59 protein-coding genes and 1 other annotated feature (2 of these 60 cut by a window edge) are annotated in these 57,530 nt (G+C 44.2%); of the genes, 46 read left to right on the top strand and 13 right to left on the bottom strand.

Features of this window, described 5'->3' with window-relative positions:
* The 4 genes from AC07VD_RS12675 to motS all read left to right on the top strand — a co-directional run.
* Positions 1-886: the 3' portion of a bifunctional 3-deoxy-7-phosphoheptulonate synthase/chorismate mutase gene (locus tag AC07VD_RS12675; protein WP_003223454.1), read on the top strand. Its footprint begins 191 nt before the window's first position; only the last 886 of its 1,077 coding nucleotides appear in the window; its start codon lies beyond the left edge, outside the window; the stop codon is at positions 884-886.
* Between the two features lie 275 nt (positions 887-1,161).
* Entirely contained in the window at positions 1,162-2,166 is a 1,005-nt protein-coding gene (gene ccpA / locus AC07VD_RS12670; protein ID WP_017695488.1) for a catabolite control protein A, read from the top strand.
* 62 nt (positions 2,167-2,228) lie between these two features.
* The gene (gene motP, locus AC07VD_RS12665; RefSeq protein ID WP_014477672.1) at positions 2,229-3,047 is read left to right on the top strand and encodes a flagellar motor protein MotP; all 819 of its coding nucleotides are present in this window, start codon (positions 2,229-2,231) and stop codon (positions 3,045-3,047) included.
* A complete protein-coding gene (gene motS, locus AC07VD_RS12660) occupies positions 3,037-3,765 on the top strand; it encodes a flagellar motor protein MotS (protein WP_134981893.1) in 729 nt (242 codons plus the stop codon). Before motP ends, motS begins: the two co-directional genes overlap by 11 nt.
* A gap of 10 nt (positions 3,766-3,775) precedes the next feature.
* Here motS and AC07VD_RS12655 read toward each other — a convergent pair whose 3' ends face one another.
* The 3 genes from AC07VD_RS12655 to acuA are packed head-to-tail and all read right to left on the bottom strand — an operon-like array spanning position 3,776 to position 6,239.
* Entirely contained in the window at positions 3,776-4,939 is a 1,164-nt protein-coding gene (locus AC07VD_RS12655; protein WP_024572896.1) for an acetoin utilization protein AcuC, read from the bottom strand.
* A complete protein-coding gene (locus AC07VD_RS12650; RefSeq protein ID WP_003229294.1) occupies positions 4,936-5,580 on the bottom strand; it encodes an acetoin utilization AcuB family protein in 645 nt (214 codons plus the stop codon). Before AC07VD_RS12650 ends, AC07VD_RS12655 begins: the two co-directional genes overlap by 4 nt.
* A 26-nt stretch (positions 5,581-5,606) precedes the next feature.
* Positions 5,607-6,239: an acetoin utilization protein acetyltransferase AcuA gene (gene acuA / locus AC07VD_RS12645; protein ID WP_003229296.1), complete on the bottom strand. Its 633-nt coding sequence runs from the start codon at positions 6,237-6,239 to the stop codon at positions 5,607-5,609.
* Between the two features lie 159 nt (positions 6,240-6,398).
* Here acuA and acsA point away from each other — a divergent pair, with 159 nt between their 5' ends.
* From acsA to sr7p, 3 genes are all read left to right on the top strand, one after another.
* Positions 6,399-8,117, top strand: coding sequence for an acetate--CoA ligase (acsA, locus tag AC07VD_RS12640; protein ID WP_029318255.1), 1,719 nt, complete (start codon positions 6,399-6,401; stop codon positions 8,115-8,117).
* Positions 8,118-8,171: 54 nt separating this feature from the next.
* Positions 8,172-8,408, top strand: a binding site (T-box leader).
* 50 nt (positions 8,409-8,458) lie between these two features.
* Positions 8,459-9,727: a tyrosine--tRNA ligase gene (gene tyrS / locus AC07VD_RS12635; RefSeq protein WP_024571561.1), complete on the top strand. Its 1,269-nt coding sequence runs from the start codon at positions 8,459-8,461 to the stop codon at positions 9,725-9,727.
* A 129-nt stretch (positions 9,728-9,856) separates the two neighbouring features.
* The gene (gene sr7p, locus AC07VD_RS12630; protein WP_015483566.1) at positions 9,857-9,985 is read left to right on the top strand and encodes a small protein SR7P; all 129 of its coding nucleotides are present in this window, start codon (positions 9,857-9,859) and stop codon (positions 9,983-9,985) included.
* A gap of 21 nt (positions 9,986-10,006) precedes the next feature.
* Here sr7p and rpsD read toward each other — a convergent pair whose 3' ends face one another.
* Complete coding sequence (gene rpsD, locus AC07VD_RS12625; protein WP_003223474.1) at positions 10,007-10,609, bottom strand: 30S ribosomal protein S4; 603 nt, start codon at positions 10,607-10,609, stop codon at positions 10,007-10,009.
* A gap of 294 nt (positions 10,610-10,903) precedes the next feature.
* On the opposite strand from rpsD, the gene AC07VD_RS12620 reads away from it, so the two are divergent.
* On the top strand, positions 10,904-12,643 hold the full coding sequence (locus tag AC07VD_RS12620) for a diguanylate cyclase domain-containing protein (protein ID WP_342819589.1): 1,740 nt from the start codon (positions 10,904-10,906) through the stop codon (positions 12,641-12,643).
* A gap of 40 nt (positions 12,644-12,683) precedes the next feature.
* On the opposite strand, the gene AC07VD_RS12615 is transcribed toward AC07VD_RS12620, so the two are convergent.
* Entirely contained in the window at positions 12,684-13,172 is a 489-nt protein-coding gene (locus AC07VD_RS12615; RefSeq protein WP_494721770.1) for a GAF domain-containing protein, read from the bottom strand.
* Positions 13,173-13,298: 126 nt separating this feature from the next.
* Here AC07VD_RS12615 and refZ point away from each other — a divergent pair, with 126 nt between their 5' ends.
* Positions 13,299-13,922, top strand: coding sequence for a transcriptional regulator RefZ (gene refZ / locus AC07VD_RS12610; protein WP_014477663.1), 624 nt, complete (start codon positions 13,299-13,301; stop codon positions 13,920-13,922).
* Here the strand turns inward: refZ and hisJ are convergent.
* Entirely contained in the window at positions 13,919-14,725 is an 807-nt protein-coding gene (gene hisJ / locus AC07VD_RS12605; RefSeq protein ID WP_003229318.1) for a histidinol-phosphatase HisJ, read from the bottom strand. The two genes, refZ and hisJ, sit on opposite strands and share 4 nt — an antisense overlap.
* 196 nt (positions 14,726-14,921) lie before the next feature.
* Between hisJ and ezrA the strand changes: the two genes are divergently transcribed.
* Positions 14,922-16,610: a septation ring formation regulator EzrA gene (gene ezrA, locus AC07VD_RS12600; protein ID WP_014480561.1), complete on the top strand. Its 1,689-nt coding sequence runs from the start codon at positions 14,922-14,924 to the stop codon at positions 16,608-16,610.
* A gap of 95 nt (positions 16,611-16,705) precedes the next feature.
* Here ezrA and brnQ read toward each other — a convergent pair whose 3' ends face one another.
* Positions 16,706-18,043, bottom strand: coding sequence for a branched-chain amino acid transport system II carrier protein (brnQ, locus tag AC07VD_RS12595; RefSeq protein WP_003229322.1), 1,338 nt, complete (start codon positions 18,041-18,043; stop codon positions 16,706-16,708).
* A 194-nt stretch (positions 18,044-18,237) separates the two neighbouring features.
* On the opposite strand from brnQ, the gene AC07VD_RS12590 reads away from it, so the two are divergent.
* The 5 genes from AC07VD_RS12590 (at position 18,238) to AC07VD_RS12570 (ending at position 24,272) form a co-directional block, all read left to right on the top strand.
* Positions 18,238-19,383, top strand: coding sequence for a cysteine desulfurase family protein (locus AC07VD_RS12590; protein WP_086344201.1), 1,146 nt, complete (start codon positions 18,238-18,240; stop codon positions 19,381-19,383).
* A gap of 3 nt (positions 19,384-19,386) precedes the next feature.
* On the top strand, positions 19,387-20,592 hold the full coding sequence (thiI, locus tag AC07VD_RS12585; RefSeq protein ID WP_003229326.1) for a tRNA uracil 4-sulfurtransferase ThiI: 1,206 nt from the start codon (positions 19,387-19,389) through the stop codon (positions 20,590-20,592).
* A gap of 93 nt (positions 20,593-20,685) precedes the next feature.
* On the top strand, positions 20,686-20,895 hold the full coding sequence (gene sspA, locus AC07VD_RS12580) for an alpha type acid-soluble spore protein SspA (RefSeq protein ID WP_003223491.1): 210 nt from the start codon (positions 20,686-20,688) through the stop codon (positions 20,893-20,895).
* 178 nt (positions 20,896-21,073) lie between these two features.
* Positions 21,074-22,663 (top strand): acyl-CoA synthetase MbcS, encoded by a 1,590-nt coding sequence (gene mbcS / locus AC07VD_RS12575; protein WP_015714519.1) that lies wholly within the window; start codon positions 21,074-21,076, stop codon positions 22,661-22,663.
* Positions 22,664-22,682: 19 nt separating this feature from the next.
* The gene (locus AC07VD_RS12570; RefSeq protein WP_124058856.1) at positions 22,683-24,272 is read left to right on the top strand and encodes an amidohydrolase; all 1,590 of its coding nucleotides are present in this window, start codon (positions 22,683-22,685) and stop codon (positions 24,270-24,272) included.
* Between the two features lie 31 nt (positions 24,273-24,303).
* Here the strand turns inward: AC07VD_RS12570 and AC07VD_RS12565 are convergent, their stop codons facing one another.
* Positions 24,304-25,107, bottom strand: a complete 804-nt coding sequence (locus tag AC07VD_RS12565; protein ID WP_153256370.1) for an NAD kinase — start codon at positions 25,105-25,107, stop codon at positions 24,304-24,306.
* Positions 25,108-25,292: 185 nt separating this feature from the next.
* Between AC07VD_RS12565 and sppA the strand changes: the two genes are divergently transcribed.
* The 14 genes from sppA (at position 25,293) to AC07VD_RS12495 (ending at position 36,425) form a co-directional block, all read left to right on the top strand.
* Positions 25,293-26,300, top strand: a complete 1,008-nt coding sequence (gene sppA / locus AC07VD_RS12560) for a signal peptide peptidase SppA (protein ID WP_024572159.1) — start codon at positions 25,293-25,295, stop codon at positions 26,298-26,300.
* Positions 26,301-26,312: 12 nt separating this feature from the next.
* Positions 26,313-26,807, top strand: coding sequence for an RDD family protein (locus AC07VD_RS12555; RefSeq protein WP_014477652.1), 495 nt, complete (start codon positions 26,313-26,315; stop codon positions 26,805-26,807).
* 74 nt (positions 26,808-26,881) lie between these two features.
* Positions 26,882-27,562: a DUF2953 domain-containing protein gene (locus tag AC07VD_RS12550; RefSeq protein ID WP_004399127.1), complete on the top strand. Its 681-nt coding sequence runs from the start codon at positions 26,882-26,884 to the stop codon at positions 27,560-27,562.
* Positions 27,563-27,575: 13 nt separating this feature from the next.
* Positions 27,576-28,031 (top strand): GerW family sporulation protein, encoded by a 456-nt coding sequence (ytfJ, locus tag AC07VD_RS12545; protein WP_004398631.1) that lies wholly within the window; start codon positions 27,576-27,578, stop codon positions 28,029-28,031.
* Positions 28,032-28,140: 109 nt separating this feature from the next.
* The gene (gene tpx, locus AC07VD_RS12540; protein WP_003223506.1) at positions 28,141-28,644 is read left to right on the top strand and encodes a thiol peroxidase; all 504 of its coding nucleotides are present in this window, start codon (positions 28,141-28,143) and stop codon (positions 28,642-28,644) included.
* A 60-nt stretch (positions 28,645-28,704) separates the two neighbouring features.
* Positions 28,705-29,694: a class I SAM-dependent methyltransferase gene (locus tag AC07VD_RS12535; protein ID WP_024572162.1), complete on the top strand. Its 990-nt coding sequence runs from the start codon at positions 28,705-28,707 to the stop codon at positions 29,692-29,694.
* Positions 29,666-29,869, top strand: a complete 204-nt coding sequence (locus AC07VD_RS12530; protein WP_123372909.1) for a hypothetical protein — start codon at positions 29,666-29,668, stop codon at positions 29,867-29,869. The genes AC07VD_RS12535 and AC07VD_RS12530 overlap by 29 nt, the downstream gene beginning before the upstream one ends.
* A gap of 172 nt (positions 29,870-30,041) precedes the next feature.
* Positions 30,042-31,229, top strand: coding sequence for an acetate kinase (locus AC07VD_RS12525; protein WP_003223511.1), 1,188 nt, complete (start codon positions 30,042-30,044; stop codon positions 31,227-31,229).
* Between the two features lie 84 nt (positions 31,230-31,313).
* Entirely contained in the window at positions 31,314-31,826 is a 513-nt protein-coding gene (locus AC07VD_RS12520; protein ID WP_217018016.1) for a MogA/MoaB family molybdenum cofactor biosynthesis protein, read from the top strand.
* Positions 31,827-31,995: 169 nt separating this feature from the next.
* Complete coding sequence (locus AC07VD_RS12515; protein WP_003229357.1) at positions 31,996-33,207, top strand: argininosuccinate synthase; 1,212 nt, start codon at positions 31,996-31,998, stop codon at positions 33,205-33,207.
* Positions 33,204-34,589 (top strand): argininosuccinate lyase, encoded by a 1,386-nt coding sequence (gene argH, locus AC07VD_RS12510; protein ID WP_124058852.1) that lies wholly within the window; start codon positions 33,204-33,206, stop codon positions 34,587-34,589. Before AC07VD_RS12515 ends, argH begins: the two co-directional genes overlap by 4 nt.
* A gap of 61 nt (positions 34,590-34,650) precedes the next feature.
* Positions 34,651-34,785, top strand: a complete 135-nt coding sequence (locus AC07VD_RS12505; protein ID WP_004399018.1) for a hypothetical protein — start codon at positions 34,651-34,653, stop codon at positions 34,783-34,785.
* A gap of 126 nt (positions 34,786-34,911) precedes the next feature.
* The gene (locus AC07VD_RS12500) at positions 34,912-35,679 is read left to right on the top strand and encodes an SDR family oxidoreductase (RefSeq protein WP_004398521.1); all 768 of its coding nucleotides are present in this window, start codon (positions 34,912-34,914) and stop codon (positions 35,677-35,679) included.
* Between the two features lie 62 nt (positions 35,680-35,741).
* Positions 35,742-36,425 carry a metal-dependent hydrolase gene (locus tag AC07VD_RS12495; protein WP_003245964.1) on the top strand — a complete coding sequence of 228 codons (684 nt, stop codon included), beginning with the start codon at positions 35,742-35,744 and terminating at the stop codon, positions 36,423-36,425.
* 50 nt (positions 36,426-36,475) lie between these two features.
* Here the strand turns inward: AC07VD_RS12495 and ytlI are convergent, their stop codons facing one another.
* Positions 36,476-37,402: a LysR family transcriptional regulator YtlI gene (gene ytlI / locus AC07VD_RS12490; RefSeq protein ID WP_024572164.1), complete on the bottom strand. Its 927-nt coding sequence runs from the start codon at positions 37,400-37,402 to the stop codon at positions 36,476-36,478.
* 152 nt (positions 37,403-37,554) lie between these two features.
* Between ytlI and snaA the strand changes: the two genes are divergently transcribed.
* The 13 genes from snaA (at position 37,555) to AC07VD_RS12425 (ending at position 49,039) form a co-directional block, all read left to right on the top strand.
* Positions 37,555-38,091, top strand: coding sequence for an N-acetyltransferase SnaA (snaA, locus tag AC07VD_RS12485; protein ID WP_003245971.1), 537 nt, complete (start codon positions 37,555-37,557; stop codon positions 38,089-38,091).
* 12 nt (positions 38,092-38,103) lie between these two features.
* Positions 38,104-38,913 (top strand): sulfur-containing amino acid ABC transporter substrate-binding protein TcyJ, encoded by an 810-nt coding sequence (gene tcyJ / locus AC07VD_RS12480; RefSeq protein ID WP_015251465.1) that lies wholly within the window; start codon positions 38,104-38,106, stop codon positions 38,911-38,913.
* 13 nt (positions 38,914-38,926) lie between these two features.
* Entirely contained in the window at positions 38,927-39,739 is an 813-nt protein-coding gene (gene tcyK / locus AC07VD_RS12475; RefSeq protein WP_494721771.1) for a sulfur-containing amino acid ABC transporter substrate-binding protein TcyK, read from the top strand.
* A gap of 21 nt (positions 39,740-39,760) precedes the next feature.
* Positions 39,761-40,480, top strand: coding sequence for a sulfur-containing amino acid ABC transporter permease TcyL (tcyL, locus tag AC07VD_RS12470; protein ID WP_004399112.1), 720 nt, complete (start codon positions 39,761-39,763; stop codon positions 40,478-40,480).
* A 29-nt stretch (positions 40,481-40,509) separates the two neighbouring features.
* Entirely contained in the window at positions 40,510-41,217 is a 708-nt protein-coding gene (gene tcyM / locus AC07VD_RS12465) for a sulfur-containing amino acid ABC transporter permease TcyM (RefSeq protein WP_445214200.1), read from the top strand.
* Positions 41,214-41,993: a sulfur-containing amino-acid ABC transporter ATP-binding protein TcyN gene (tcyN, locus tag AC07VD_RS12460; protein ID WP_003229383.1), complete on the top strand. Its 780-nt coding sequence runs from the start codon at positions 41,214-41,216 to the stop codon at positions 41,991-41,993. The genes tcyM and tcyN overlap by 4 nt, the downstream gene beginning before the upstream one ends.
* Positions 41,990-42,994 (top strand): LLM class flavin-dependent oxidoreductase, encoded by a 1,005-nt coding sequence (locus AC07VD_RS12455; RefSeq protein WP_128738115.1) that lies wholly within the window; start codon positions 41,990-41,992, stop codon positions 42,992-42,994. Before tcyN ends, AC07VD_RS12455 begins: the two co-directional genes overlap by 4 nt.
* A 14-nt stretch (positions 42,995-43,008) precedes the next feature.
* Complete coding sequence (locus AC07VD_RS12450) at positions 43,009-43,290, top strand: glutaredoxin family protein (protein ID WP_173614240.1); 282 nt, start codon at positions 43,009-43,011, stop codon at positions 43,288-43,290.
* The gene (locus AC07VD_RS12445; RefSeq protein ID WP_494721772.1) at positions 43,287-44,615 is read left to right on the top strand and encodes an LLM class flavin-dependent oxidoreductase; all 1,329 of its coding nucleotides are present in this window, start codon (positions 43,287-43,289) and stop codon (positions 44,613-44,615) included. The genes AC07VD_RS12450 and AC07VD_RS12445 overlap by 4 nt, the downstream gene beginning before the upstream one ends.
* A gap of 46 nt (positions 44,616-44,661) precedes the next feature.
* Positions 44,662-45,354 (top strand): RNA-binding riboflavin kinase RibR, encoded by a 693-nt coding sequence (gene ribR, locus AC07VD_RS12440; RefSeq protein WP_120028470.1) that lies wholly within the window; start codon positions 44,662-44,664, stop codon positions 45,352-45,354.
* Between the two features lie 17 nt (positions 45,355-45,371).
* A complete protein-coding gene (sndA, locus tag AC07VD_RS12435; RefSeq protein WP_494721773.1) occupies positions 45,372-46,622 on the top strand; it encodes an S-alkyl-N-acetyl-metabolite deacetylase SndA in 1,251 nt (416 codons plus the stop codon).
* Positions 46,623-46,640: 18 nt separating this feature from the next.
* Positions 46,641-47,543 (top strand): sulfite exporter TauE/SafE family protein, encoded by a 903-nt coding sequence (locus AC07VD_RS12430; protein WP_088467317.1) that lies wholly within the window; start codon positions 46,641-46,643, stop codon positions 47,541-47,543.
* Positions 47,544-47,719: 176 nt separating this feature from the next.
* Positions 47,720-49,039 (top strand): CBS domain-containing protein, encoded by a 1,320-nt coding sequence (locus AC07VD_RS12425; RefSeq protein WP_217019409.1) that lies wholly within the window; start codon positions 47,720-47,722, stop codon positions 49,037-49,039.
* Between the two features lie 18 nt (positions 49,040-49,057).
* Here the strand turns inward: AC07VD_RS12425 and AC07VD_RS12420 are convergent, their stop codons facing one another.
* Positions 49,058-49,360, bottom strand: a complete 303-nt coding sequence (locus AC07VD_RS12420; protein ID WP_003229401.1) for a YtpI family protein — start codon at positions 49,358-49,360, stop codon at positions 49,058-49,060.
* 130 nt (positions 49,361-49,490) lie between these two features.
* Here AC07VD_RS12420 and nrnA point away from each other — a divergent pair, with 130 nt between their 5' ends.
* Positions 49,491-50,432, top strand: coding sequence for a bifunctional oligoribonuclease/PAP phosphatase NrnA (gene nrnA, locus AC07VD_RS12415; RefSeq protein ID WP_004398971.1), 942 nt, complete (start codon positions 49,491-49,493; stop codon positions 50,430-50,432).
* A gap of 17 nt (positions 50,433-50,449) precedes the next feature.
* Here the strand turns inward: nrnA and AC07VD_RS12410 are convergent, their stop codons facing one another.
* From AC07VD_RS12410 to ytrH, 3 genes are all read right to left on the bottom strand, one after another.
* The gene (locus tag AC07VD_RS12410; RefSeq protein WP_003229407.1) at positions 50,450-50,641 is read right to left on the bottom strand and encodes a YtzJ family protein; all 192 of its coding nucleotides are present in this window, start codon (positions 50,639-50,641) and stop codon (positions 50,450-50,452) included.
* 101 nt (positions 50,642-50,742) lie between these two features.
* Complete coding sequence (ytrI, locus tag AC07VD_RS12405) at positions 50,743-51,246, bottom strand: sporulation membrane protein YtrI (protein WP_003229408.1); 504 nt, start codon at positions 51,244-51,246, stop codon at positions 50,743-50,745.
* On the bottom strand, positions 51,243-51,584 hold the full coding sequence (gene ytrH / locus AC07VD_RS12400) for a sporulation membrane protein YtrH (RefSeq protein WP_003229410.1): 342 nt from the start codon (positions 51,582-51,584) through the stop codon (positions 51,243-51,245). The genes ytrI and ytrH overlap by 4 nt, the downstream gene beginning before the upstream one ends.
* A gap of 139 nt (positions 51,585-51,723) precedes the next feature.
* Here ytrH and dnaE point away from each other — a divergent pair, with 139 nt between their 5' ends.
* The 3 genes from dnaE to accD form a co-directional block, all read left to right on the top strand.
* Complete coding sequence (gene dnaE, locus AC07VD_RS12395; protein WP_494721774.1) at positions 51,724-55,071, top strand: DNA polymerase III subunit alpha; 3,348 nt, start codon at positions 51,724-51,726, stop codon at positions 55,069-55,071.
* A gap of 136 nt (positions 55,072-55,207) precedes the next feature.
* A complete protein-coding gene (ystJ, locus tag AC07VD_RS12390) occupies positions 55,208-56,440 on the top strand; it encodes an NADP-dependent malic enzyme (RefSeq protein ID WP_014664951.1) in 1,233 nt (410 codons plus the stop codon).
* 334 nt (positions 56,441-56,774) lie between these two features.
* On the top strand, positions 56,775-57,530 hold the 5' portion of the coding sequence (gene accD / locus AC07VD_RS12385) for an acetyl-CoA carboxylase, carboxyltransferase subunit beta (RefSeq protein WP_217003008.1). The gene runs 117 nt beyond the window's last position; 756 of the gene's 873 nt are visible here — the first part of the coding sequence; it begins with the start codon at positions 56,775-56,777; its stop codon lies off the right edge, out of view.

Here is a 57,530-nt window from a genome sequence, read left to right as displayed (position 1 = left end):
GCCGTTCGAAAATTCAACCATCCAGCACATTTTTAAAGAGATATTCAAAGCCGGTTTAGAGCTTCAGGAAGAAGATCACAGCAAAGCGCTGCTTGTCTCCCGCAAGAAAAAACCTGAAGATACAATTGTTGATATCAAAGGCGAAAAAATCGGAGACGGCCAGCAAAGATTCATTGTCGGCCCATGTGCGGTAGAGAGCTATGAGCAGGTAGCTGAAGTCGCTGCAGCTGCGAAAAAACAAGGGATTAAAATTTTGCGCGGTGGAGCCTTTAAGCCTCGTACGAGCCCATACGATTTCCAAGGGCTTGGTGTTGAAGGCCTTCAAATTTTAAAACGTGTAGCGGATGAATTTGATCTGGCGGTTATCAGTGAAATCGTAACTCCGGCTCATATCGAAGAAGCGCTGGACTACATTGATGTCATTCAAATCGGAGCGCGCAACATGCAAAACTTCGAATTGCTGAAAGCGGCCGGCGCAGTGAAAAAGCCAGTGCTTCTGAAGCGCGGTCTTGCTGCAACGATCTCTGAATTCATCAATGCTGCTGAATACATCATGTCACAAGGAAATGACCAAATTATCCTTTGTGAGCGCGGAATCAGAACATATGAAACAGCAACGAGAAACACGCTGGATATTTCAGCTGTGCCGATTTTGAAACAAGAAACGCATTTGCCAGTCTTTGTTGATGTTACGCATTCAACAGGCCGCCGTGACCTCTTGCTTCCGACAGCTAAAGCCGCTTTAGCGATCGGTGCTGATGGCGTAATGGCTGAGGTTCACCCTGATCCGTCAGTCGCACTTTCTGACTCTGCTCAGCAAATGGCGATTCCTGAATTCGAAAAATGGCTGAATGAACTGAAGCCAATGGTGAAAGTCAACGCTTAATTGAACAATCCAAAAGGCCGCGCCTGCGGCCTTTTTTTATGCTTTCTCGTTTATTTAGTTATAAAAACCAAGTATACGTTTTCATCATCTATAAAAACGTGTATAATTTCATGAGAAGTAATTAAATTTGATGAATAATGAAAAATAATGTACACTACTGACTTACGCTTACAAATCATAAACGACATAAATTCGGACATTATGACATTTCTCTACATAAAGTGTTTATGCTATAGATAAGGATAAGTGTATCCAGTAAAAGGAGTGGTTTTAGGATGAGCAATATTACGATCTACGATGTAGCGAGAGAAGCTAATGTAAGCATGGCAACCGTTTCCCGTGTCGTGAACGGCAACCCGAATGTAAAACCGACAACGAGGAAAAAAGTCTTGGAAGCCATTGAACGTCTCGGTTACCGTCCAAACGCGGTGGCAAGAGGACTGGCAAGTAAAAAAACAACAACTGTAGGTGTCATCATTCCCGATATCTCAAGCATTTTCTATTCAGAGCTTGCACGCGGAATTGAAGATATCGCGACAATGTATAAATACAATATTATTTTGAGCAACTCTGACCAAAACATGGAGAAAGAGCTGCACTTGTTAAACACAATGCTCGGCAAACAAGTGGACGGTATCGTGTTTATGGGCGGAAACATTACGGACGAGCATGTGGCGGAATTTAAGCGTTCCCCAGTGCCGATTGTACTTGCCGCTTCTGTAGAAGAGCAGGAGGAAACACCGTCAGTCGCTATCGATTACGAACAGGCGATTTATGATGCTGTGAAGCTTTTGGTTGATAAAGGACATACAGACATCGCGTTCGTTTCCGGACCAATGACAGAACCGATCAACCGTTCGAAAAAACTCCAAGGCTACAAACGTGCGCTTGAAGAAGCGAACCTTCCGTTTAATGAACAATTTGTAGCTGAAGGGGATTACACATATGATTCCGGACTCGAAGCACTGCAGCATCTGATGAGCCTGGATAAAAAACCGACAGCCATTCTTTCTGCAACTGATGAAATGGCACTCGGCATTATCCATGCCGCTCAGGATCAGGGCTTATCCATTCCGGAGGATCTCGACATTATCGGCTTTGATAATACAAGATTAAGTCTCATGGTTCGTCCGCAGCTGTCAACAGTTGTTCAGCCGACATACGATATTGGCGCCGTTGCGATGAGACTGCTGACGAAGCTCATGAATAAAGAGCCGGTTGAAGAGCATATCGTCGAACTGCCGCACCGTATAGAGCTTAGAAAGTCAACCAAGTCATAAGAAAAACAAAGAGCAAGCTTCACCTTTATGGTGAATTCTTGCTTTTTTCATGGGGAGAAATGATGAAACGTTTTGATTATCTTACACCTGTTGGATTTGTGTTAGGAACGATTATTATTGTTATCGGGATTATTTCGGGATCGGGAGTAAGCGGTTTCCGCTCTTTTCTTGATCTGACCTCTTTCTTCATCGTAACAGGGGGACTTTGCGCCGCTGTTTTTATCAGTTTTCCGCCAAGAGAGCTGAAAAAAGCGCCCTCTGTGTTAAAGCAGGCATTCATCCGCCAGGAAGACAATGTGAAAGATCTTGTGAAAACCTTTGTCTCCCTTTCCGATCACGCGCGAAAACACGGGCTTTTATCATTGGATGATCAGGCTCGGGAAATCAAAGATCCATTCTTGAAAAAAGGGCTGCTTTTAGCGATTGACGGGTGGGATGAAGAAACGATTCGGCTCGTCATGGATTCAGAAATCGCAGCAATGGAGGAACGGCACCGAAAAGGGCGGCGTGTTTTTGAAAAAGCGGGAGAATTCGCTCCGGCGTGGGGAATGATCGGAACACTCGTCGGGCTTGTGCTGATGCTCAAAAACTTAAATGACCCGCATATGCTTGGACCAAATATGGCCATTGCGCTTCTGACGACTTTATATGGTTCATTACTGGCAAATATGGTCTTCAACCCGATCGCGGCTAAGCTTGAAGAGAAAACAGAAAGTGAAATTTTCATCAAGCAGGTAATGGTGGAAGGGATTATCGGTGTTCAATCCGGAAAAAACCCGCGCAACCTTGAAAGCCAGCTGGTCGTTTTCAGCTCACGGGAAGAATGGCAGAAACAGCCAAAACAAGTAAAAACAAAAAAGGGATCTGTACATGAAGCTTAGAAGAGAACGTTTTGAAAGAAGGAATGGAAGCGGAAAAAACAGTCAATCTTCGTCCAGCTGGATGGTAACCTTTACAGATCTGGTCACCTTGATCCTTGTGTTCTTTATTTTACTCTTTTCGATGTCCCAAATCGATCTGCAAAAATTTAAAGCAGCAGTGGACTCGATCCAGAAGGAAGGCAACGGGCTTCAGCCGGACCAAACATCCATAGAAAAAAAGAATACATCCCCATCTGATACGAAGAAGCAAGAGGATCAGCAGGATCAGCTTCTCAAGAAAGTAAATACATATATAAAAGACAATCATTTGAAGGCCCAAATGACAGCCAAACAGGATGAACGCGGTGTCGTGCTCGTTCTTCAGGAGGCTGTGCTGTTTGATACAGGTGAGGCAAAGGTGCTGAAAAATGCCGAAACGCTTCTTCACCAAATTGCCGTTCTTCTTCAAACCATTCCAAATGACATTCAGGTGGAGGGGCATACAGACAGCCGAAACATTTCGACATACCGATACCCGTCGAACTGGGAGCTATCAGCAGCACGGGCGAGTGGGGTTATTCAATACTTCACGTCTAAAGAGAAGCTTCCCTCCAAGCGCTTTATTGCTGTCGGTTATGCGGATACAAAGCCGGTAAAGGATAACAAGACAAATGAACACATGAAGGAAAATCGGCGTGTGGAAATAGTGATTAAAAAATCAAAAACGACCTCTTCGTAAAGGTCGTTTTTTACTTTGTTCTTTGCTGTTCAGAACGTATCGCATATAATGCTTTGCTGACAGTTTGGGCATTTTTTTCTGTAATTTCAGGCTTGCGGGGAATCGGAGGATATAAATCAGCCGGATCGCTCCAGCTCGACGGAAGGGCCACGGGGCATTGTTTTTGCCATTTAGCAATCCATTCCGGCGGGATCTCGTGTCCCGGATCAATTCCCTTCATTTCAAGCCATATTCTGGCCCAGGCGCGGGGCACGACACGCCAAATATCATATCCGCCGCCTCCGACTGCAATCCATTTCCCTCCGCAATATTGATGAGCCAAAGTGTGTGCAAGACGGGGGATTTCTTCGTATATATTGATTGTTGCTGATAAATGCGTCAGCGGGTCGTAGTAATGGGCATCGGCGCCGTTTTGGCTGATAATGACATCGGGCTCGAAATACGCGGCGACTTCTGAAGCTGCTGTCCGGTAAGCCTCAAGAAAAGAATCATCCTCTGTAAAAGCGTCAAGCGGGATATTAAAGGAATAGCCATATCCTTTTCCGCTGCCTTTTTCTTGGATCTGGCCGGTTCCAGGGAATAAATACCTTCCTGTTTCATGAATGGACAGCGTGCATACGTCAGGATTATCGTAAAATGTAAATTGCACACCGTCCCCGTGGTGGGCGTCCGTATCAATATAAAGCACTCTGGACCTATATTTTTTCTGGATATATTGAATCGCCACAGCGCTGTCGTTGTATATGCAGAATCCTGATGCTCTCCCGCGAAAGCCATGATGAAGCCCTCCACCAAGGTTTGCCGCATGCAGGGCTTGTCCTGACATGACCCAGTCTGCGGCCGTTAAAGTGCCGCCGACCAAGAGTGATGCCGCTTCGTGCATGCCGGCAAAGACGGGTGTGTCTTCAGTGCCGAGCCCGTAGCTTTCTCCTTCTTCAGCGGGAAGCTTTCCGGCGCCCGCAAGCTTTACGGCCTGAATGTAATCGTCCGTGTGGACAAGGGAAAGCTCCTCTTCTGAAGCGAGTCTGGGGGTGACAATGTCTCCATCATCAAAGGCATTGATCGTCTTAAGCAAATCATATGTTAACAGAACCCGCTGCTGATTAAAGGGATGCTCCTGATGAAACATATAGGTTTGGTAGGATGGAGAATAGATAAATACACTGTCTCTCATAGCAGATCCCTTTGCTCTGACGGCCATACGACGTGGTGTCCATTTCTTTGTAATGCCTGCAAAAACGGCAGCGGATTCATCGTTTTTACACGGAAGACAAGCACTTTTACACCGGGATCGTCATGCGGATAAACAAGCACGCTTAATATTTTCACTTGAAGGTCTTGGCAAAGGCTGCTGATCTCAGCGAGGCTTTTGGTGATGTCGTTTACTTTTATTTCAATTTGTGATCCCGGCTGGTCAGCGCCTGTCAATTTGACAAACGTCCGCAGCAAATCGGTTTTTGTTAAAATGCCTATTAATTTTTGATGGTGTACCACTGGAAGGCAGCCGATGCCATGCTCGTAGAACACGGCTGATATTTCTTCGACAAAATCTAACGGGTGGGCGCAGACAACATCCTTTTTCATAATTGAATCTACGCTTCGTGTGAGAAATAGGCTTCGTTTGTTTTCTTCAAAAATACTCGGGCTGGCCTGTTTCATGTCTCTGTCTGTAATCATGCCGATCACGTGTCGTTCTTCATCTACAACAGGCAGATGTCTGATATGGAATTCCTTCAGTTTGCATATGGCTGTTTCAAGCGTATCTGTCTTCGTTAATGTAATGACATCTCTTTTCATGATTTGCTCAACAATCATTATTTTTTCCCCTTTGCCAGTGTCAGTTAATACATATAACGATGATAAAAACGGAGCCTGTCAAATTGCTCAATTGATTCTTGGCTGACGTTTTTTCCAATGCGGGCCATCAGACAGTTTGCAGGGTGGGAGCTGATCTCCGGCTCATCCGTTGCAAACCAGACCAATCCGCCTGCATTCATCATCTTTTCCATGATCTTTCTGTATTCCCACACATCTTTTTTCATCCCTTTTAAATCCCAATGCCAGTAATATTCTGTCGTCATCACAATGTAGTTTTCCATTTGTTCATCCATCATGCTGACGGTCAGGAGCGTCTTTCCGACAGCGCATCCCCGATAGTCCGGCGCTACTTCGATGGCTCCGAGCTCAATCAAATCCTCCATATTTCCTTCAGACCATCTTTCGAGCGGGTCAGGATATAAATACGTGACATAGCCGACAATGGTTCGGCCGTCTCTGGCAATAATAATGCGCCCTTCGGGAAGGCCTGCAATGTCGACTAGCGCTTCATGCTGCTCGCGAGGCGGGCGAAATGCGGTTAAATCTTTATGAAACTCATAACCTGCCAAATCCTCTGGAGAGACAGGCCCTTCTATCAGTAAAGAGCCGGTTGCTGTTTTGATGTTTGCTGAATGGTATGTTTTATGATGTTCCACTAATTCACCGTCCCATCAATTCTTATAAAAATACATGCCTTCTTTAAGAATACCAAATTATAAAGCGTTTTCAACATGATTTATATTTTAAAAATTGAGAAGAATATGAATATATACTATAATAATTGTGACAACTTCAGCAAAGGGGGATGTTTGGGCATGAATTTGAAAGCGTTACCAGCAATAGAGGGGGATCATAACTTAAAAAACTATGAAGAAACGTACCGGCATTTTGATTGGGCCGAGGCAGAGAAACATTTCTCTTGGCATGAGACAGGTAAACTGAATGCGGCGTATGAAGCGATTGACCGCCATGCCGAATCGTTTCGAAAAAACAAAGTAGCGCTTTATTATAAAGACGCAAAAAGGGATGAAAAATACACATTTAAAGAAATGAAGGAAGAATCAAACAGAGCCGGGAATGTGCTGAGACGGTATGGAAATGTGGAAAAAGGGGACCGCGTTTTTATTTTTATGCCAAGATCACCCGAGCTTTATTTTATTATGCTTGGCGCAATCAAAATTGGCGCCATCGCCGGGCCGCTGTTCGAAGCATTTATGGAGGGAGCGGTGAAAGACCGGCTTGAAAACAGTGAGGCAAAGGTTGTTGTCACAACGCCTGAGCTGCTGGAGAGAATACCGGCAGACAAACTGCCTCACTTGCAGCATGTCTTCGTAGTCGGGGGAGAGGCTGAGAGCGGCACGAATATCATCAATTATGATGAAGCAGCGAAACAGGAAAGCACAAGACTGGATATCGAATGGATGGATAAAAAAGACGGCTTTCTGCTTCACTATACATCAGGTTCCACTGGTACGCCAAAGGGCGTGCTGCATGTCCATGAAGCGATGATTCAGCAATATCAAACAGGAAAATGGGTCCTTGATTTAAAGGAAGAAGACATTTATTGGTGCACGGCTGATCCTGGCTGGGTGACAGGTACGGTATACGGCATTTTTGCACCGTGGCTGAACGGAGCGACAAATGTCATCGTCGGCGGTCGTTTCAGCCCGGAAAGCTGGTATGGAACGATTGAACAGCTTGGCGTCAATGTCTGGTACAGCGCGCCGACCGCTTTTCGGATGCTGATGGGAGCGGGAGATGAGATGGCTGCGAAATATGATCTAACTTCACTACGGCATGTGCTCAGTGTCGGTGAGCCGCTAAATCCGGAAGTCATCAGATGGGGACATAAAGTTTTTAACAAACGAATCCATGATACCTGGTGGATGACCGAAACGGGCAGTCAGCTCATCTGCAACTATCCTTGCATGGATATTAAACCGGGTTCAATGGGTAAGCCGATTCCAGGAGTGGAGGCAGCGATCGTTGACAATCAAGGCAACGAGCTTCCCCCGTACCGAATGGGCAATCTCGCCATCAAAAAGGGCTGGCCTTCCATGATGCATACCATTTGGAATAACCCTGAAAAGTATGAATCATATTTCATGCCGGGCGGCTGGTATGTGTCTGGGGATTCTGCTTACATGGATGAAGAGGGATACTTTTGGTTCCAAGGCAGAGTTGATGACGTCATCATGACCTCCGGTGAGCGCGTCGGCCCATTTGAAGTGGAAAGCAAGCTTGTGGAACATCCGGCTATTGCAGAAGCAGGCGTAATCGGAAAGCCTGACCCGGTGCGTGGAGAAATCATTAAAGCCTTTATTGCACTCAGGGAAGGATTTGAGCCGTCTGATAAACTGAAAGAAGAGATCCGCCTATTTGTAAAGCAGGGTCTTGCAGCCCATGCGGCTCCGCGTGAGATCGAATTTAAAGATAAACTTCCGAAAACCCGAAGCGGAAAGATCATGAGGCGCGTGCTGAAGGCATGGGAGCTTAATCTGCCGGCTGGAGATCTGTCAACAATGGAGGATTAAAAGGCGGCGTTGACACAGGATTTTATTTATGTTAAAAATGATATAGCTTCATATGAAAAGGTAAAGATTGAGACAAGTAGAATATCCTTACGTTCCAGAGAGCTGATGGCCGGTGAAAATCAGCACAGACGGATATATCGAATACACTCATGAACCGCTTTTGCAAACAAAGCCGCCCAGGCTTTCAGTAGTGAAAGAACGGACCTGATCCGTTATCAGGCAAAGTGATAAGACGAATGTTTGAATTCTCTTATTAGTAGGGTGGTACCGCGATAATCAATCGTCCCTTCGTGTAAACGAAGGGGCGTTTTTTATTTTAATCAAAAAAGGAGCTTTATCTTATGACAAACTTACTTGAAGACTTATCCTTCCGCGGATTGATTCAGCAAATGACAGATGAAGAAGGGTTAAATAAACAGCTGAATGAAGAAAAAATACGCTTGTACTCAGGCTTTGACCCGACAGCAGACAGCTTGCATATCGGACACCTGCTGCCTATTTTAACACTTCGACGTTTTCAGCTTGCAGGGCATCATCCGATTGCGCTTGTGGGCGGCGCGACGGGCCTCATCGGTGATCCAAGCGGAAAAAAAGCAGAGCGTACATTAAACACCGCTGACATCGTATCCGAATGGTCCCAAAAAATCAAAAACCAGCTGTCCAGATTTCTAGATTTTGAAGCAGCAGAAAACCCAGCTGTCATCGCGAACAACTTTGACTGGATCGGCAAAATGAATGTGATCGATTTCCTTCGTGACGTTGGTAAAAATTTCGGCATCAATTACATGCTGGCAAAAGATACGGTCAGCTCAAGAATTGAATCCGGCATCTCGTACACGGAATTCAGCTACATGATTCTTCAATCTTATGATTTCTTAAATCTTTACAGAGACAAAAACTGTAAACTGCAAATCGGCGGAAGCGATCAGTGGGGCAATATCACAGCGGGTCTTGAACTGATCAGAAAATCAGAAGAAGAAGGAGCAAAAGCGTTCGGCCTAACGATTCCGCTTGTCACAAAAGCAGACGGCACGAAGTTCGGAAAAACGGAAGGCGGCGCGATCTGGCTTGATAAAGAAAAAACATCGCCATATGAATTCTATCAATTTTGGATCAACACAGACGACCGTGACGTTGTCAAATACTTGAAATACTTTACGTTCCTTTCAAAAGAGGAAATTGAAGCATACGCTGAAAAAACAGAAACGGCGCCAGAAAAACGTGAAGCACAAAAACGCCTGGCAGAAGAAGTGACATCACTTGTTCACGGACGCGAGGCGCTGGAGCAAGCCATCAACATCTCCCAAGCGCTGTTCAGCGGCAATATTAAAGAGCTTTCTGCTCAAGACGTAAAAGTAGGTTTTAAAGATGTTCCTTCTATGGAAGTTGACAGCAGCCAAGAGCTTTCACTTGTAGATGTGTTGGTGCAATCTAAATTATCTCCTTCTAAACGCCAAGCGCGTGAAGACATTCAAAACGGAGCTGTTTACATTAACGGTGAACGCCAGACGGAAATAAATTATACCCTGTCAGCTGAAGACCGTATCGAAAATCAATTTACTGTTCTGCGCCGCGGGAAGAAAAAATACTTCCTTGTGACGTATAAATAAGAAAAAGATCCTTTGCCACTGAAGGCAAAGGATCTTTTTGTTTACCGCATAGGAATGAAAGGAAAAGAGTATATTAGATAGGGCAAACACGACCAATCACCACCTTTTAAATGAAAGGAGCGCTAAAGCGTGAATCTCATGTGTACGATTGCAAAAGAACGGCTGCAGCGGGATTATTGGGAGCAGCAGGCGCAGGATAGTGTTGGCCAGCAAGAGGCAAAAGACAAAATAGACGATAAAAAAACCCCGACCGCATAGCGGCAGGGGTTTTTAAAACGATTAACGAGAGTAGAACTCAACGATAAGCGCTTCGTTAATTTCCGGAGCAAGTTCAGAACGCTCAGGAAGACGAGTGAAAGTACCTTCAAGCTTTTCAGCGTCGAAAGTAAGGTATTCAGGAACGAAGTTGTTTACTTCAACAGATTCTTTGATGATAGAAAGGTTTCTTGATTTTTCACGAACACCGATTGTTTGACCAGGTTTTACTTGGTAAGACGGGATGTCAACGCGGCTTCCGTCTACAAGAATGTGACCGTGGTTAACCAATTGGCGAGCTTGACGGCGAGTACGTGCTAAACCTAGCTTGTACACAACGTTATCAAGACGAGAATCTAAAAGAATCATGAAGTTTTCACCGTGTTTACCAGCTAGTTTGCCAGCTTTGTCAAACAAAGTGCGGAATTGACGTTCGTTTACACCGTACATGTGACGAAGCTTTTGCTTTTCTTGCAATTGCAAACCGTATTCTGATAATTTTTTACGTTGTCCTGGGCCGTGTGGACCTGGAGCGTAAGGGCGTTTTTCTAATTCTTTTCCTGTACCGCTAAGAGAGATTCCTAGACGGCGGGACAGTTTCCAAGATGGACCTGTATAGCGAGCCATAATGTGACTCCTCCTTTGGTTTTATTTTTGTGGAAAATAAAAACCGTCTGCTCTATTCGACCATGCACATTTTGTTTTCATGTATCCTCGCTCCAGCAGCAGAGAGTTACACGATACACCTTATTGATAAGGAACAAAATGAAAACATAGAAGCTGAACAAAAAGGCTGCAATATTTCACACAAAGGTCATTATATAATTTATTTGTTTTGAAGTCAACCATTCCTCCATTATTGCTTCACCGTTTATGATATAATAAACAAAAATTAGTGGTAAACTTTTAGGTGATAAAAACATGGTAGAACAAACTAAAGATCAATTATCCGCCTTTCATTATCATATGCTCGATTTTTTATTAACCAAATCTGAAAAAGTCACATTCACCGACTCTTTAATATGGCTGACTTCGGCTATTCAAACCTATTTTTCAACCCTTTGTGTTTCGCTTACACCGTCACCATCAGACTTTGTGACAAAACTGGCAGATGGTGAAGCGCGTTTTTCCGCTTCAAAAATAAACGCTTCATGTTATCTGATTGAGGACGGCTCTGGCAGGCGTTTCCATCTTGCATGCAGGCAGGATGAAGAGATTCCTGAAGGGCTTCCGAACGTGGTTGCTTCATTTTTAAACCAGTCGATGAAACAGGAAAGACTCTATAACAAAACGATCTACCAAAAAAAGATATACAAAATGACAGAGCTGTTCCATTCACTGCTTGATCAGACAGATGTGCTGAAGCAGCTTTTAGAAAGCTTGACCAGCACATTTTCTCTTTTTGAGTTTTCTTTATTTATATCGCACGATCAAGACCAATGTTTAGGGATACCTGCAAAAGAGCTGTATATGGAAGGGGAAAAATCCGATTCCTTTGCGCTCAAAGTGTATTTGTCCGGAGACATTTTGCGGAAAAATGAATCTGCCGCCTATATTCCGATCAAAGGACAGCAGGGCACATACGGGGTGTTGAAGGCTGAGGGAACGGGTGACAGCTTTCTTGCTGATGCCTGCCTTGATGAAATGTCGCTGTTAGCAAACGCCGCGGGAAAAGCGTTTGAAAATGCCCAGCTCTACGAACAATCCAAAGCAAGCATCGCAAATTTGGAATTGATTAATGAAACATCACGCCGCCTGAATCAGCGGCTGACACTGACTGATACAATGAATGATCTGGCTGTGAGAATGGCAGAATCGTTTCAGGCAGAAGAAGTGGGATTTTTTCATATAGACCATTTTGAAAACCTAACATTGCTTCCAGGCAGCACAGCATTTTTTAAAGAAGCGAAGCCGTCAGATTTTTATAATGAGCTGAAAGAAAAGCTGTATGAAGGTGAAAAAGGGGTTTTCATCGGGAATGGCCAGTCTGTTTTTGGGAAGGCGGGGTACGGCTCGCTGATGGCTGCTCCGATGATTCAAAACGACCGGCTTTTAGGCTTTGCGGTTTTATTGAAACAGGAGCTGTACGCTTTTACATTTGAAATGTACAAGCTGTTTCAGGCGCTGATTCATCACGCGACACTGGCTGTAACCAATTCAATGCTTCGCGACCGCCTTGAGCATCTCGTGAAAACAGATCAGCTGACTGAACTGTATTCACGAGCGTATTTAGATGAAAAAATTCAATACAGCATGAAAATCCACCAAAAGGGTGTTTTTATTCTTGTTGATATTGATAATTTTAAGAATGTAAATGATACGTACGGCCATCAGACTGGGGACGAGATTTTAATTCAAGTCGCTTCAGTGATTAAAAGCAACATCCGAAAGCATGATGTCGGTGCCCGCTGGGGAGGAGAGGAGCTGGCGATTTATTTGCCAAATGTGCCGGTTGCAGTGGGGAAACGGATTACCGAGCGACTGGTTTATGCGGTCAGAAAAAATACGAAACCCGAGGTAACCATTTCCTGCGGTATCTCCTGCTGGACGACAGAAACAAAAAAGTCGCTGAAAGAGCTTGTGCATGAGGCAGATGAAGCGCTCTACAGCGCGAAACGGAGCGGGAAAAACCGCTTGATGATTCATGACTCAATAAAATAAAAAAAGCCCAAAACGATATCAGTTTTGGGCTTTTATATTACTACGCTAACGCTTTTTCTAGCGTTTCGGCAAATTGAGTTAAGTATTTTTCATCAATTTCGTCGAAACGGTTTTTCACTGGGCTGTCGATGTCCAAGACGCCGACAATTTTTCCGTCTACACGAATCGGAAGCACAATTTCTGATTGAGACGCTGCATCGCAGGCGATATGTCCAGGAAACGCGTTTACATCCTCAACACGTTCCACTTTTCCGTTTGCGTACGCTGTGCCGCAAACCCCTCTGCCGAAAGGAATCCGAACACATGCCGGCAGGCCTTGGAACGGACCTAACACAAGCTGTCCATCCTCTTCTTTGGCAAAATAGAAACCCGCCCAGTTGACTTCAGGCAGCGAATGATACAGCAGTGCTGAGGCATTTGCATAGTTAGCTATTTGGTCTGTTTCGTCTTCGGTCATGGCTTCGAGCTGTTTTAGCAGAAGCTGATAGTCTTTTTCTTTATCTCCAGATTGTTTTTCGACATGGAACATGGAAAACCCTCACTTTTTCTATAATATAAAACAAAGTTCCGGCTTTTCTGCCGGCATTTGTCGATAAGTTCTTACAGGAACAGCGGCTTTCTGCTTGAATAGTATCAAGAGGAAGGAGTGAGCCGTATGAAAGTAAGCACCAAAGACAAAATTATTGAATCTGCTGTCATGCTTTTTAACCAAAAAGGATTTTCTGGCACGTCTGTCCGTGAAATCGCAAAGTCAGCTGATGTAAATGTTGCGCACATCTCCTACTATTTTAAAGGCAAAGGAGGCTTGATGGAACACTTAGTTTCAGAGTTTTACGAGGGCTACAGCAAAACGCTTGAAACAGCGGCAAGCAATATCTCTTCTCAAAGCACGCAGGAACAGCTTCTTCAATTGGTTTTCGATATTTTATCCTATCAGCATAATCATCGTCAATTAACTCGTTTTGTCTACCGGGAAGTCACAATTGACTCCACATTAATCAGGGAAATTATGTCGACATATCTAATGAAGGAAAAGTATATCTTTCAGCTGATCATTGAGGAAGGAGAAAAACAGCGTGAATATTTAACGCTGCCGCTGCCTCATTTTATTCTCCAATTAAAATCTCTCTTGATGATGCCCTATCTCCAGCCTCAATATATTTCAGAAGTACTCTACATGCAGCCGCACGAGCCGTATTTTTATAAAATGTATTTTGAAGAAATCAAGATTTGGATCAGAAGCGTCTTCCGGACAGGGGACGTGGCGCTCACCAACTAGCACCGTTCCAAAAACGCCTCATACGCATATCCGACATCTCCCGCTTGATGGGCATCTGACCCAAACACAAGCGGGATCTTCTTTTGCTTCGCTTCATTCAGCATCCAATCCTCGATATAAATACCGCCAGCGTAAGTTTTTCTTAAGCCGGAAGTATTGAAGTCGAGCTCCATTCCGTTTTCTTCAATGGCATTCAGGCACAGGGAAACGAGGCCGCGAATATGTTCTGACATGCTGTATGGAAACAGCTTGATGAATTTTTGGACGAGTGTGATGTGACCGACTCTTTTTGGCTTATAAACGCCGAGAGATGCTACAATGGAAGAATAGATACTCCGGTAATATTGTTCATATACCGCTTCAATGCTTCCGCAGGCTGAAATCAGCTCTTTGAAGGTATGCTCGTCATAATCAAGGCATAGATAGGAAGAGTCTGTGCGCAAAAAATGAACGGATAAGATGCTGTCATCTAAATATGGCCCGTATGTGTCTAGGAATAATGTAATTTCGTCTTCAAATTCAGCGATATAATCGACTTCAAGCCCTGTCCGTATGCTAAGCTGTCCGCGATATTCTTTTTTTAATCCGGAAATTTCATGAATATAGCGTTCCAAAGAAGCTTGCGCCATCGCGCTGTCTTTCAGCGGCGTGGGATCGGTAAAAGAGGGCGGCAATGGGGCGTGTTCGGTAAAAGTAATCGATTCGAACCCTTTTTTTAAGGCTTCTTCTGCATATTGTCTGAGTGTGTCATTGGAGCCGTGAGGGCAAAATGGTGTGTGAATATGTCCGTCTCGCTTTTGCATTGATGTCACCCCATGAAAAAATAGTCAAATCCTGCCGATTTTGCACAAAAAGTTTTTGATTTCTGGTCAAAAAATGTTTGTTACATGGTATCATAATAACAATGAAAACGACAGTTTTTCTCAATACATATCCTGAAATCTTTCTGAATAAATAAAACACCCTGACAGATTAAGGTAAACAGCAAGGGGGCTCATTATGGAGTTTGTCATTGGATTATTAATTGTACTGCTTGCGCTGTTTGCGGCAGGCTACTTTTTCAGGAAAAAAATCTACGCCGAAATCGACCGGCTGGAATCGTGGAAGATTGAAATTCTGAATCGGTCGATCGTGGAAGAAATGTCTAAAATAAAACATTTAAAAATGACGGGTCAGACAGAAGAGTTCTTTGAGAAGTGGCGTGAAGAATGGGATGAGATTGTCACAGCCCACATGCCGAAAGTTGAAGAGCTCCTTTATGATGCCGAGGAAAATGCAGACAAATACCGGTTTAAAAAGGCCAACCAAGTGCTCGTTCATATCGACGACCTGCTGACAGCGGCTGAATCAAGCATTGAAAAGATTCTTCGGGAAATCAGCGATCTTGTCACAAGTGAGGAAAAGAGCCGTGAAGAGATTGAACAGGTGAGGGAGCGCTATTCGAAATCTCGAAAAAACCTGCTGGCTTACAGCCACCTTTACGGGGAGCTTTATGACAGCCTTGAAAAGGATCTGGACGAAATTTGGAGCGGCATCAAACAATTTGAAGAAGAAACAGAAGGCGGAAACTATATTACTGCACGAAAAGTACTGCTTGAGCAGGACCGCAATCTTGAACGGCTTCAGTCATACATAGATGATGTGCCGAAGCTGTTAGCTGACTGTAAACAGACGGTGCCCGGACAGATTGCAAAGCTTAAGGATGGCTATGGCGAAATGAAAGAAAAAGGGTACAAGCTTGAGCATATCCAGCTTGATAAGGAATTAGAAAATCTGTCAAACCAGCTGAAACGAGCGGAACATGTCCTGATGACTGAACTGGATATTGATGAAGCGTCCGCAATCCTGCAGCTCATTGACGAAAATATTCAATCTGTTTATCAGCAGCTGGAGGGCGAAGTTGAAGCCGGTCAATCCGTACTAAGCAAAATGCCTGAATTGATTATTGCTTACGACAAGCTTAAAGAAGAGAAAGAGCATACGAAAGCGGAAACTGAGCTGGTGAAGGAAAGCTACAGGCTGACAGCCGGTGAGCTCGGCAAACAGCAGGCTTTTGAAAAGCGCCTTGATGAAATTGGAAAGCTGCTATCATCCGTTAAAGATAAGCTTGATGCAGAGCATGTCGCTTACTCACTTTTAGTAGAAGAAGTTGCTTCAATAGAGAAGCAAATTGAAGAAGTGAAAAAAGAGCATGCCGAGTATCGTGAAAATCTGCAAGCGCTGAGAAAAGAAGAGCTTCAGGCGAGGGAGACGCTCAGCAATTTGAAAAAAACAATTTCTGAGACAGCTAGACTGCTGAAGACTAGCAACATTCCAGGCATTCCGAGCCATATTCAAGAGATGCTGGAGAACGCGCATCATCATATTCAAGAAACAGTCAATCAACTAAACGAACTTCCATTAAATATGGAAGAAGCCGGAGCCCATTTGAAACAAGCAGAAGAAATCGTCAACAGGGCAAGCCGGGAATCAGAGGAACTTGTCGAGCAGGTCATCCTCATTGAAAAAATCATTCAGTTCGGAAACCGGTTCAGAAGCCAGAATCATATTTTATCTGAACAGCTGAAAGAAGCGGAAAGACGTTTTTATGCTTTTGATTATGACGACTCTTATGAAATTGCAGCTGCCGCTGTAGAAAAGGCTGCGCCAGGTGCAGTTGAAAAAATCAAAGCAGACATATCCGCTTAGATAATCACGACTATGAAAAAGAGCCCGCAGTGTAATGAGCAGGCTCTTTTTTTCATTACAAAACGCCTGCGCAATAACGCAGGCGTTCTGTGACATTAACTTATTTCATTAAGCTGTTTGGATGGTCCGATGAATAAGGTCAGCACATAGCCGATAACCGCTCCGACGATTCCTGGAAGCACCCAGCCGATGCCGAGGCTGTAAAGAGGAAGATTCGCATTTAGAAACACATCTAAAGATCCAAGTGAAAAACCGGCTGCTTTGATACCGTCTAAAATACTGAAAAGTCCTGTACCGATCAAGCAAGCGATGTACACTTCGCGTCTTTCTTTAAAGATCTTATCGATGAAGGAAAGAACGATAATGACAATGGCAAGTGGATAGATAGCTGATAAAATAGGAACAGAAAACGCGATAATTTGCGCGAGTCCGAAATTCGCAATGATCAAGCTGAATAACGTGACAATCGTAACGACAATTTTATATGATAATGCCGGAATAAGTTTTGAAAAATATTGGCCGCAAGATGTGACAAGGCCGATGCTTGTTGTTAAACATGCGACTGTAATCGCTGCTCCGAGTACGATGTTGCCTAATGAACCGAATAAATAATGGGAAGACGCAGATAAAATTTTAGCTCCTTCACCAACAGGACCGATGGCATTTGTGCTTGTTGCACCTAAATAAGCAAGGGATACATAAATGAAAGTCAGCCCTAAAGCGGCAATCACACCTGCTTTAATGCAGGCTGCAGCAAGAGCTTTAGACTGTGTAACGCCTTTGCTTTTTACAGCATTTACAACGACAACGCCAAATACAATTGAAGCAAGTGCGTCCATTGTTTTATAGCCTTCTAAAAATCCTTTAAAAACCGGTGTTCCTTTATATGCTTCTGTCACGGCGCCCAATCCGCCCATCGGCGTGAAGATGGCTTTGAGAACAATGATTAAAATAATTGTGAATTTGATGGGAGTCAGAATTTTTCCGACTCGATCGACAACCTTGGATGGGTTTAACGCTAAATAGTACGTAACGCCGAAAAAGATAAGTGTAAAAATTAATAAAGAAAGTCTTTCTGGTACGCCAGTCAAAAACGGAACAGCGCCAATTTCATATGAAACAGTTCCTGTTCTCGGGATGGCGAATAATGGTCCGATTGATAAATAAAGCACGACAGTAAAGATTGTGCCGAAAACAGGGTGCGCTTTGTCAGCAAGGCCTTTAGCGTCCTTACCGGTTAATGCGATGGCGATAATGCCGAGAAGCGGCAGGCCTACCCCTGTCAGTAAAAATCCGCCGATGGCCTTCCAGACGTTGTGTCCGGCTGCTTGTCCAAGTTCCGGCGGATAGATCATATTTCCTGCTCCAAAGAATAACGCAAATAGCATGAAACCAATAATAATGGTATCTTTGACAGGCAGTGAGTGTTTCATGAAAAAAATCCTCCTAATAATTATGTTAAAATATTCTGTCAATTAATTGTCAGATAATATGACGAAACGAACAAATCTTATTATATGGTAAAAAAATTAGAAGTCAATACTAGTTTTTCGTAATTTTCTATTAAATTTTGTTATGGTAACATAAATATCATACCTTGTACCGCTTTCATAAAGGAGTAAAAAAGATGATATATTTAGATAATAGTTCAACGACGAAGCCTTACGATGAAGTCTTGAACGTGTATGAACAGACAAGCAGCCGATACTTTGGCAATCCTTCATCTTTGCACCGATATGGAGCCGAAACGGAACAGCTGCTTCAAGCAGCCAAAAATCAAATCAAAAGGTCCTTAGGCCTAAAAAAATATGATATTGTATTTACGTCAGGCGCCACAGAAGCCAATAATGCGGCTTTAAAAGGAGCGGCTTTGTCAAAGATAAAAACAGGCAAACATATCATTGCCACTTCTATTGAACATCCATCCGTTACGGAATCGTTAGAACAGCTGAAAGAGTTGTTCGGGTTTGATATCACTTATCTTTCTGTGAATGAAGACGGATTTGTTTCTATTGAAGAACTAAAAGCAGCCATCCGTCCCGATACTGTGCTTGTCAGCATGATGCATGTGAACAATGAAGTCGGTTCCGTGCAGCCGATTGAAGAGGCAGGAGAAGTGCTGAAAGAGCATTCGAACATTTTGTTTCACGTCGATTATGTGCAGGGCATCTATAAAGTGCCCTTGGCAATTGAAAAGGCCGGCATTGATCTATGTTCAATTTCGGGGCATAAATTTCACGGCCTAAAGGGGACAGGCGCACTTATTGTAAAAGAAGGAACACGCCTTATTCCGCTCATAACGGGAGGCTCTCAGCAAAAAGGCATACGGGCCGGAACAGAACATACTGCTGGTGCGGTTTCGCTTGCCAAGGCCATTAATCTGGCCTCTGCTGATTTTGACACACGGCTTGACACGATGACTGCCGCAAAGGAATTGTTTATGAAAAGGCTGAGTGAAATTGAGGGCGTCGTTATCAACACGCCTCAAATGAATAGCGCGCCGCACATTATTAATTTCTCTGTACCGGGGATTAAAGCGGAAGTGCTTTTACACATGCTTGAGGAACAGGATATTTTCGTCTCCACAACATCGGCTTGCTCGGCAAAAGAACATAAGCCCAGTAAAGTTCTCTTAGAGATGGGCAAAGGAGAGCAGATTGCCGGAAGCAGCATCAGAATCAGTTTAAATTACAGCCAGACAAGCGATGTGGCAGAACCGTTTATGAACGCGCTTCGTCCTGGTATCAAAAAATTAAGGGAAATGATGAGGTAGAACATGAATTACGATCATATATTAATTCGTTTTGGGGAAATTTCCACCAAAGGCAAAAACAGAAAAAGCTTTATTGAGCGCTTAAAACAAAACATCAGACTCGTTTTGAAAGACTATCCGAATTTAAAATACTTTTCCAACAGGGATCGTATGACGATTACATTAAATGGAGAGGATCCTGAGGCTCTTTTTCCTCATTTAAAGCAAGTGTTTGGGATTCAAAGCTTCAGCCTGGCAATTAAGTGTGACAGCCGCCTTGATGATATTAAGGCAACCGCACTAAAGGCTATCAAAGATCAATATAAACCAGGTGATACGTTTAAAGTCGCGACAAAGAGAGCGTATAAGCAATTTGAATTAGATACAAACCAGATGAACGCTGAAATCGGCGGCCATATTTTGCGAAATACAGAAGGATTGACGGTCGATGTTCGCAACCCAGACATCCCGCTCAGAATCGAAATCAGGGAAGAAGCAACATTTTTGACAATTCGTGATGAAAAAGGTGCAGGCGGGCTGCCAGTTGGTTCAGCAGGAAAAGCGATGCTGATGCTTTCTGGCGGTTTTGACAGCCCTGTGGCCGGTTTTTATGCGATGAAACGGGGACTGTCGGTAGAAGCTGTTCATTTCTTCAGCCCGCCATACACGAGTGAGCGCGCAAAGCAAAAGGTAATGGATCTGGCGAAATGTCTGTCCCGTTTTGGGGGAAGCATGACACTTCATATTGTTCCATTTACAAAAACGCAAGAGCTCATCCAAAAACAAATTCCTGAAAATTACACAATGACGGCAACCCGCCGCCTCATGCTTCAGATCGCCGACAGAATCAGAGAAAAGAGAAACGGGCTTGCCATTATTACGGGAGAAAGCCTCGGTCAGGTAGCGAGCCAAACGCTTGAAAGCATGTATGCAATTAATGCGGTGACGTCAACACCGATTTTGCGTCCATTAATCGCCATGGACAAAACAGAAATCATCGAAAAATCACGGGAAATTGGCACATATGAGACAAGCATTCAGCCGTTTGAAGACTGCTGCACGATCTTTACACCGCCAAGCCCGAAAACACGCCCTAAAAAAGAGAAAATTGAACACTTTGAAAGCTTTGTTGATTTCGAGCCGTATATTCAAGAAGCGGTAGATAACATTGAGACAATGACCCTGTATAGCGAACAAGAAGCTAACGATAAATTCGCTGAACTCTTTTAAATTAATTTTCAGCTCCTGTATACAATTACCAAAGTTTTTCTGAATGAAGCCATGTGTTTTGACACATTCTATACTCACAAGGAGGTGAGACACATGGCTAACAATAACTCAGGTAACAGCAACAACCTTTTAGTACCAGGAGCTGCTCAAGCGATCGACCAAATGAAATTAGAAATCGCTTCTGAATTCGGTGTAAACCTTGGAGCAGACACAACTTCTCGCGCTAACGGTTCTGTTGGAGGAGAGATCACAAAACGTCTTGTATCTTTTGCTCAACAAAACATGGGCGGAGGACAATTCTAATTTACAATTTCACATAATGGCTTAGGAGTGGGGGTATCCCCACTCCTTTTCATTTTTTATATATAAAAAAGGACCAGCGGCCTATAAAATCTATGTTTACAGAGGTTGCTTTTAGGCATATCCTTACGGAAAGAGCCTGTATTTATGTATAATGGGTGGAGAAAGTGAGGAGTTGTTCGTGTTAAAACGTGAAGATTTAATTGCCCCTATGCAATATAATTTAGTGAATGAAATGGAAAAGTTCAGTGCCGCTGGACAAAAAACCGCTCTTCTGTGGGAGGACGAGTCGGGTAAGCAAGAATCTTGGTCGTATGAAAAGCTGATGGAAGAAACAAATAAAATCGGAGCGGCCTTAGCTGATCTTGGATTTAAAAAGGGAGACAAGCTGATTGTAATGGTTCCGCGGGTGCTTGAAGCCTATGCTGTTTATTTGGCTATCCTGAAATCAGGAATGGTTGTCATTCCGTGCTCCGAAATGCTTCGCGCGAAAGATCTTGAATACCGGATTGAACATGCAGAGGTAAAAGGCGCTATCGTCTACTCCGAATTTATTGGCGCTTTCCGGGATGTCAGTACGGCTGACAAACTGATTACACTGTCTATTGGTGAAAATGATGCCGGCTGGAAAAACCTCTTATCAATTGAAGCGGACGGAAGCCAATTTAAAACAGCTGACACAACAAGAGATGATATGGCTTTCTTATCTTATACATCCGGGACAACAGGTCAGCCGAAAGGTGTTGTACATACACATGGATGGGCATTTGCTCATTTAAAAACTTCTGCCGGCGCTTGGCTTGACATTTCTGAAAAGGATATCGTCTGGGCAACTGCTGCCCCTGGCTGGCAAAAGTGGGTATGGAGTCCGTTTTTAGCGGTGCTTGGCAGCGGAGCAACCGGTTTTGTGTACCACGGCAGATTCAAAGCAGAAAAATATCTAGAGCTTTTAAATCGCTACAAAATCAATGTTTTCTGCTGTACGCCGACAGAATACCGCTTAATGGCGAAGGTCGAGGGCTTGGACCGCTTTGATCTTTCTGCCCTGCACAGCGCTGTTTCCGCAGGCGAGCCGCTCAACCGTGAAGTCATTGATGTTTTCCAAAAGCACTTTGGCATTAAGGTACGGGACGGATATGGCCAAACAGAAAGCACGCTTTTGGTTGGTGTTTTGAAAGATACGCCTATTAAACCGGGAAGCATGGGAAAACCGACACCGGGAAATCAGGTGGAGATCATAAATGAAGACGGTGAAATCTGCAAACCTGGTGAGGTTGGCGATATCGCTGTTCACCTCAGTACGCCTGCGCTCTTTAAAGAGTATTTTAAAGATCCGGAAAGAATGAAAACACAAATTCGCGGCGATTATTTCCTAACGGGAGACAGAGCAAGAAAAGATGAGGAAGGTTACTTCTGGTTTGAAAGCCGAAATGACGATATTATTATCAGCTCCGGCTATACGATCGGGCCTTTCGAGGTGGAAGACGCGCTTGTTAAGCACCCAGAAGTAAAAGAATGTGCTGTTGTCGCAAGCCCTGATGAAATCAGAGGCTCCATCGTAAAGGCATATGTTGTCCTGCAAAATCATGAAAAACGCAGTGATGAGCTTGTCAAAATGCTGCAAAACCATGTGAAGACGATTACCGCTCCATACAAATATCCTAGAGAAATTGAATTTGTGGAAAGCCTGCCGAAAACGGCTTCTGCAAAAATCAGACGAGTGGAATTAAGAAAACGTGAAGAACAGCTCAAAGCCAATAAAAAGGCGTAAAGAAAGAGAGTGAACGTGAATGAAGGCGATATGGCACGGCGGTTTCATTTATACGATGCTCGAAGAAGGCGATCGGACTGAGGCAGTTTATGTTGAGGATGGTGTTATAAAAGGCACCGGCAGCTATGAACTTTTGAAGGAAAAGTACGGGTCACCGGAAACAGAAGAAATCAGCCTGAACGGTGCAGTGATGTTCCCCGGTTTTGTTGACAGCCACCTACATTTGATCGGCCACGGTGAGAAACAGCTTCAGCTCGATCTGTCCGCACTGACGTCGAAAGATGCAATTTTACAGGCTGCGAAGGAAAGAGAGCGGCAGCTTCCTAAAAACGATTGGCTCATTGGAGAGGGCTGGAATGAAAATCAGTTTGAGACACCTGACTACTTGACTAAGCATGATCTTGATCGCCTGTTTCCAGACAGACCCGTCTTGCTCAAGCGTATATGCCGGCATGCAATAGCTGTCAATTCTGCGGCTCTTCAAGCAGCGGGAATTTCAAGAAATACTCCTGACCCTGACGGCGGAGTCATCGTAAAAGATGCAAATGGAGAGCCGTCCGGACTCCTGTTTGATAAGGCGCAGGATTTGATTCTGAAGGCTGTCCCGCCAGTCTCTCAACACTATGTTGATGAGGCATTAACGGCTGCAATAAAGGATTGCTGGACAAAAGGCCTGACGGGCGGTCATTCGGAAGACTTGTCCTATTATGGTGATGTTTCGGTGCCGATGAAAGCTTATGAGAAAGCTGCCGCTGGCGGAAAGTATCCGTTTCGCTGCCATTTGCTCGTTCATCATGAAGCTGTCGATCGATGGGAGCAGCTGGAGAAGCTGTCCGGCCCGTATGTGGAGTTCGGTGCTATGAAAATCTTTACGGACGGGGCGCTTGGCGGGAGAACGGCTTTATTGAAAGAACCATATCAGGATGATCCATCAACAAATGGTGTTCAGGTTCACGATGACGAAACCCTTGGCCGGCTCATTCGCAAAGCGAGAGAAAAAGGGATGGAGGTTGCTGTTCATGCAATCGGCGATCTTGCTTTTGAAAAAGTGCTGAACGCAATAGAAAAGCATCCGCCCAAAAACGGCCGGCATGATCGGCTTATTCATGCTCAAGTGCTTGATAACGAATTAATCGAGAGAGCAGCACGTATGCCGATCGCACTTGACCTTCAGCCGCACTTCGTTGCAAGCGACTTTCCGTGGGTCATTGACCGTCTCGGAAAAGACCGGATGAAGACTGCATTTGCCTGGAAAACCCTCATATCTAAAGGCATTTTATGCGCGGGCGGTTCAGATGCCCCGATTGAGCCTGTTGACCCGCTTCTAGGGATCCAGTCCGCGGTCCTCAGGAAAAGCAGTCATGAGCAAAACGGGCCAAGCTATAATGAAAGTGAATGTTTACCTGTATATGAAGCGATAAAGCTTTATACAGAAGGTAGCGCCGGTATCATTTATAAAGAGAAGTCACGCGGAAAAATTGCGGAAGGCTATGACGCGGATTTTACAGTTCTCAGTGGTGATCCGTTTGCCATTGCCCCCGCACAGCTTCATCTTTTAGAGATTAAAAAAACCGTGATTAACGGCCAGATTGTATATGAGAAATCGTAAAAGGACAGGCAGCAGCCTGTCCTTTTATTTTCTATAAAAAAGTACGCTTCACTTTTTCCCAAAATGAATTGTCCTTTAGTTTGACTGTTTTGATTTGCTTATTAGACAGTTTGATTTCGATCGTCTTCACATTTCTCGTGCTGAGTGCTTCATTGTCTAAGCCAATGATTGGGTGCTCATTGCCGTCCTGCACCACACGAAGGGTCAGCTTTCGGTCAGAGCTGAGGACAAATGGCGAGCCGAGTGTCCGGTAGGTGTTATTGTTAAGAGAAGCAAGCTCAGATACCTGCATGCATGGGAGCAGCGGATCAACAACCGCTCCTGCAACAGACTTGTTATAGGCGGTGCTCCCTGTAGGCGTTGAGATAATCATTCCGTCACCTCTAAACGTTTCAAAGTGCAGATCGTCAATCAGCACGTCCATCACAAAGGTTTTAATGATGCTTGAGCGGATGGATACCTCGTTTAAGCAGTGAAAAGGACTGGCATGATCCACTGTCACTTCAATCAGCGGATATTTTCTCACTTCAATTTGTTCAAACGTCATTGCATCGACCATTTTTTCTCGCTCATCACTATGAAAGTCGCAATATAAATGAGCTTTCCCCTTTTTGGTAATGCCGACGTACAAGCAGTCGTCACGAAAATTCGTCTTTCTGACTGCCTGCAGAAATGTGCCGTCCCCGCCAATGCTAGCGATAATATTGGCGTCTGAGTGCTGGTTCACAACGGTAAATCCATGCTCTTCAGCCAATTGTGTTAACGAGCGGGCTTGTTCGTTTGTTTCCTGATCCTGTTTGTGAAAAAAATAAACATTACGGCGTTGATCGGTCATATCCCATTTCCCCTTTGCTGTCATATTTAAGTTTTTCTGCCATCCAGTATTTGTGATAAAATACCTTTGGCCATAAGTGTACCACGTTTGCCGGCAGCCCGTTAAGCCGGAGCTTTCTCATTAATTGAAACATTTTTCATATTGAATCGTATAATGAGAGAGTTTGGGAAAAAGGAGGAGAAAAAATGAATGCAAAAAGATGGATTGCATTAGTGATTGCTCTGGGGATTTTCGGCGTGTCTATTATCGTCAGCATCTCTATGAGTTTCTTTGAAAGCGTCAAAGGCGCTCAAACGGATCTCACATCACTGACGGATGAATCGCAGGAAAAGACGCTGGAAAACGGCAGTCTCTCAAGTAAAATTGCCGTATTAGAGGTCAGCGGCACCATTCAGGATAATGGGGACTCAAGCAGTCTGCTTGGTGCAGACGGATATAACCACAGAACGTTCTTAAAAAACCTTGAGCGCGCAAAAGATGACAAGGCGGTCAAAGGTATCGTTCTGAAGGTGAATTCTCCGGGTGGCGGAGTGTATGAAAGTGCTGAAATACATAAGAAACTGGAAGAAATCAAGAAAGAAACTAAAAAACCGATTTACGTGTCAATGGGTTCGATGGCAGCATCAGGAGGCTATTACATCTCAACAGCGGCTGATAAGATTTTTGCGACACCGGAAACCCTGACCGGGTCACTCGGCGTCATTATGGAAAGCGTCAATTATTCAAAGCTTGCCGATAAGCTTGGCATTTCTTTTGAAACGATTAAGAGCGGGGCCCATAAGGACATTATGTCTCCTTCCCGTGAGATGACGAAAGAAGAAAAAAACATCATGCAATCGATGGTTGATAATTCGTATGAAGGCTTTGTTGATGTCATTTCAAAAGGGCGCAGCATGCCGAAAGCAGAGGTAAAGAGAATTGCGGACGGCCGCGTGTATGACGGACGGCAGGCGAAAAAACTGAACCTCGTTGATGAGCTTGGTTTTTATGACGATACCATTACGGCGATGAAAAAGGATCACAAGGATTTGAAAAACGCCTCTGTCATTTCTTATGAGGAAAGCTTCGGATTAGGCTCACTGTTTTCCATGGGTGCGAACAAAATGTTTAAAAGTGAAATTGATTTTTTGAATATGAGAGAAATTCTATCGCAATCCGGTTCGCCGAGAATGATGTATCTCTATGCGAAGTAGGAGGGAACAATAATGGACGCGACATATGAAGAGTTAGAGCGCAATGACATCAAAGGCCCGCAAGAAGCGGAGCAGCTGACACATGCCTATGCTGGCTTTTGGGTTCGTTTCTGGGCTTTCCTGCTTGATTGGCTCGTGATATGGGGATTAAACCATTTGCTCGTTTCTCCCCTCTTTACCGTATTGGATCTGCCGAAAACATCCGGCATGTTTACCTTCTCGGCCTACAGTGTGACAACGCTTATTGTGTATCTTGCCTACTTCGCACTAATGACTAAATACTTCAGGCAGACGCTTGGTAAAATGGTGTTCGGCCTCAAAGTGGTTTCTGTGAAGCAAGATAGCAAGCTGACATGGAGTACAGTGATTTTTCGTGAAGTGGTTGGACGGTATATTGATAAGATTTGGATTTTATATATCGTTGTTGCTTTTTCACCTACAAAACAAGGGATTCATGATTACATCGCGGATACCACCGTGGTGCATGAAAAATTATACCGCAAATAACCGAAAACCCGGACCTCCGTCCGGGTTTATTTTTTTAGGAATTGGCGATAATGCTCCTAGAGGAAGTGAAGAATATGGTGTATGTACTGACAGCCATTCTTATTCTCATAGGGATCGTACTGCTTCTCAGAATGAAAATCCATGTCGCGCTGGAGTATCTTCATGCCGATGATAATGACAAATTGACCTTGAAGATTACGGCGCTGTTTGGCCTTATAAGGATCAAAAAAACAATCCCGGCGATTAAGGTGAACAAAGAAGACGGAACAGTGGATATCAAACAAAAAACTGAATCCAAAATGAAAAAAAGCAGCGGAAAGAAAAAAATTACACAAAACGATGTGCAGCAAAGCATTAATAAAATCGAAATGCTTTTGCATCAGGTCACCAGACTACGGAAAATCAGCGCGTCTTTTCTCGCGCATTTACATATCACAAAACTAGAATGGGTTACAGTAATCGGAATTCAGGACGCGGCAGTGACAGGTGTGTTAACAGGTGCTGTATGGGGTGTGAAGGGCGGTATCGCAGCAATGCTTTACGACCACCTGGACTTTGTGAATAAACCTGTCTATGAGGTGATCCCGTCGTTTCAAGTCCCTGTTTCCAAGACCCATTTTCAGTGTATATTCTTTTTTCGCTTTGGACATGCTATGCTTGCAGCTTTCAAATTCGTCAAATACGGACGGGAGCTATCCGTATTAAAGAAGAATCCGTCGGCTAGAATGACTTCAAAGAATGATTCATCAGTTTAAGGAGGAAGCGTATATGGCAGACCATCCCATCCAAGGTTTAATGAAAACCGCAATGGAAAACTTGAAGGAAATGATTGATGTTAACACCATCATCGGAGATCCAGTAGAAACGCCTGATGGAAGTGTGATTTTAACTGTTTCTAAAGTTGGATTCGGATTCGCCGCAGGCGGAAGCGAGTTTGGCGGAAAGCCAGCCGAAAAGAAATCGGAAGACGATGAGACAAGAGAACAGAAACTTCCTTTCGGAGGCGGAAGCGGGGGCGGTGTGTCCATTACGCCGATCGCGTTTTTAATTGTCGGATCGACAGGCATCAGAATGCTTCATTTAGATGAAAATACCCATTTAATAGAGAAAATTTTAGACGCAGCCCCTCAAACACTCGAACGCATCCAGCAAATGTTCAAGAAAAATAACAAGAACCAAAGCCAGGGCCAAAATCAAAACCAAATGAACAATATGAATTATTAAAAAAAGGTTAACTGCGCTGGCCGCAGTTAACTTTTTTTTGGCATAAACTTTGCAGTTTGCAGGAAACTTTACTATGATAGAGACATACATACAAAAGGGAGGAATTATAATGGCTGAAATTACATTCAAAGGCGGTCCGGTTACACTTGTCGGACAAGAAGTGAAGGTAGGAGATCAAGCTCCTGATTTCACAGTGCTGACTAACAGCCTTGAAGAAAAATCGTTAGCTGACATGAAAGGAAAGGTAACGATTATTTCTGTTATCCCTTCAATTGATACAGGTGTTTGTGATGCACAAACACGCCGTTTTAACGAAGAAGCTGCAAAGCTTGGAGATGTCAACGTCTACACAATCAGTGCAGACCTTCCATTCGCGCAAGCGCGCTGGTGCGGCGCTAACGGAATTGACAAAGTGGAAACACTGTCTGACCACAGAGATATGTCATTTGGCGAAGCGTTCGGTGTGTATATTAAAGAACTTCGTTTGCTTGCGCGTTCCGTATTTGTCCTTGATGAGAATGGAAAAGTCGTTTACGCTGAATATGTAAGCGAAGCAACAAACCACCCGAACTATGAAAAGCCAATTGAGGCTGCTAAGGCATTAGTGAAGTAAGCAGGGAAAAAAGCTCCAGGCTGACGCCGGAGCTTTTTTCATGGCAAGGAGGAACACAATATGCAAAACGACCATGTAGGTGCGGTGTATGAGCTGTTAAACGAAGCAGCGATTATGATAAAGAATGAATTGCAGATTTCATATATAGAGGCGCTGGCCGAAGCAGGAGAAATGTATTTTCTTGAAAAAACGGATCAGCTGAAACTGCCTGCTGATCAGAAAACCAAACAACTTCAGGCTCTGCTTGAAAAAGCGGATTTCGGCACGTATGAGCATGAGTGGGTACGCAAGGCTTTTCAGCTTGCCGTCCTTAAAGGAATGAAAGATATCTCCCATCCAAACAGACAAATGACGCCGGATACGATCGGGCTTTTCATCAGCTATTTGGTGAATAAGTTTATGGCGGACAAAAAGGAACTGACCATTCTTGATCCAGCCTTGGGAACTGGGAACCTTCTGTTTACCGTGCTGAACCAGCTGTCTGAAAAAACGGCAAACAGCTTTGGCATTGAAATTGATGATGTGCTCTTGAAGATCGCCTATGCCCAAGCGAACCTTCTGAAAAAAGAGCTTGAGCTTTTCCACCAAGACAGCCTTGAGCCGTTGTTTATCGATCCAGTTGACACGGTCATTTGTGATCTGCCAGTCGGCTATTATCCGAATGACGAAGGAGCAGAAGCGTTTGAGCTTAAAGCTGACGAAGGCCATTCCTTCGCTCATCATCTGTTTATTGAACAGAGCGTCAAGCATACCAAACCGGGCGGCTACTTATTTTTTATGATTCCGAATCATTTGTTTGAGAGCTCCCAAAGCGGCAAGCTGAAACAGTTTTTCAAAGATAAGGTTCATATCAACGCACTGTTGCAGCTGCCAAAATCTATTTTTAAAGACGAAGCTCATGCCAAAAGCATCCTTGTGCTTCAGAAACAAGGAGAGAATACGAAAGCGCCGGGGCAAATTCTGCTTGCGAATCTTCCGTCTTTCTCCAATCAAAAGGCGATGCTTGATATGATGGCTCAATTTGATGAATGGTTTAAAAAAGAAAAGTAAGTGTTTTAAAAGCAGCTTAGGCAGCCGTATGAGGTCGATGCCTAAGCTGCTTTTATTTATGCTTTTGAAGACCGGACTTGACGAATTGAATCCAGCTTTGAAACACAAAATACAGAGGGAAAAACCGCAAATTGTAAGCGTTCATCAATACAAAACCTATAGGGAATGTGTCTGAAAATAACGACTTCTTATTGTAAGCGTTATCAATACGCAAGTTGACTTGAAAAGCCGACATGACAATGTTTAAATGGAAAAGTCAGATATTTTTCGGAGAAGATGTTGATATTCACCGGGAAAAAAGTACGAAAAACGAAGTTGTTGATACAGAGTATAAAGGAGCGTCAATCATGTCCAAAATTATTGCAATTAACGCAGGAAGCTCGTCTTTGAAATTTCAGCTTTTCGAAATGCCTTCAGAAACCGTTTTAACGAAGGGTTTAGTTGAACGAATCGGTATCGCCGACAGTGTATTCACAATTTCTGTGAACGGCGAAAAAAATACAGAAGTAACTGATATTCCGGATCATGCGGTAGCTGTTAAAATGCTGCTGAATAAGTTAACGGAATTCGGCATTATTAAAGACTTGAATGAAATTGACGGAATTGGCCATCGTGTCGTTCACGGCGGAGAAAAATTCAGCGATTCTGTTTTATTAACGGATGAAACCATTAAGGAAATCGAAGATATTTCTGAATTGGCACCGCTTCACAATCCGGCAAATATCGTTGGAATTAAAGCGTTCAAAGAAGTGCTTCCAAATGTTCCTGCGGTAGCTGTATTTGATACGGCATTCCACCAAACAATGCCTGAGCAGTCTTACCTGTACAGCTTGCCGTATGAATACTATGAAAAATTCGGCATCCGTAAATACGGCTTCCACGGCACTTCACATAAATATGTAACTGAGCGTGCGGCAGAGCTTCTCGGCCGTCCGTTAAAAGACTTGCGCCTGATTTCCTGCCACCTTGGAAACGGAGCAAGTATTGCGGCTGTTGAAGGCGGAAAATCAATTGACACATCCATGGGCTTTACGCCGCTTGCCGGTGTAGCAATGGGTACACGTTCTGGAAACATCGACCCTGCCCTGATTCCATACATCATGGAGAAAACAGGCCAAACGGCTGACGAAGTATTGAATACATTAAACAAAAAAAGCGGACTGCTCGGCATTTCCGGTTTCTCAAGCGATCTTCGTGACATCGTCGAAGCAACGAAAGAAGGAAATGAGCGCGCGGAAACGGCTCTTGAAGTATTCGCAAGCAGAATCCACAAATACATCGGTTCTTACGCTGCAAGAATGAGCGGTGTAGATGCGATCATCTTTACTGCCGGTATCGGTGAAAACAGTGTGGAAGTCAGAGAACGCGTTCTTCGCGGTTTAGAATTCATGGGCGTATACTGGGATCCTGCGCTTAATAACGTGCGCGGCGAGGAAGCTTTCATCAGCTATCCGCATTCTCCAGTAAAAGTCATGATCATTCCGACTGATGAAGAAGTCATGATTGCGCGCGACGTTGTTCGTTTAGCAAAATAAATCGCATGAAAGCACATTCTCTTGAATGTGCTTTTTTGTTGATGCATGATAGTGACAGACAGAAAACATAAAAGAGGTGGGCCTATGAACGTTCAAGAGCATAAACAAGAAGCTCCCGATATCGTTCGGTGCAAAGTGATTACTGTCAGTGACACGAGGACAGAGGAAACCGATAAAAGCGGCAAGCTGATGATCTCATTTTTAGAAGAAGCCGGTCATCATATTGCTGCATATGAAATTGTAAAAGACGAAAAGGATGCTTTGCAGCGGTCAGTGCTTGCGGGCTGCATGGATGAACAGACAGACGCGGTACTCTTAAACGGAGGGACAGGCATAGCAGATCGTGATGTCACAATTGAAGCCATAACGCCGCTGTTTTCGAAAGAATTGCCCGGCTTTGGAGAAATATTCAGGATGCTGAGTTATACAGAGGATATCGGCTCTGCCGCAATCATGTCGAGAGCAACTGCCGGCGTCATTCAGCATACCGCTGTTTTCTCAACGCCAGGCTCAAGCGGCGCAGTAAAGCTGGCAATGAATAAGCTGATTATTCCCGAACTTGCGCATGTGGTCAGAGAAATCAGAAAAGACAAGTAAATGAATAAATACTATGAAACTTCACCTGAAATTTAGGTGAAGTTTTTTTTATAAAAGGCTTGAAAAAACGAAACGTACTTGTTAAAGTGTATACATACAAAATGTATTTTTATTAAATATAATTTATTTTTATACAAAATAGAAACACGGTTGAGAGGGGATTTTTATCATGTCAGAACAGAAAAAAGTCGTATTAGCATACTCAGGAGGTCTTGATACTTCCGTCGCAATAAAATGGCTTCAGGAGCAAGGATATAATGTAATCGCCTGCTGCCTGGATGTCGGTGAGGGCAAAGATTTGGCATTTGTTCAGCAGAAAGCGCTTGAAGTCGGCGCGACAAACTCCTACGTGATCGATGCAAAAGAAGAATTTGCACAGGATTACGCGCTTATCTCTTTGCAGGCCCACACGATGTATGAAGGAAAATACCCGCTTGTTTCGGCATTATCTCGACCGCTGATCGCGAAAAAACTGGTTGAAATTGCGGAAAAAGAAGATGCACAGGCGATTGCCCACGGATGCACAGGGAAAGGAAATGACCAGGTTCGTTTCGAAGTCTCCATTAAATCATTAAACCCTGACCTAGAAGTCATCGCGCCGGTTCGCGAATGGCAGTGGTCACGTGAAGAAGAAATTGAATATGCGGCTAGCCGCGGCATTCCGATTCCGATCAATCTTGACAGCCCGTATTCTATCGACCAAAACCTCTGGGGACGCGCCAATGAGTGCGGTATTTTAGAAGATCCATGGGCGGCGCCGCCAGAAGGTGCATACGATTTAACAGCTCCGCTGGAAAAAACGCCGGACACGCCGGAAGTGATTGAAATTGCATTTGAACAAGGCGTGCCTGTCTCCATTGACGGTGTTTCCTACTCGCTTTCTGAGCTGATCTTGAAGCTGAATGAAATGGCGGGCGCGCACGGTGTCGGACGTATCGACCACGTGGAAAACCGCCTCGTTGGCATTAAATCCCGGGAAGTATACGAATGCCCTGGTGCGATGACACTGATCAAAGCGCATAAAGAATTAGAAGATTTGACACTGGTGAAAGAGGTAGCCCACTTTAAACCGATCATCGAGCAAAAAATGTCAGAAATCATTTACAACGGCTTATGGTTCTCACCGTTAAAAGACGCGCTGCACGCTTTCTTAAAAGAAACGCAAAAGCATGTCACAGGCATTGTCCGCGTGAAGCTGTTTAAAGGCCATGCAATTGTAGAAGGACGTAAATCGGAATACTCTTTATATGATGAAAAACTTGCAACATATACAAAAGACGATGCATTTGATCACCATGCAGCAATCGGATTTATCGAGCTTTGGGGACTTCCGACAAAAGTGAACAGCATCGTGAAAAAGAAGGAGCAGATTAAAGCATGAAGAAGCTTTGGGGAGGCCGATTTCAAAAAACACCGGAAAAATGGGTCGACGAGTTCGGCGCGTCTATATCATTTGACCAAAATTTAGTTGCTGAAGACATTACAGGGTCTCTCGCACATGCTGCCATGCTGAAAAAATGCGGTATTCTGACAGCTGAAGAAGAGCTGAAAATCCGAGAGGGCCTGAATACCCTTTTGCAAAAAGCAGAGGAGGGAGCATTGGAATTCTCAGTCGATTATGAGGATATTCATTTGAACATTGAGAAAATGCTCATTGACGAAATCGGTCCTCTTGGCGGCAAGCTGCATACCGGCAGAAGCCGGAATGACCAGGTGGCGACTGACATGCATTTATACTTGAAGAATCATGTCGGCCACATCATCGAGCTGATTGAGGCATTCCAAAGTGCGCTGATCGAAAAGGCGGAAGCGAACGTTGAAACGATTCTGCCGGGCTACACACATTTGCAGCGCGCCCAGCCGATTTCATTCGCTCACCATCTGCTTGCGTATTTCTGGATGCTTGAGCGCGACAAGGAGCGTTTTCAGGATTCGATGAAGCGGATTAACAAATCTCCGCTCGGCTGCGGGGCGCTCGCGGGAACAACCTTCCCAATTGACCGTGACTATTCAGCAGAACTGCTCGGCTTTGATTCCATTTATGAAAACAGCTTGGACGGCGTCAGCGACAGAGACTTCATTTTGGAGTTTTTAAGCAACAGCAGTATGCTGATGATGCACCTATCCCGTCTCGCTGAAGAAATCATTTTATGGTGCTCGCAGGAGTTTAAATTCATCGAGCTTGACGATACGTACGCAACAGGAAGCAGCATGATGCCGCAAAAGAAAAACCCTGATATGGCGGAGCTGATCCGCGGCAAAACAGGGCGCGTATACGGCGATATGATGGGTCTGTTTACGATCATGAAAGGACTTCCGCTCGCTTACAACAAAGATCTGCAGGAAGACAAAGAGGGCATGTTTGACACGGTGAAAACGGTGGAGGGCAGCCTGCAAATCTTCACAGGCATGATCCAAACAATGACTGTAAACAAAGACGTCATGAAGCAAGCAACAAAACAAGACTTTTCAAACGCGACGGAACTGGCCGATTATTTAGCTAAAAAAGGAATGCCGTTCAGAGAAGCGCATGAAGTGGTCGGGAAACTTGTGTACACATGCATCGAAAGAGGGATCTATTTAAGCGATATGCCGTTTGGCGAGTTTCAGCAGGCGAGCACACTATTCGAAGAAGATATTTACACTGTGTTAGACCCTTACTACGCAGTTGAAAAAAGAATGAGCGCCGGGGGCACCGGATTCAAACAGGTGGAACAGGCGCTTGAAAAAGCGAAAGCTTGCGTGGCAGCAGGAGTTTGTTAAAATTTCCTTCATAAAATCCCGTCATTATAGCCAACCTACCTCTATAATGATGGGAGGCAGAATGATGAAAAAAGAACCGGAACGCTATATTTATGATGAACAAGAAAGCCAGGAGACAACAAGGCTCATTTCAGAAGCATATCAAAGCGGTTATGTCGATATGCCTGATCAGGAGTCTTCATCTCCTGCAGAATAAGCTGTCTGTACAGACAGCTTTTTTTGTATGCCAAAGTGTAAAAAGTGATATTGCAAGCCTTTTATAGTAAAGTAGAAGAAGAAACACTTTATTGAAAGCGGCGACGTTGCTTTGGGAGGTATTCATGTGCGACATGCTTTAATTACTGCCGGTTCGAAGGGTTTAGGCCGCAAAGTGACTGAAACGTTGCTTGCAAAGGGGTATTCAGTAACAGTCAATTACAGACAGGATGAGGAGGCAGTCAGCCGCCTGAAGGAAGCCTGTCCCGATTGTCTTGACCGGCTGCAATTTGTAAAAGGTGATGTCACCAAAAAAGAAGATCTGCTGCGTATTGCAGAGGCTGCCTTAAACCGCTTCGGAAGGATCGACTTTTTGATTAACAACGCGGGACCATACATATTTGAACGTAAAAAGTTAGCCGATTATACTGATGATGAATGGTATGGCATGCTGGAAGGAAATTTAAGCGCCGTCTTTCATTTATTCAAAGCGGTTATTCCTATTATGAGAAAACAGCAATTTGGACGCATCATTACGTACGGATTTCAAGGTGCGGCTCACGCGCCCGGCTGGCTTCACCGATCGGCATTTGGCGCTGCGAAAGTGGGCTTGGCTTCTTTGACGAAGACAATTGCCATTGAAGAAGCCGAATTCGGCATAACCGCCAACATGGTTTGCCCAGGAGACATTGTCGGCGACATGAAAGAAGCATCGATAGAGGAAGCCAGAATGCGAATTGGCAAAGAAAAAACGCCGATAGGAAGATCCGGTACAGGCGAGGATATCGCCCGGATTATCGCTTTCTTGTGTGAGGAGAACTCAGACCTTGTGACAGGGACTGTCATTGAAGCCACCGGAGGCCTCAATGTCATTAACAAGAATCAAACAACATAAGTTTTTCAGCTTTTTAAAAAGGGAAAATAAAAAAATCAAAATCATGTGACGAGGTGAAAGAAATGAAAGTGACATATCACGGACATTCTGTAATCACAGTGGAAACGAAGGACCATCATATTATTTTTGATCCGTTTTTAACAGGGAATTCATTAACGGATATAAAGCCGGAGGATGTAAAAGCGGATGTCATCTTACTAACGCACGGCCACAATGACCATGTCGGTGATACTGAACAAATCGCCAAGCAAAATAACGCGCTGGTTATAGCACCGAACGAGCTCGCTGTGTACTTAGGCTGGAAAGGCTTGAATGTTCATCCAATGCACATCGGCGGCTCCCGCCAGTTCGATTTTGGAAAAGTGAAGCTCACACAGGCCTTTCATGGATCAGCCATCACAGATGAAGAAAACAAAACGATCACTTACACAGGCATGCCTGCCGGTATTTTGCTGACTGTAGAAGATAAAACGATTTTCCACGCGGGCGATACGGCTCTTTTCTCTGATATGAAACTCATTGGCGAATTGAATCATATCGACCTTGCTTTCCTGCCGATTGGCGATAACTTTACGATGGGGCCTGAAGACGCCAAGCTTGCCGCTGAATGGCTGCGCGCAAAACAGGTCGTGCCGGTGCATTACAATACATTCCCGGTCATCGAACAAGACCCAGAAGCATTCGCTGACAGCCTGCCGGGCGGAGTCGGCAAAGTCATGTCGGTCGGTGAGACGATCGAGCTTTAAACCGTGAAACCATCTCCTGATGAATCAGGAGGTGGTTTTTATTTTTTCAGTTATCCTGTAATGGTCTTATCAGAGGTTCCTTCCAATTCTTTGCTGCGCTGCTGAAAACGTTTGGTTATCCGGGCGATCAAGTCCTTCGTGGCGCGGTCAAAATGAACTTCTTTTTGATTTGTCAACAGCCCTATGGGCGGGGTGATATCCAGGTTCAGAATTGGAATAACTTTAGTGCCGTTGAACGGTTTAGAATGTGCGGTGCTAGTAAAGATTGAAATTCCGATGTTTTCACGTACGTAATATTCATGTGACATGCTGCTTGTGAGCTCCATTTTTTTGTAGCGATTCCCGAGTTCTCTATGTAAATGCTGTTCAATTTGTAAGCGAATGGGGCAATTGGCGGGCGTAAATATGAAGCGCTCTTCTGCTAAATCAGACAAATGGACAGCCTTCTTCTCAGCGAGCGGATGTTGATCAGATATAATCACATTTAATGTGTCATAAAAAAATGGATGGTAGTAATTTTCAAGAATCAGCTCCGGCTCGCCGCAGACTGCAAAATCAATCGTCCCGTCTAAAAGCTTTTGACTGCAGGTATTGGCGTCATCAACCTTGATATTAACCGTTATCTTTGGGTAATCCTTTAAGAAATCCTTTAAAATCTCGGGGAATATCAGACTGGCGGTTGGCTCTGAAACCCCTATGTTGATAATGCCTGCCTCTTCTTCCTTTAAGTCGGAGAGATTGTGTTTAAGCGCCTCGTATTGCATCAAAAGATCTCCTGTTCGTTCATAAAAAAGTTTCCCTGCTTTTGTCAACTGCAGGCTTTTTCCTCTTTCAAACAGCAGTACGCCTAAATCTTGCTCCAATTGCTTCATACGCATCGATATCGTCGGCTGCGAGTAGTTGAGTATTTCTGCAGCTTTATAGAAGCTTCCAAATTTTACAATCGTATGAAACGTTTTGATTGAGCGTAACTCCAATGTGCTCCCTCCTGTTTTTCATCATTAAAATTACTGAAGTGAAGGTTTACTTTTTTTGATTAGTCAAAGATCAGAGTATGCTTTATAGTATAAACAATAAAAGCTTAGTAAACAAATAGGAATTATATATTTTGTGAAGAGGAGTGACAAAAATGAGTGATGATATTTTTCGACTGGCAACTGTTGAAGATGCATCGGAGCTGTTGAAACTGGTTAACAGCGCATTTCAGCCCATTCGGCAGCTGGATATTGATTGGCCATCCACGAGAGCTGATATCCAAATGGTATCAGAAAATATTGAACATCATTCAGCGATTGTGCTGGAGCGGGATGGGAAGCTGATTTCAACGATTACAATCAGGTTCCCGTGGGAGAGTGAGACGCCTCCTTCAAAATATCCATTTGTGTGGTGGTTTGCGACACTGCCGGAATATAAAGGGCAAGGCGCCGGAAGTAAGCTGCTTACGTATGTTGAAGAAAAAGTGCTTCGAGATATGCTGAAGGCTCCTGCGCTGACACTCGGCACATCCGCGCGCAAGCATCCTTGGCTTGCTGACATGTACAGAAGGAGAGGGTATGAAGTGTATTTTGAGCAGGAAAAAGACGGGGACATAGGTGTGATGATGCACAAGGTTCTGATTCCGGAACGATTTAACCCAACGCTTTTAGGTGCGCCCAGCTGGGCATGATGTGAGGAGCCTATGAATAAGCGTAAAGGATTGGTTTTGCTGCTGTCAGTGTTTGCATTACTTGGCGGGGGATGTTCGCAAACAAATAACAAAACAGATCGTCAGGCTCAAACGGTCATAGTCGGCACTGGAACAGATTTTCCGAATATTGCGTTTTTAAATGAAAAAGGCGATTTGACCGGGTATGACATTGAAGTGATGAAAGCCATCGATAAGGAGTTGCCTCAATATACATTTGAATTTAAAACGATGGATTTCTCAAATTTGCTGACGAGTCTCGGAAATAAAAAAATTGACGTGATTGCGCACAATATGGCCAAAAATAAAGAACGAGAAAAGCGTTTTTTGTATCATAAAGTCCCATATAACTACTCGCCGATGTACATCACGGTGAAAGAGGATAATCACAAGATTCATACATTAAAAGACTTACACGGAAAAACAGTCATAGTTGGCGCCACGTCAAATGCGGCAGATTATATTACAAAGTACAACAAAACGCACGGCAGCCCGATTCATTTGAAATATGCGGGACAGGGAAGCAATGACACCGCCAATCAAATTGAAACCGGGCGCGCAGATGCAACGATAGCTACACCGTTTGCCGTCGATTTTCAGAATAAAACGCACGCCTTCCGCCAAAAGACAGTCGGTGACGTGTTATTAGATACCGAGGTGTACTTTATGTTTAATAAAGGCAGCCAAACCTTGGCGGATGACACGGATCAAGCGATTAAAAAGCTGGAGAAAAACGGAACGCTAAAAAAACTAAGCCGAAAATGGCTCGGGGCAGATTATTCAAAATCAAGTTTTGAAAAATAAATGGGGCGATGAGATGAAAACGAAAGCAGCATTCATGGCAATATTATTTTCGCTTATAACAGTTCTGTCAGCTTGCGGTGCAGGCAGTCAAACGACGGGAGCCGGGCAAAAGAAGGTACAGACGATCACGGTCGGAACTGGAACCCAATTTCCGAATATTTGCTTTATCGATGAAAAAGGCGATTTAACCGGTTATGATGTCGAACTGATCAAAGAGCTTGATAAGCGCCTGCCACATTATAAATTCGCATTTAAAACGATGGAATTTTCCAACCTGCTTGTCAGCCTCGGACAGCATAAAGTCGATATCGTGGCACATCAAATGGAGAAAAGCAAAGAGCGTGAGAAAAAATTTCTGTTTAACAAGGTTGCTTACAACCATTTTCCTTTAAAAATTACTGTGCTTCAAAATAACGATACGATCCGTGGAATTGAAGACTTAAAAGGAAAACGGGTGATTACGAGTGCAACCTCCAACGGAGCGCTTGTACTGAAAAAATGGAATGAGGATAATGGACGGCCGTTTGAGATTGCCTATGAGGGCCAAGGCGCAAATGAGACTGCGAATCAGCTGAAATCGGGGCGTGCGGACGCAACGATCTCAACGCCTTTTGCAGTAGACTTTCAAAACAAGACGAGCGCTATTAAAGAAAAAACCGTCGGTAATGTGCTTTCAAATGCCAAAGTGTATTTTATGTTTAACAAAAATGAACAAACGTTAAGTGACGATATTGATAAAGCCTTAAAGGAAATCATTGATGACGGAACGCTGAAAAGGCTCAGTTTGAAATGGCTTGGTGACGACTATTCCAAAGAGCAGTATTAGGTAAAAAGAGAGGGAGCAGTGATGGAAAAAGCGTTTGATATGAACATGATTGGAGATTTTGTGCCGACGTTAACCGCTTATTTACCGGTTACATTATACATTTTAACACTGTCCTTGCTTTTCGGTTTTGTATTAGGACTCTTTCTGGCACTGCCCCGCATCTACAATATTCCAATTGTAAATCAATTGGCAAAAGTGTATATCTCATTTTTCAGGGGAACGCCTATCATGGTGCAGCTTTTCATCGTGTTTTACGGAATCCCGGCGCTTACGGGGCTTATCGGGATTGATACATCAAAAATGGACCCGTTTTATGCTGCTGTCGCAACCTACGCGTTAAGCAATGCAGCGGCAGCCGCAGAAATCATTCGAGCGGGGGTGGGCAGTGTAGATAAAGGCCAAACGGAAGCGGCGTACAGTATTGGCTTAAGCGGTAGTCAGGCCTTCAGGCGAATCGTTCTGCCCCAGGCACTTGTCCAGGCGTTTCCGAATATGGGAAACATGGTGATCAGTTCTTTAAAAGATACGTCTCTAGCCTTTTCAATTGGTGTTATGGATATGTCCGGAAGGGGCCAAACACTGATTACCTCAAGCAACCATTCTCTTGAGGTTTACATTGCGCTATCGATTGTTTATTATGCTGTTGCAGTTTTATTCGAATGGTTCTTTCGAGTGGCAGAAAAACGAATCAAGAAGAATCAAACAAGGATTGTTACTGTTTTTGACATGAACATACATTGATATATTTCTTCGGATGAGGGGGGAGAAGATTGCAATTTGACTTTCCATTTATCGTTTCCGCCATGAAAGAAATGGTAAAGACCATTCCTCTGACATTGATGATGGCTGTTTTGCCGATTGTGTTTGGATTTCTCGTGGCTCTTGGAAATATAATTGTTAGAATTTTTAGAATTAAGGGCTTGGCGGCTTGCTCAAGGTTTTATGTGTCTTTCTTTCGAAGTACACCTGCAATCCTTCACATTATGTTGATTTATTTAGGGATACCGCCTGTTGCAGATCAAGTCAGCAGTTTTTTTCATCTCGGCTGGTCCGCCAATGAGATACCGGTCTCCATGTTTGTCATCATGGCCTTGTCTTTAACTGCCGGAGCTTATCTGACAGAAATCATCCGGTCGGGCATTCTGGCGATGGATACCGGACAGGTCGAAGCGGCTTATTCAATCGGCTTGACACACAGCCAAACCTTTCGGCGTGTAATATTGCCGCAGGCGCTGATGGTTTCCATCCCAAACTTCACAAATTTGGGTATCGGCTTTTTGCATACCACCTCTATCGCAGCTATAGTGGCTGTCCCAGAGATTACAGGGACGGCGACTATCGTTGCTTCTGATAATTATGCATTTTTAGAAGCGTTTATCGGAGCAGCGATTATCTATTGGGTGCTGACTCTAATCCTAGAATCCGTAAATGGAGTATTAGAGAGAAAGGCAGCCAGATTTCAAGGAGGCACTTTATGATTGAGATTAAAAATATCCATAAACAGTTTGGCATCCACCATGTATTAAAAGGGATAAATCTCACGGTACGCAAGGGAGAAGTTGTGACGATTATCGGGCCGAGCGGATCAGGGAAAACCACCTTTTTACGGTGCCTGAATTTATTAGAACGTCCAGACGAAGGGATCATTTCTATACATGACAAAGTGATTAATTGCAGCTTTCCGTCGAAAAAAGAGGTTCACTGGCTCAGAAAACAGACGGCAATGGTATTTCAGCAATACCACCTGTTTGCTCACAAAACGGTAATTGAAAATGTCATGGAGGGCTTGACGATTGCCCGGAAAATGAGAAAGCAAGACGCGTATGCCGTAGCGGAAAATGAACTGAGAAAGGTCGGGCTTCAAGATAAATTGAACGCTTATCCGAGTCAGTTATCGGGAGGACAAAAGCAAAGGGTTGGGATAGCAAGGGCGCTTGCCATTCATCCTGATGTGCTGCTGTTCGATGAGCCGACGGCAGCGCTTGACCCGGAGCTGGTCGGTGAAGTGCTTGAGGTAATGCTGGAAATCGTGAAAACCGGAGCCACCATGATTGTTGTTACACATGAAATGGAGTTTGCAAGAAGGGTCTCTGATCAAGTTGTTTTTATGGATGAAGGAGTCATTGTTGAACAAGGAACCCCGGAGGAAGTCTTCCGCCATACCAAAAAAGACAGAACGAGGCAGTTTCTCCGCCGTGTTTCGCCGGAATATTTATTTGAACCAAAAGAACACATAAAGGAGCCGGTGATATGATCCGCTTAAGTATTTTAGACCAAAGCTTGATATGTGAAGGGGAGACAGCAGCTGATACATTACAGCATACAGTGAACTTGGCACAAATGGCTGAAGAGTGTGGATATCACCGATTTTGGGTGGCCGAACATCACAACAATGATGAGATTGCAGGGTCTGCACCCGAGGTTCTTTTAGGCTATCTTGCTGCAAGCACAAGAAAAATTCGTTTAGCATCAGGCGGAGTGATGCTGCAGCATTACAGCTCTTATAAAGTAGCGGAGCAATTCCATCTTCTATCAGCGTTAGCTCCCGGCCGTATAGATCTTGGAGTGGGCAAAGCGCCCGGCGGGTTTCAGCTGTCCACAGACGCACTGCAGGCCGATTATGAAAAACCGGTGCGTCAGTTTGATGAAAAACTGGAGGAGCTTACTCATTTCGTACGGGATGATTTTCCTGATACCCACCGCTATGCCGCATTGCGTCCTAGGCCGCAGGTTGATCGGAAGCCGGGTATTTTTCTATTAGGAGGAAGCACAGAGAGTGCCATTTCGGCTGCAAAACTGGGAATCTCTTTTGTCTTTGCTTACTTTATTAACGGTGAAGAGGAAGTGCTGAAGGAAGCCCGCCGAGCATTTGACGCGCATCTCCCCCCAGGATCTGAGGCTGAATTTCATCTTGCTCCCGCTGTTTTTGCGGCACATACAAAAGAAGAAGCGGAAAAACATATTGTGTCGCGTGAATCGATAAAAGTGGTTTTGAAAGACGGGCGTAAGGTCAACGTCGGTTCCCGCGAACAGGCTGAGGCCTATCTGGAAAACGTCACAGAGCCATATGACATCATCGTGCAAAAAACCGGGATTATTGCCGGAACAAAGGAAGAAGTGGCAGAAGAATTAACACGTTTATCAGGCACATACAAAATCAATGATTTTGTTATTTTTACACCTATCAAAAATGCTGTAGAAAAACAGCTGTCTTATCAGCTGCTGAGCGATGCAGTTTTAGCTGCAAAACGTTAAGGAGGGACAGAAGAATGAGTGATGTTGTGAACATTGTGGTTTGGAGTAAAAAAGGCTGTTCGTATTGTGAGGAAGTCAAGAATTATTTGAATGAAAAAGGGTTCCCGTTCCAAAATATCGATGTTTCAGAGAAAGAAAAGCTTCGGGATATTTTACAGGTGAAATATGGGGTACGCCATGTGCCTGTGGTCGAAATCGGGCGCGGCAATCAGTATCAAGGGATAACTGAAATCGGCATTGAACACCTTGATCTTGCACTTGCTAATCATGCACAGATAAAGGAGGTAAAAAGATGACACGTTCAGATTTTATTCAGTTTGGAGCCATGATTCACGGTGTCGGGGGAACAACTGACGGCTGGCGTCATCCCGATGTTGATCCCTCGGCCAGCACGAATATTGAATTTTACATGAAAAAGGCGCAAACAGCTGAAAAAGGTTTGTTTAGTTTTATTTTCATTGCAGACGGCTTATTTATTTCTGAAAAATCGATTCCTCATTTTTTAAACCGTTTTGAACCGATCACCATTTTATCTGCGCTGGCATCGGTTACCAAAAATATTGGTTTAGTAGGGACGTTCTCTACATCTTTTACTGAGCCATTCACTATCTCCAGACAATTGATGTCGCTGGACCATATCAGCGGGGGCAGGGCAGGCTGGAATCTTGTTACTTCTCCGCAGGAAGGAGCGGCGCGCAACCATAGTAAGTCAAATTTGCCAGAACACACTGAACGTTACGAGATCGCACAAGAGCATTTGGATGTTGTGCGCGGGCTGTGGAATTCCTGGGAGCATGACGCATTTATACACAATAAGAAAACAGGGCAGTTTTTCGATCTGGCGAAGCTTCATCGCCTGAATCATAAAGGAAAGTATTTTCAAGTAGAGGGGCCCTTGAATATCGGGCGCTCTAAGCAGGGAGAGCCTGTAGTGTTTCAAGCGGGTTCATCAGAAACAGGCCGGCAGTTTGCTGCTAAAAATGCGGATGCGATTTTTACCCATTCCAATTCATTAGAAGAGACAAAAGCGTTTTATGCGGATGTGAAAAGGCGAGCTGCTGATGAAGGGCGTGATCCTTCAAGTGTGCGGATTTTTCCAGGGATCAGCCCGATTGTAGCAGATACGGAAGAAGAGGCGGAAAAGAAGTATCGTGAATTTGCAGAATTGATACCGATTGAAAATGCTGTTACTTATTTGGCCCGTTTTTTTGATGATTATGATCTGAGTGTTTACCCGTTGGATGAGCCATTTCCCGATATTGGCGATGTGGGAAAGAATGCGTTTCAAAGCACAACAGACCGGATTAAGAGAGAAGCAAAAGCCAGAAATCTGACATTGCGGGAGGTAGCACAGGAAATGGCTTTTCCACGGACTCTATTCATCGGAACACCAGAGCGTGTCGCATCCTTAATTGAAACTTGGTTCAACGCTGAGGCGGCGGATGGGTTTATCATTGGGTCGGATATACCGGGAACACTTGATGCTTTTGTAGAAAAGGTGATTCCGATTCTTCAAGAAAGAGGGCTTTATCGTCAAGATTATCGCGGCGGGACATTGCGGGAAAATCTCGGTCTTGGCATTCCGCAGCATCAATCCGTTTTACATTCATCACATCATTAGGTTTCGTCTGTTCGAATGCGGAAGCTGAAAGGGGAGGCTGACTTTTTTGACGATCATTGCCGGTACGGTTGTGAAAGGAAAACAATTAGGCAGAAAACTTGGATTCCCCACGGCAAATGTAGATGCAAAAATGCATGGGCTGCGTAATGGAGTTTATGGGGTTCTGGCGACAGTCAATCATCAATTTCATTTAGGGGTTATGAATATCGGTGTGAAACCGACGGTCGGCTCTAACCTTAAAAAGACATTGGAGATTTTTTTGTTTGACTTTCATAGAGACATCTATGGAGAAAAAATCGAATGCAGCATTCTCTTTAAAATTAGAGAAGAAAGAAGGTTTGATTCTTTGGAGTCGTTAACAAAGCAAATTAAAAAGGATATTTCGTGCGTTGCAAAACGCTTTGAGCTGATTGGGATTATGGCACCGAACAAAAAAGAAAGCCTGCTTTCCCATCAGGAGTTAAATCTTCCGGATCTCTGCTTTTACAAGAAATGTAACAACCTATATGGCGTCAACCGAGGCGTGTACAATGTCATTGATAACTGGTTTTTTGAGTACGGAATTACACAAGTAGTTTACAGGCGCATTTATATTTTATCTTTTTTAAGCTTTTTGAAAGAGGATAATCCGAAAGTTTCCAGCAAGTATATAAGATTTGGGGCGGGCGGTCTTGCTGATAAATTGAACCGATTTATTTCATCTTATGTTGAAGAGTCTGAAGAAAATATATTGGGATAGGGAAAGGAGCGGAACATATGTCTTTGGATTATTGGAGAAATATAGAAGGCTCCTATCCATATCAGACTACAGGAAATGACATCCTGACGTTGAAAGAGGAGTCTAATCCCGTAAATCTCTCAACGCTAGAAAAGCAGCTCATCGGCATTCGCCGGCACCTGCACCAATATCCTGAACTGTCAAAAGAAGAATTTGAAACAACTGCTTTTATAAAAAAATGCCTTAAAGAAAAGGGGATACAGATTCGCCCTACTGCTCTAAAAACGGGTGTGTTCGCAGACATAGCAGGGGAGTCAGAAGGTCCGGCGATTGCTTTGAGGGCTGATATTGACGCCTTGCCAATTGAAGAAAAAACAGGATTGCCTTATGCGTCTAAACATAAAGGGATCATGCATGCGTGCGGTCATGATTTTCATACGGCAGCGCTTCTTGGTGCGGCCTTTTTATTGAAGGAAAATCAAGACAGTCTGAAAGGAAAGATTCGTTTATTATTTCAGCCGGCAGAGGAAGCGGGTGCAGGCGCTGCAAAAGTGATAGAGGACGGCCAACTGGATGGCATTGATGCGGTTATTGGCCTTCACAATAAACCGGATATCGCGGTTGGGACTGTAGGGTTAAAAACAGGCCCGCTTATGGCTGCTGTTGACCGATTTAAAGTAGAGATAGAAGGGAAAGGCGCTCATGCAGCATTGCCGCATAATGGTTTTGATCCAATTGTCGGCGCCTCTCAGCTTATTGTCGCCCTGCAAACGATTGTAAGCAGAAATGTAAACCCGCTGCAAAGCGCGATTTTAACCATAGGGAAAATCAACGGCGGCAGCACTTGGAATGTCATTCCGGATACAGTGGTCATTGAGGGCACTGTTCGTACATTTGATTCAGAGGTTCGTAATCAAGTGAAACAGCGTTTTTTGGCAGTCACAGAGCAGATTTCTGCTGCTTTCTCGTTAAAGGCAAATGTGAAGTGGCATTCCGGACCGCCGCCGCTTTGTAATGATGAGGCAATAACGGGGCTGGTGCGAGACGCTGCGCATAAAGCGAAACTTCAAGTCATTGATCCCGCCCCATCAACCGCGGGGGAAGATTTTGCTTATTATCTTGAGCATATTCCGGGATCCTTTGCGTTTTTTGGAACAGACGGTGATCATGATTGGCACCACCCTGCATTTACAATTGATGAAACTGCCATTATCAAAGCCTCTTATTTTTTATATGAAAGCGCCAAGAGATTGTTAGATTTGAATGAAGAGTCAAAAATATCTGATTGATATAGATGGGGTGTTCTGATGAAGAAATTAATCGTTTTTGCATTTATTGGTTTATTGTCGCAGTTAATAGACGGTTCGTTAGGTATGGCTTATGGGGTTACCTCAACTTCTTTGTTATTGGCGTTTGGCATCACACCTGCTGTGGCTTCAGCTTCTGTCCATTTAGCGGAAGTCGTAACGACTGCCGCATCGGGAGTGTCGCATATTAAATTTGGCAATGTTGACAAACAAACCGTTTATCAGCTTGTCATTCCCGGCTCTATAGGCGCTTTTTTAGGCGCGGCATTCCTCAGCCAATTACCTGGAGATGTGGCGAAACCCTATATTTCTTTGTTTTTGCTCCTTCTGGGCGGATATGTATTGATCAGGTTTTTATTTCAATATAAGCCGGCTCTTGAGAAGAAGCATGTGCCGTTAAACCGAAAACAATCCATCCCATTGGGCGTGATCGCTGGTTTTGCAGATGCCACAGGCGGAGGCGGATGGGGACCGGTGACCACTCCGATTTTATTATCTCGCAAAGGCTTGAGCCCGAGGAAAGTTGTCGGGACTGTAGACACAAGTGAATTTGCCATCGCGGTATCTGCAACTGCCGGTTTTCTTATTTCATTAGGATGGGAGGACGTCAATTGGTTATGGGTGTTTTCACTAATGGCCGGCGGAATTATCGCTGCCCCTATCGCAGCATGGCTGGTGCAGAAGTTTCATCCGCAATTGATGGGTGTGCTTGTAGGAGGGTTTATTATTCTGGTAAATGCCAGAACATTAATAAATGAATGGATCGCAAACACAGCTGTTTATCCATTGATCTATACGGCCATAGGGGCGATATGGCTATTCGCAGTTTTATTTGTTTTATCTAAAATAGGGAATCGAAATATTGTTAAGACAGCAGTTGATGTCCATTTAAAAGAAAAATAAAGGGTTTTTCCGCTTTACGATGTAAAAGGAGCCACGGGGTCCTTGCGCTTGACTGGAACGAAATCAACGCTGTAAGAAGCCGGTCGGGCTTCTTTTTTATTTTCCAGCCTCATTGCGTATAAATCCTTTGAAACCTTATAATAAAAACAAGAAGACTGTCCTTAGAGGTGAAAGGCTTGGCAACGAAGCATGAACAAATTTTAACGTATATCGATTCACTGCCTGTCGGTGAAAAAATTTCTGTCCGAAGAATTGCAAAGGAAATGAAAGTAAGCGAAGGAACCGCGTACAGAGCGATCAAGGAAGCAGAGAATAAAGGGTTTGTCAGCACGATTGAACGTGTGGGCACGATCAGAATTGAACAAAAGAAAAAAGAGAACATTGAAAAGCTTACCTATGCAGAGGTTGTAAATGTTATAGACGGACAAGTGCTCGGAGGCAGGGCAGGGCTCCATAAGACATTGAATAAATTCGTCATCGGCGCGATGGAGCTTGACGCGATGATGCGTTACACCGCAGCGGGGAATCTTTTGATTGTCGGAAACAGAATCAATGCACACAGGCAGGCGCTTGAAGCGGGCGCGGCCGTATTGGTGACCGGGGGCTTTAACACGGATGACAGCATTGTGCAGCTGGCAGATGAGCTTGAACTGCCGATTTTATCCACGAGCTATGACACCTTTACAGTTGCCGCGATGATTAACCGGGCAATTTATGACCAGCTGATCAAAAAAGAAATTGTTTTGGTGGAGGACATCCTAACACCTGCTGACCGCACGGTATATCTTTCGCCTAAGGATAAACTTGAAAAATGGTATGAGAAAAATTTTGAAACAGGGCACGGCCGCTTCCCGGTTGTCGACGATCAAATGAAAATCCATGGCATTCTGACATCAAAAGATATTGCTGGCCATGACCGAAATGCATCTATAGAAAAAGTTATGACCAAAAATCCCGTCACGGTTATTGGGAAAACATCTGTCGCTTCAGCTGCGCAAACGATGGTATGGGAAGGGATCGAAGTGCTTCCCGTCACTGACGGCCACCAAAAACTCATCGGCATGATCAGCCGCCAAGACGTATTGAAAGCTCTTCAAATGATTCAAAAGCAGCCGCAGGTCGGGGAGAAGCTTGATGATATCGTTTCAAGGGGGTTTAAAGATGAGGGTGATGATAAAGAAAATCAAACGGTTTACGAGTATGAAGTCACGCCGCAAATGACAAATCAGCTTGGAACCATTTCTTATGGCGTATTTACGACTATTTTGACGCAAGCGGCAAACCGATTTTTGCGCTCGAAAAAACGCGGCGAACTCGTCATAGAGAGCATCACCATTTTCTTTTTGAAGCCTGTGCAGATGGAATCAGTCATCGAAGTCAAACCTCGCATCTTGGAGGCCGGCAGAAAGTTTGGGAAAATGGAAGTAGAAGTGCACAGCCAAGGTCATATCGTGTCTAAAGCGATGCTAATGGTTCAGCTGATGGAAAGAAGCTAAGGGACGTTCAGGCGCCCCTTACGCGTGATCTCTTTCAGCTTCTTTGGCGTGAAGGGGATTGTAATGCCTGAAGGCTTTATAACCTGCCCAAGCGCTTCCTGCTCCTATGACGATAAAGATACCGCCGATTACTAACGTTAATACTGAATGGAATAATATCATTTGGTTGAGCCCGTAGAACAGGACTAGTGACCCTAAGGCCATGCTTGATTTTGCTGAACATATTTCTTTTGCCAAAGATGGCTTTGCCCGTACGCCTTTTACTTTATAGTACACATAAAAGCAGGCGGAAAGCCCAATCAAAAAAACAAGAACCAGCATAAATGAAATCCTCCATCGTAAAAGTTTACAAACCCATTTTATACAAAAACGGGCTTGGTTTTGACGTTATTTTTCTTTTCCGTCGGCAGAGAATGTGATTTAATGAATAAAAACAATAAAGGAGTATCAAATGAAAACAGAATTGATCAGAACCATATCATTATATGACACGATTATCTTACATAGACATGTGCGTCCTGATCCGGATGCCTACGGATCACAGTGCGGGCTTACGGAAATCCTGCGCGAAACATATCCTGAAAAAAATATTTTTGCGGTCGGCACGCCTGAACCGTCCCTCTCTTTCTTATATTCCCTCGATGAGGTGGACAATGAAACATATGAAGGCGCACTTGTCATTGTCTGCGATACGGCAAATCAGGAAAGAATCGACGATCAGCGTTATCCTTCAGGCGCCAAACTAATGAAAATCGACCACCATCCGAACGAAGATCCATACGGTGACCTTCTCTGGGTCGATACAAGCGCCAGCTCAGTAAGTGAAATGATTTACGAGCTGTATTTAGAAGGAAAAGAGCACGGCTGGAAGCTGAATACGAAAGCGGCAGAGCTGATCTACGCCGGCATTGTTGGAGATACCGGACGCTTTTTATTTCCGAATACCACGGAAAAAACATTAAAATATGCAGGCGAGCTCATTCAGTATCCATTCTCTTCCTCAGAGTTATTTAATCAATTGTATGAAACAAAACTGAATGTGGTGAAGCTTAACGGCTTTATCTTTCAAAATGTGTCTTTGTCCGAAAACGGGGCGGCTTCTGTTTTCATCAAAAAGGATACGCTTGAAAAATTCGGCACAACGGCTTCTGAAGCGTCGCAGCTTGTCGGGACGCTCGGCAATATCTCAGGTATTCGCGCCTGGGTGTTTTTCGTAGAAGAAGACGATCAAATCAGAGTCAGATTCCGTTCGAAGGGGCCTGTCATTAACGGACTTGCCCGGAAATATAACGGCGGAGGGCATCCGTTAGCTTCAGGCGCCTCTATTTACAGCTGGGATGAAGCTGATCGGATTTTAGCTGATCTGGAAACATTATGTAAAGAACACGAGTAGAGGGGAGACCCTCTCTCTTAGTGTTCATCTGTGACGGGGATGAACCAGCAGCCGAAATCAGTAAGGTCCTCGTAGACTTGGAGATTGTGTGATTGAAGTTCTTTTTTGATGAGGGAAGCGAGTGAGTTTGTTTCGGCATATGCAGAAAAACCTTGTCTGAGACGGGCTGCTTGATCTTTTGCTAACTGACGGTCACTGTAAACCTCCATTTCCCTTCCTCCTTCCTTTCGCCATTAAGCCTCACATATAGTTTATAAAAAAGAATGGGAAAAAGCGACAGAAGTTTGGAGAATTTAAAAAAAATCCATAATTATGTGGCGAAAGAAATTTCAAGTTCCACTGTCAGCCTCGTATAAATAATCAATTCTCTGACGGTTGCCTCGTATTTTTTTTCATTGATCATATAGACTTTATTTTCAATTGTCCGCTTCAAGAGATCCTTTGTTTGATAGACGCTCTCTATGTCTTTTGTAATCACCTCTGAAATATCATCCTTTACATGCTCCTCGAATTTCGTTTTATCCGGCTGTGATATTTTATATTTATCCCCATTCAGCAATTTGACGCTGACGCTTTGAATCAGCAGTTTTCTTTTATTATCTTCATTCAGTTTATGGAGGTCTTCCTGATAGATCGAAATTTGATTGTTCAAGTCTTTTACATGCTCTTTTTGCTTTTCGATGAGGCTGACCTGCTCCTCTTGGAATGTTCCGTAAGTAAACAGGAAAAAGAACCAGCTGATTACGGCTCCGCACATCATTCCCGCGAAAAAACGCTGCCATCCCGGTTTTTTGTAATGCTGGGGGACCCTCATGAAGAAAGATGCTCCTGGGTCAGCCATGATATAATAAGCCAGCCGCTTTGCGCGCCCCCCATGGCCGAAATAATTAAAAGAAGCTGTTTAAAGATATCTCTCGTATTGCCTTCGAGTATGCCGCGTTCAAAGCTGTATACCGCATCAAAGGTGCCTCCGATAGCTGCGACAAGCGCCCATATTTTTAACCGGTTGGCAAGCTTTGTAATGGCTGTAAGCGGGGGTTCGCCTGCCAAGTATGCTCCGAGCCCTCCGATGAGTGCGCCTCCGATCAGCACCCCTAACGCAATGAAGTAGCTATTGATAAAATTCACCATAAATCCTGCTTCCTGATCCATCTTTATCACCTCACCTTTTATATCATATTGAGCTTTCAGGACAAGTATGATGATGAGTCAAAAAAGAACATTTGTTTCTTTTGGAAACCGGCCTTATAATGAAGGAAGAAATGGATCGTAATGAGAAAGAGGTGATAGCATGTCTTTTGTTCACCTGCAAGTGCATAGCGGGTACAGCCTGCTAAACAGCGCCGCGGCTGTGGAAGAGCTCGTCAGTGAAGCTGACAGGCTCGGATATGCGTCTTTGGCGCTGACAGATGATCATGTCATGTACGGAGCTATTCAATTTTATAAAGCTTGCAAGGCGAGAGGGATCAACCCAATAATCGGTTTGACGGCTTCTGTTTTTACGGATGACAGCGAGCTTGAAGCATACCCGCTCGTCCTGCTGGCAAAATCAAATACAGGCTATCAAAACCTGCTGAAAATCAGCAGCGTTCTGCAATCTAAATCAAAAGGCGGACTGAAGCCGAAATGGCTTCACAGTTATCGAGAAGGGATTATCGCAATAACGCCCGGCGAAAAAGGATATATTGAAACGCTTCTTGAAGGAGGGCTGTTCGAACAGGCTGCTCAAGCCTCGCTGGAATTTCAGTCTATATTCGGAAAGGGAGCTTTTTATTTCTCCTATCAGCCTTTTAAAGGGAATCAAGTCTTGTCAGAGCAGATTCTAAAGCTGTCAGAAGAAACGGGTATCCCTGTTACGGCCACAGGCGATGTGCATTACATAAGGAAGGAAGATAAGGCTGCCTACCGTTGTTTGAAAGCGATTAAAGCGGGGGAAAAACTGACGGATGCACCCGCTGAAGATTTGCCTGATCTCGATTTGAAACCACTCGAAGAAATGCAAAACATTTATCGAGAGCATCCCGAGGCACTGCAAGCTTCTGTAGAGATCGCGGAACAATGCCGGGTTGACGTCAGTCTCGGGCAGACCCGTCTACCGTCTTTTCCGACCCCAGACGGAACGTCCGCTGATGATTATTTAACGGATATCTGTATGGAGGGACTCCGCAGCCGTTTCGGCAAGCCTAATGAACGATACCTTCGCCGTCTTCAATATGAGCTTGATGTCATCAAGCGGATGAAGTTCAGCGATTACTTTCTGATCGTGTGGGATTTTATGAAGCACGCCCATGAAAAAGGGATTGTTACAGGACCAGGAAGGGGTTCTGCGGCAGGTTCTCTTGTGGCATATGTGCTGTATATCACAGATGTTGACCCGATTAAGCATCACCTTCTGTTTGAAAGATTTTTAAATCCCGAGCGCGTCAGCATGCCGGATATTGATATTGACTTTCCCGATACTAGAAGGGATGAAGTCATTCAATATGTTCAGCAGAAATACGGTGCAATGCACGTCGCACAGATTATCACCTTTGGAACACTTGCGGCAAAGGCGGCGCTCCGGGACGTCGGCAGAGTATTCGGCGTCAGCCCGAAGGAGGCAGATCAGCTTGCAAAACTCATTCCTTCAAGACCGGGCATGACGCTGGATGAAGCGAGACAGCAGTCACCGCAGCTGGATAAGCGGCTTCGGGAGTCAAGCCTGCTTCAGCAAGTCTATTCAATTGCCCGGAAAATAGAAGGGCTGCCAAGGCATGCATCAACCCACGCAGCGGGCGTTGTCCTGAGTGAAGAACCGTTAACAGATGTTGTTCCGCTTCAAGAAGGGCATGAAGGGATCTATTTAACGCAATACGCGATGGACCATCTTGAAGACTTGGGCCTTTTAAAAATGGATTTCTTAGGTTTGAGGAACCTGACACTTATTGAATCCATCACTTCAATGATTGAAAAAGAAGAAAATATTAAAATAGATCTTTCAAGTATTTCCTACAGCGATGACAAAACGTTCTCCTTGCTGTCAAAAGGGGATACGACAGGCATTTTTCAGCTTGAATCTGCAGGGATGAGAAGCGTCTTGAAACGGCTGAAACCTTCGGGCCTAGAAGATATTGTGGCAGTCAATGCACTGTACCGGCCGGGTCCGATGGAAAATATTCCGTTATTTATCGACCGTAAACACGGCCGGGCGCCTGTTCATTATCCTCATGAAGATTTAAGGAGCATTTTGGAAGATACATATGGCGTCATTGTGTATCAGGAACAAATTATGATGATTGCTTCCCGTATGGCGGGGTTTTCTTTAGGCGAAGCGGACCTATTGAGAAGGGCGGTCAGCAAAAAGAAAAAAGAAATCCTGGACAGAGAGCGAAGCCATTTTGTTGAAGGGTGCTTAAAAAAGGAGTATTCTGTAGACACTGCAAATGAGGTCTACGATTTAATCGTCAAATTCGCAAACTATGGCTTTAACCGAAGCCATGCGGTGGCATACAGCATGATCGGGTGCCAGCTTGCGTATTTGAAAGCTCATTATCCGTTATATTTTATGTGCGGATTGCTGACAAGCGTCATTGGCAATGAGGATAAAATCTCTCAATATCTTTACGAAGCAAAGGGGAGCGGGATTCGTATCCTTCCTCCGTCAGTGAATAAAAGCAGTTTTCCGTTTACCGTTGAAAACGGATCTGTCAGATACAGCCTCCGCGCGATAAAAAGTGTAGGCGTCTCAGCAGTCAAAGATATATATAAAGCAAGAAAAGAGAAACCATTTGAAGATCTTTTCGATTTCTGCTTTCGCGTGCCGTCAAAAAGCGTAAATCGCAAAATGCTTGAAGCACTTATCTTTTCTGGTGCGATGGACGAATTCGGCCAAAACCGGGCCACGCTGCTCGCATCCATTGATGTTGCTTTGGAACATGCTGAGCTATTCGCCGCGGACGATGACCAAATGGGATTGTTTTTAGATGAATCGTTTTCAATTAAGCCGAAGTATGTGGAAACGGAAGAGCTTCCGCTAGTGGATTTACTTGCATTTGAAAAGGAAACGCTCGGCATTTATTTTTCAAATCATCCCCTCTCCGCCTTCCGAAAACAGCTCACTGCGCAAGGAGCAGTCTCTATTCTGCAGGCTCAGCGGGCAGTCAAAAGGCAGCTTTCACTAGGCGTTCTGCTGTCGAAGATCAAAACGATTCGGACGAAAACAGGTCAAAACATGGCGTTTTTAACGCTCAGTGATGAAACCGGCGAGATGGAAGCCGTAGTCTTCCCTGAACAATTCAGACAGCTTTCACCCGTTTTAAGAGAAGGCGCTCTTTTGTTCACAGCGGGGAAATGCGAAGTAAGACAAGATAAGATCCAATTCATCATGTCCCGGGCAGAATTATTAGAAAATATGGATGCAGAAAAAGCGCCATCGGTTTATATAAAAATAGAAAGCAGTCAGCACAGCCAGGAGATCCTGGCAAAGATTAAGCGCATTTTGCTGGAGCATAAAGGGGAAACAGGCGTTTATCTCTATTATGAAAGGCAAAAACAGACGATTAAGCTACCTGAGTCGTTCCATATCAATGCAGATCACCAGGTGTTATATCGCTTAAAAGAGCTGTTGGGTCAAAAAAACGTCGTTTTAAAACAGTGGTAACGATTCGCTTTTTGTTATACAATTGGAGCAATTATGTGATCCTGTTTAAATATTCAGATAGATTTACTCCGCAGAATGCAGCAATCAACGCAGCAGTATACGAATCAAAAAATATCCATAAGGAGTGTTTAGGAGAATGTCATTAAGAGAAGAAGCATTACACCTGCATAAAGTCAACCAGGGGAAACTGGAGTCTAAATCAAAAGTAGAGGTCAGAAATGCGAAAGATCTAAGCCTCGCGTATTCTCCGGGTGTTGCAGAACCGTGTAAGGATATTCATGAAGACATTAACAAAGTATATGATTATACAATGAAGGGGAACATGGTAGCAGTTGTAACTGACGGTACAGCTGTACTTGGCCTTGGAAACATCGGCCCTGAAGCGGCGCTTCCTGTTATGGAAGGGAAAGCAGTTCTTTTCAAAAGCTTTGCGGGCGTAGATGCGTTCCCGATTGCTTTAAACACAAACGATGTTGATAAAATCGTTGAAACTGTAAAATTGCTGGAACCGACATTTGGCGGCGTCAACCTTGAAGATATTGCAGCGCCAAATTGCTTTATCATTGAAGAGCGCCTCAAAAAAGAAACAAACATCCCGGTTTTCCATGATGATCAGCACGGTACTGCCATTGTAACCGTAGCAGGTCTTGTGAACGCGCTGAAACTGTCTGGAAAATCCATGTCATCCATTAAAGTTGTCGCAAACGGCGCGGGTGCGGCTGGCATTGCGATTATCAAGCTTCTTCATCATTATGGCGTTCGCGACATTGTGATGTGCGATTCCAAAGGGGCCATTTATGAAGGGCGCCCGAACGGCATGAATGATGTCAAAAATGAAGTGGCGAAGTTCACGAACCAAGATCGCAAAGACGGTTCTCTGAAAGATGTCATCGTTGATGCTGACGTATTTATCGGTGTCTCTGTAGCAGGCGCGTTAACAAAAGAAATGGTTCAAAGCATGGCAAAAGATCCAATTATCTTTGCAATGGCAAATCCAAATCCGGAAATCATGCCGGAAGATGCGCGTGAAGCCGGAGCAAGCGTTATCGGAACTGGCCGTTCTGACTTCCCGAACCAAGTAAACAATGTTCTTGCATTCCCTGGTATTTTCCGCGGAGCACTTGATGTGCGTGCCACTCATATTAACGAGGAAATGAAAATCGCAGCGGTTGAAGCCATTGCTTCACTGGTTTCAGAAGATGAGCTTAGCGCAGATTATGTCATCCCTGCACCGTTTGATAAACGTGTTGCGCCTGCTGTTGCGAAGGCTGTGGCAAAAGCTGCGATGGAAACAGGTGTTGCAAGAATCACTGTTGACCCTGAGGAAGTCGCAGAAAAAACAAGAAAACTTACGATTATTGGTGAATAATTTTAATTCATTCCAAAAATGGCAGCGCGTTGGCGGAGACCGGCGCGCTGTTCTCAAGTTAAACTGACGGCTGAAATTTTTTTAGGGGGTTAGCCTTAAAAAAATTTCAGCCGGGTTTAACATTATTTTTGAATGCGCTGTCAACCTTGTCGTTTCAACACCTTATCTGATTTCATACAAGCCTTTCCGAGCACGTCATCGAATAAAAAGTTGTCGAATTGAGGATGACAGCGTTTGACAAAAAAAGTACAATAGTTTCGGTAAAGTTATTAGCAAGTCTATCTGTTTGATGACATGCGGTGAAGAGAACCCTTCACAAAAGGGAGGTAATCATTTGTTAAAGGATATATTCACGAAAAAGAAAAAGTATGCTTCCGTACCATCTGATCAAGCGAAGCACGATGTTCCGGAAGGCATTATGACAAAATGTCCTAAGTGTAAAAAAATCATGCTCACTAAAGAGTTGGATAAAAATATGCGGGTATGCATGAACTGCGATTATCATTTCCCAATGAACGCAAAACAGCGTATCGAAAGCTTGATGGATGAAAAATCCTTTGAGGAATTCAATCAGGGAATGCTCTCGGAAAATCCGCTTGGTTTCCCGGGATATCTGGAAAAGCTTGAAAAAGATCGCGAGAAAACATCCTTAAACGAGGCTGTTGTGACAGGCAAGGGCACCATCGGCGGATACCCGGCTGTAGTCGCCGTCATGGATTCTTCATTCAGAATGGGCAGCATGGGTTCAGTCGTCGGTGAAAAAATCACGCTTGCGATTGAAAAAGCAAAAGCTGATAAAGTTCCGTTTATTATTTTTACGGCTTCAGGCGGCGCTAGAATGCAGGAAGGCGTATTAAGTTTGATGCAGATGGCTAAGACAAGCTCTGCGTTAAAACTGTTCAGTGAAGAACAGGGTCTTATTATTTCAGTAATGACGCATCCGACTACCGGGGGCGTATCAGCAAGCTTTGCATCCCTTGGCGATTACAATTTCGCTGAGCCTGGCGCGCTGATCGGTTTTGCCGGAAGACGGATTATTGAACAGACAATAGGAGAAAAACTGCCTGAGGACTTCCAAACGGCTGAATTT

Source organism: Bacillus sp. GW821-FHT01G09, assembly GCF_059422205.1.
The sequence above is the reverse complement of the archived record's forward strand: the minus strand, read 5'-3'. Positions and strand labels throughout refer to the sequence as shown.

What these genes read in the sequence shown, in the direction of transcription:
- ccpA (WP_017695488.1), top strand. Translation starts at nt 1,162, where the DNA reads ATGAGCAATATTACGATCTACGATGTAGCGAGAGAAGCTAATGTAAGC.
- motP (WP_014477672.1), top strand. Translation starts at nt 2,229, where the DNA reads ATGAAACGTTTTGATTATCTTACACCTGTTGGATTTGTGTTAGGAACG.
- motS (WP_134981893.1), top strand. Translation starts at nt 3,037, where the DNA reads ATGAAGCTTAGAAGAGAACGTTTTGAAAGAAGGAATGGAAGCGGAAAA.
- AC07VD_RS12655 (WP_024572896.1), bottom strand. Translation starts at nt 4,939, where the DNA reads ATGAGAGACAGTGTATTTATCTATTCTCCATCCTACCAAACCTATATG.
- AC07VD_RS12650 (WP_003229294.1), bottom strand. Translation starts at nt 5,580, where the DNA reads ATGATTGTTGAGCAAATCATGAAAAGAGATGTCATTACATTAACGAAG.
- acsA (WP_029318255.1), top strand. Translation starts at nt 6,399, where the DNA reads ATGAATTTGAAAGCGTTACCAGCAATAGAGGGGGATCATAACTTAAAA.
- tyrS (WP_024571561.1), top strand. Translation starts at nt 8,459, where the DNA reads ATGACAAACTTACTTGAAGACTTATCCTTCCGCGGATTGATTCAGCAA.
- rpsD (WP_003223474.1), bottom strand. Translation starts at nt 10,609, where the DNA reads ATGGCTCGCTATACAGGTCCATCTTGGAAACTGTCCCGCCGTCTAGGA.
- AC07VD_RS12620 (WP_342819589.1), top strand. Translation starts at nt 10,904, where the DNA reads ATGGTAGAACAAACTAAAGATCAATTATCCGCCTTTCATTATCATATG.
- AC07VD_RS12615 (WP_494721770.1), bottom strand. Translation starts at nt 13,172, where the DNA reads ATGTTCCATGTCGAAAAACAATCTGGAGATAAAGAAAAAGACTATCAG.
- refZ (WP_014477663.1), top strand. Translation starts at nt 13,299, where the DNA reads ATGAAAGTAAGCACCAAAGACAAAATTATTGAATCTGCTGTCATGCTT.
- hisJ (WP_003229318.1), bottom strand. Translation starts at nt 14,725, where the DNA reads ATGCAAAAGCGAGACGGACATATTCACACACCATTTTGCCCTCACGGC.
- ezrA (WP_014480561.1), top strand. Translation starts at nt 14,922, where the DNA reads ATGGAGTTTGTCATTGGATTATTAATTGTACTGCTTGCGCTGTTTGCG.
- brnQ (WP_003229322.1), bottom strand. Translation starts at nt 18,043, where the DNA reads ATGAAACACTCACTGCCTGTCAAAGATACCATTATTATTGGTTTCATG.
- AC07VD_RS12590 (WP_086344201.1), top strand. Translation starts at nt 18,238, where the DNA reads ATGATATATTTAGATAATAGTTCAACGACGAAGCCTTACGATGAAGTC.
- thiI (WP_003229326.1), top strand. Translation starts at nt 19,387, where the DNA reads ATGAATTACGATCATATATTAATTCGTTTTGGGGAAATTTCCACCAAA.
- sspA (WP_003223491.1), top strand. Translation starts at nt 20,686, where the DNA reads ATGGCTAACAATAACTCAGGTAACAGCAACAACCTTTTAGTACCAGGA.
- AC07VD_RS12570 (WP_124058856.1), top strand. Translation starts at nt 22,683, where the DNA reads ATGAAGGCGATATGGCACGGCGGTTTCATTTATACGATGCTCGAAGAA.
- AC07VD_RS12565 (WP_153256370.1), bottom strand. Translation starts at nt 25,107, where the DNA reads ATGACCGATCAACGCCGTAATGTTTATTTTTTTCACAAACAGGATCAG.
- sppA (WP_024572159.1), top strand. Translation starts at nt 25,293, where the DNA reads ATGAATGCAAAAAGATGGATTGCATTAGTGATTGCTCTGGGGATTTTC.
- AC07VD_RS12555 (WP_014477652.1), top strand. Translation starts at nt 26,313, where the DNA reads ATGGACGCGACATATGAAGAGTTAGAGCGCAATGACATCAAAGGCCCG.
- AC07VD_RS12550 (WP_004399127.1), top strand. Translation starts at nt 26,882, where the DNA reads ATGGTGTATGTACTGACAGCCATTCTTATTCTCATAGGGATCGTACTG.
- ytfJ (WP_004398631.1), top strand. Translation starts at nt 27,576, where the DNA reads ATGGCAGACCATCCCATCCAAGGTTTAATGAAAACCGCAATGGAAAAC.
- tpx (WP_003223506.1), top strand. Translation starts at nt 28,141, where the DNA reads ATGGCTGAAATTACATTCAAAGGCGGTCCGGTTACACTTGTCGGACAA.
- AC07VD_RS12535 (WP_024572162.1), top strand. Translation starts at nt 28,705, where the DNA reads ATGCAAAACGACCATGTAGGTGCGGTGTATGAGCTGTTAAACGAAGCA.
- AC07VD_RS12525 (WP_003223511.1), top strand. Translation starts at nt 30,042, where the DNA reads ATGTCCAAAATTATTGCAATTAACGCAGGAAGCTCGTCTTTGAAATTT.
- AC07VD_RS12520 (WP_217018016.1), top strand. Translation starts at nt 31,314, where the DNA reads ATGAACGTTCAAGAGCATAAACAAGAAGCTCCCGATATCGTTCGGTGC.
- AC07VD_RS12515 (WP_003229357.1), top strand. Translation starts at nt 31,996, where the DNA reads ATGTCAGAACAGAAAAAAGTCGTATTAGCATACTCAGGAGGTCTTGAT.
- argH (WP_124058852.1), top strand. Translation starts at nt 33,204, where the DNA reads ATGAAGAAGCTTTGGGGAGGCCGATTTCAAAAAACACCGGAAAAATGG.
- AC07VD_RS12505 (WP_004399018.1), top strand. Translation starts at nt 34,651, where the DNA reads ATGATGAAAAAAGAACCGGAACGCTATATTTATGATGAACAAGAAAGC.
- AC07VD_RS12495 (WP_003245964.1), top strand. Translation starts at nt 35,742, where the DNA reads ATGAAAGTGACATATCACGGACATTCTGTAATCACAGTGGAAACGAAG.
- snaA (WP_003245971.1), top strand. Translation starts at nt 37,555, where the DNA reads ATGAGTGATGATATTTTTCGACTGGCAACTGTTGAAGATGCATCGGAG.
- tcyJ (WP_015251465.1), top strand. Translation starts at nt 38,104, where the DNA reads ATGAATAAGCGTAAAGGATTGGTTTTGCTGCTGTCAGTGTTTGCATTA.
- tcyK (WP_494721771.1), top strand. Translation starts at nt 38,927, where the DNA reads ATGAAAACGAAAGCAGCATTCATGGCAATATTATTTTCGCTTATAACA.
- tcyL (WP_004399112.1), top strand. Translation starts at nt 39,761, where the DNA reads ATGGAAAAAGCGTTTGATATGAACATGATTGGAGATTTTGTGCCGACG.
- tcyN (WP_003229383.1), top strand. Translation starts at nt 41,214, where the DNA reads ATGATTGAGATTAAAAATATCCATAAACAGTTTGGCATCCACCATGTA.
- AC07VD_RS12455 (WP_128738115.1), top strand. Translation starts at nt 41,990, where the DNA reads ATGATCCGCTTAAGTATTTTAGACCAAAGCTTGATATGTGAAGGGGAG.
- AC07VD_RS12450 (WP_173614240.1), top strand. Translation starts at nt 43,009, where the DNA reads ATGAGTGATGTTGTGAACATTGTGGTTTGGAGTAAAAAAGGCTGTTCG.
- AC07VD_RS12445 (WP_494721772.1), top strand. Translation starts at nt 43,287, where the DNA reads ATGACACGTTCAGATTTTATTCAGTTTGGAGCCATGATTCACGGTGTC.
- sndA (WP_494721773.1), top strand. Translation starts at nt 45,372, where the DNA reads ATGTCTTTGGATTATTGGAGAAATATAGAAGGCTCCTATCCATATCAG.
- AC07VD_RS12430 (WP_088467317.1), top strand. Translation starts at nt 46,641, where the DNA reads ATGAAGAAATTAATCGTTTTTGCATTTATTGGTTTATTGTCGCAGTTA.
- AC07VD_RS12420 (WP_003229401.1), bottom strand. Translation starts at nt 49,360, where the DNA reads ATGCTGGTTCTTGTTTTTTTGATTGGGCTTTCCGCCTGCTTTTATGTG.
- nrnA (WP_004398971.1), top strand. Translation starts at nt 49,491, where the DNA reads ATGAAAACAGAATTGATCAGAACCATATCATTATATGACACGATTATC.
- AC07VD_RS12410 (WP_003229407.1), bottom strand. Translation starts at nt 50,641, where the DNA reads ATGGAGGTTTACAGTGACCGTCAGTTAGCAAAAGATCAAGCAGCCCGT.
- ytrI (WP_003229408.1), bottom strand. Translation starts at nt 51,246, where the DNA reads ATGAGGGTCCCCCAGCATTACAAAAAACCGGGATGGCAGCGTTTTTTC.
- ytrH (WP_003229410.1), bottom strand. Translation starts at nt 51,584, where the DNA reads ATGGATCAGGAAGCAGGATTTATGGTGAATTTTATCAATAGCTACTTC.
- dnaE (WP_494721774.1), top strand. Translation starts at nt 51,724, where the DNA reads ATGTCTTTTGTTCACCTGCAAGTGCATAGCGGGTACAGCCTGCTAAAC.
- ystJ (WP_014664951.1), top strand. Translation starts at nt 55,208, where the DNA reads ATGTCATTAAGAGAAGAAGCATTACACCTGCATAAAGTCAACCAGGGG.